Origin of the sequence: Mesorhizobium sp. M0701, from assembly GCF_040320365.1 — a bacterium.
Classification (GTDB): domain Bacteria; phylum Pseudomonadota; class Alphaproteobacteria; order Rhizobiales; family Rhizobiaceae; genus Mesorhizobium.
The window spans coordinates 1-49,264 of the sequence record NZ_JAMYPO010000049.1 but is presented as its reverse complement, the minus strand read 5'-3'; the positions used below and the strand labels follow the sequence as shown (position 1 = coordinate 49,264).

At 62.7% G+C, this 49,264-nt stretch carries 57 protein-coding genes and 2 pseudogenes; 30 read left to right on the top strand and 29 right to left on the bottom strand.

What is annotated here, in order from left to right; genetic code table 11:
* Positions 1-179: 179 nt before the first annotated feature.
* On the bottom strand, positions 180-1,199 hold the full coding sequence (locus tag NKI24_RS30635) for a GH25 family lysozyme (protein WP_352750217.1): 1,020 nt from the start codon (positions 1,197-1,199) through the stop codon (positions 180-182).
* Positions 1,200-1,458: 259 nt separating this feature from the next.
* Between NKI24_RS30635 and NKI24_RS30630 the strand changes: the two genes are divergently transcribed.
* A complete protein-coding gene (locus NKI24_RS30630; RefSeq protein ID WP_352750216.1) occupies positions 1,459-2,373 on the top strand; it encodes a hypothetical protein in 915 nt (304 codons plus the stop codon).
* A 13-nt stretch (positions 2,374-2,386) separates the two neighbouring features.
* Here NKI24_RS30630 and NKI24_RS30625 read toward each other — a convergent pair whose 3' ends face one another.
* The 5 genes from NKI24_RS30625 to NKI24_RS30605 all read right to left on the bottom strand — a co-directional run bounded on the left by NKI24_RS30625 (position 2,387) and on the right by NKI24_RS30605 (position 5,149).
* Entirely contained in the window at positions 2,387-2,599 is a 213-nt protein-coding gene (locus tag NKI24_RS30625; protein ID WP_023674755.1) for a hypothetical protein, read from the bottom strand.
* Between the two features lie 118 nt (positions 2,600-2,717).
* The gene (locus NKI24_RS30620) at positions 2,718-3,116 is read right to left on the bottom strand and encodes a GFA family protein (protein ID WP_023674754.1); all 399 of its coding nucleotides are present in this window, start codon (positions 3,114-3,116) and stop codon (positions 2,718-2,720) included.
* 196 nt (positions 3,117-3,312) lie between these two features.
* Positions 3,313-4,269 (bottom strand): alpha/beta fold hydrolase, encoded by a 957-nt coding sequence (locus NKI24_RS30615; protein ID WP_352750215.1) that lies wholly within the window; start codon positions 4,267-4,269, stop codon positions 3,313-3,315.
* 24 nt (positions 4,270-4,293) lie between these two features.
* Positions 4,294-4,779 carry an SRPBCC family protein gene (locus NKI24_RS30610; RefSeq protein ID WP_352750214.1) on the bottom strand — a complete coding sequence of 162 codons (486 nt, stop codon included), beginning with the start codon at positions 4,777-4,779 and terminating at the stop codon, positions 4,294-4,296.
* Between the two features lie 121 nt (positions 4,780-4,900).
* Positions 4,901-5,149 (bottom strand): ParB N-terminal domain-containing protein, encoded by a 249-nt coding sequence (locus tag NKI24_RS30605; protein ID WP_023674751.1) that lies wholly within the window; start codon positions 5,147-5,149, stop codon positions 4,901-4,903.
* A gap of 156 nt (positions 5,150-5,305) precedes the next feature.
* Between NKI24_RS30605 and NKI24_RS30600 the strand changes: the two are divergent.
* The 5 genes and pseudogenes from NKI24_RS30600 (at position 5,306) to NKI24_RS30580 (ending at position 10,801) form a co-directional block, all read left to right on the top strand.
* Positions 5,306-6,945 (top strand): annotated as a pseudogene (locus NKI24_RS30600) (N,N-dimethylformamidase beta subunit family domain-containing protein).
* Position 6,946: 1 nt separating this feature from the next.
* On the top strand, positions 6,947-8,314 hold the full coding sequence (locus NKI24_RS30595; RefSeq protein ID WP_352750213.1) for an aminotransferase family protein: 1,368 nt from the start codon (positions 6,947-6,949) through the stop codon (positions 8,312-8,314).
* A gap of 7 nt (positions 8,315-8,321) precedes the next feature.
* Complete coding sequence (gene kce, locus NKI24_RS30590; RefSeq protein ID WP_352750212.1) at positions 8,322-9,251, top strand: 3,5-dioxohexanoate:acetyl-CoA acetone transferase; 930 nt, start codon at positions 8,322-8,324, stop codon at positions 9,249-9,251.
* A gap of 9 nt (positions 9,252-9,260) precedes the next feature.
* Complete coding sequence (locus tag NKI24_RS30585) at positions 9,261-9,773, top strand: GNAT family N-acetyltransferase (RefSeq protein ID WP_352750211.1); 513 nt, start codon at positions 9,261-9,263, stop codon at positions 9,771-9,773.
* Complete coding sequence (locus tag NKI24_RS30580) at positions 9,770-10,801, top strand: histone deacetylase family protein (protein WP_352750210.1); 1,032 nt, start codon at positions 9,770-9,772, stop codon at positions 10,799-10,801. Before NKI24_RS30585 ends, NKI24_RS30580 begins: the two co-directional genes overlap by 4 nt.
* 18 nt (positions 10,802-10,819) lie before the next feature.
* On the opposite strand, the gene NKI24_RS30575 is transcribed toward NKI24_RS30580, so the two are convergent.
* On the bottom strand, positions 10,820-12,085 hold the full coding sequence (locus NKI24_RS30575) for a cysteine desulfurase-like protein (RefSeq protein ID WP_352750209.1): 1,266 nt from the start codon (positions 12,083-12,085) through the stop codon (positions 10,820-10,822).
* Between the two features lie 48 nt (positions 12,086-12,133).
* Positions 12,134-13,201 carry an aldo/keto reductase gene (locus NKI24_RS30570; protein WP_352750208.1) on the bottom strand — a complete coding sequence of 356 codons (1,068 nt, stop codon included), beginning with the start codon at positions 13,199-13,201 and terminating at the stop codon, positions 12,134-12,136.
* A gap of 384 nt (positions 13,202-13,585) precedes the next feature.
* Between NKI24_RS30570 and NKI24_RS30565 the strand changes: the two genes are divergently transcribed.
* A complete protein-coding gene (locus NKI24_RS30565; RefSeq protein ID WP_023674744.1) occupies positions 13,586-13,750 on the top strand; it encodes a hypothetical protein in 165 nt (54 codons plus the stop codon).
* Between the two features lie 51 nt (positions 13,751-13,801).
* On the opposite strand, the gene NKI24_RS30560 is transcribed toward NKI24_RS30565, so the two are convergent.
* Positions 13,802-14,308, bottom strand: coding sequence for a DUF1993 domain-containing protein (locus NKI24_RS30560; RefSeq protein ID WP_352620689.1), 507 nt, complete (start codon positions 14,306-14,308; stop codon positions 13,802-13,804).
* Between the two features lie 123 nt (positions 14,309-14,431).
* On the opposite strand from NKI24_RS30560, the gene NKI24_RS30555 reads away from it, so the two are divergent.
* Positions 14,432-15,481: a DUF1176 domain-containing protein gene (locus NKI24_RS30555; RefSeq protein WP_352750207.1), complete on the top strand. Its 1,050-nt coding sequence runs from the start codon at positions 14,432-14,434 to the stop codon at positions 15,479-15,481.
* Here NKI24_RS30555 and NKI24_RS30550 read toward each other — a convergent pair.
* From NKI24_RS30550 to NKI24_RS30530, 6 genes and pseudogenes are all read right to left on the bottom strand, one after another.
* Positions 15,478-16,335 (bottom strand): alpha/beta hydrolase, encoded by an 858-nt coding sequence (locus NKI24_RS30550; protein WP_352449414.1) that lies wholly within the window; start codon positions 16,333-16,335, stop codon positions 15,478-15,480. The two genes, NKI24_RS30555 and NKI24_RS30550, sit on opposite strands and share 4 nt — an antisense overlap.
* Before the next feature lie 92 nt (positions 16,336-16,427).
* A complete protein-coding gene (locus NKI24_RS30545) occupies positions 16,428-18,038 on the bottom strand; it encodes an NTP transferase domain-containing protein (protein ID WP_352750206.1) in 1,611 nt (536 codons plus the stop codon).
* Complete coding sequence (locus NKI24_RS30540; protein WP_352449412.1) at positions 18,035-18,739, bottom strand: XdhC family protein; 705 nt, start codon at positions 18,737-18,739, stop codon at positions 18,035-18,037. Before NKI24_RS30540 ends, NKI24_RS30545 begins: the two co-directional genes overlap by 4 nt.
* Before the next feature lie 6 nt (positions 18,740-18,745).
* Entirely contained in the window at positions 18,746-19,084 is a 339-nt protein-coding gene (locus NKI24_RS30535) for an XdhC family protein (protein ID WP_023674738.1), read from the bottom strand.
* Between the two features lie 63 nt (positions 19,085-19,147).
* Positions 19,148-19,276 (bottom strand): annotated as a pseudogene (locus tag NKI24_RS36055) (AAA family ATPase); the annotation flags it as partial.
* A gap of 33 nt (positions 19,277-19,309) precedes the next feature.
* The gene (locus NKI24_RS30530) at positions 19,310-19,804 is read right to left on the bottom strand and encodes a flavin reductase (RefSeq protein WP_352449411.1); all 495 of its coding nucleotides are present in this window, start codon (positions 19,802-19,804) and stop codon (positions 19,310-19,312) included.
* A gap of 179 nt (positions 19,805-19,983) precedes the next feature.
* On the opposite strand from NKI24_RS30530, the gene NKI24_RS30525 reads away from it, so the two are divergent.
* Positions 19,984-21,057: a branched-chain amino acid ABC transporter substrate-binding protein gene (locus NKI24_RS30525; RefSeq protein ID WP_352449410.1), complete on the top strand. Its 1,074-nt coding sequence runs from the start codon at positions 19,984-19,986 to the stop codon at positions 21,055-21,057.
* Between the two features lie 14 nt (positions 21,058-21,071).
* The gene (locus NKI24_RS30520; protein ID WP_352449440.1) at positions 21,072-22,091 is read left to right on the top strand and encodes a P1 family peptidase; all 1,020 of its coding nucleotides are present in this window, start codon (positions 21,072-21,074) and stop codon (positions 22,089-22,091) included.
* Positions 22,092-22,137: 46 nt separating this feature from the next.
* Here NKI24_RS30520 and NKI24_RS30515 read toward each other — a convergent pair whose 3' ends face one another.
* Entirely contained in the window at positions 22,138-22,392 is a 255-nt protein-coding gene (locus NKI24_RS30515; RefSeq protein WP_023674734.1) for a DUF2171 domain-containing protein, read from the bottom strand.
* 247 nt (positions 22,393-22,639) lie between these two features.
* Between NKI24_RS30515 and NKI24_RS30510 the strand changes: the two genes are divergently transcribed.
* Genes NKI24_RS30510 through NKI24_RS30495 form a run of 4 tightly spaced genes read left to right on the top strand, consistent with a single transcriptional unit; the run spans position 22,640 to position 25,816 of the window.
* A complete protein-coding gene (locus NKI24_RS30510; RefSeq protein ID WP_352449409.1) occupies positions 22,640-23,365 on the top strand; it encodes a DUF2259 domain-containing protein in 726 nt (241 codons plus the stop codon).
* Between the two features lie 11 nt (positions 23,366-23,376).
* Positions 23,377-23,877: a hypothetical protein gene (locus NKI24_RS30505; RefSeq protein ID WP_352750205.1), complete on the top strand. Its 501-nt coding sequence runs from the start codon at positions 23,377-23,379 to the stop codon at positions 23,875-23,877.
* Positions 23,878-23,936: 59 nt separating this feature from the next.
* On the top strand, positions 23,937-25,244 hold the full coding sequence (gene purB, locus NKI24_RS30500; RefSeq protein WP_352449407.1) for an adenylosuccinate lyase: 1,308 nt from the start codon (positions 23,937-23,939) through the stop codon (positions 25,242-25,244).
* Entirely contained in the window at positions 25,244-25,816 is a 573-nt protein-coding gene (locus NKI24_RS30495; protein ID WP_352449406.1) for an RBBP9/YdeN family alpha/beta hydrolase, read from the top strand. Before purB ends, NKI24_RS30495 begins: the two co-directional genes overlap by 1 nt.
* 1 nt (position 25,817) lies before the next feature.
* Here the strand turns inward: NKI24_RS30495 and NKI24_RS30490 are convergent, their stop codons facing one another.
* On the bottom strand, positions 25,818-26,630 hold the full coding sequence (locus NKI24_RS30490; RefSeq protein ID WP_352449405.1) for a VOC family protein: 813 nt from the start codon (positions 26,628-26,630) through the stop codon (positions 25,818-25,820).
* A 271-nt stretch (positions 26,631-26,901) separates the two neighbouring features.
* Between NKI24_RS30490 and NKI24_RS30485 the strand changes: the two genes are divergently transcribed.
* Positions 26,902-27,450 (top strand): RBBP9/YdeN family alpha/beta hydrolase, encoded by a 549-nt coding sequence (locus NKI24_RS30485; RefSeq protein WP_352449439.1) that lies wholly within the window; start codon positions 26,902-26,904, stop codon positions 27,448-27,450.
* A gap of 97 nt (positions 27,451-27,547) precedes the next feature.
* On the opposite strand, the gene NKI24_RS30480 is transcribed toward NKI24_RS30485, so the two are convergent.
* Together NKI24_RS30480 and NKI24_RS30475 are read right to left on the bottom strand one after the other, a co-directional pair.
* Entirely contained in the window at positions 27,548-28,321 is a 774-nt protein-coding gene (locus NKI24_RS30480; protein ID WP_352750204.1) for an HpcH/HpaI aldolase family protein, read from the bottom strand.
* A 120-nt stretch (positions 28,322-28,441) separates the two neighbouring features.
* Complete coding sequence (locus NKI24_RS30475) at positions 28,442-28,762, bottom strand: DUF1476 domain-containing protein (RefSeq protein WP_254817651.1); 321 nt, start codon at positions 28,760-28,762, stop codon at positions 28,442-28,444.
* Positions 28,763-29,032: 270 nt separating this feature from the next.
* Between NKI24_RS30475 and purC the strand changes: the two genes are divergently transcribed.
* Genes purC through NKI24_RS30445 form a run of 6 tightly spaced genes read left to right on the top strand, consistent with a single transcriptional unit; the run spans position 29,033 to position 32,536 of the window.
* The gene (gene purC, locus NKI24_RS30470; protein ID WP_023674725.1) at positions 29,033-29,827 is read left to right on the top strand and encodes a phosphoribosylaminoimidazolesuccinocarboxamide synthase; all 795 of its coding nucleotides are present in this window, start codon (positions 29,033-29,035) and stop codon (positions 29,825-29,827) included.
* Between the two features lie 40 nt (positions 29,828-29,867).
* Entirely contained in the window at positions 29,868-30,110 is a 243-nt protein-coding gene (gene purS / locus NKI24_RS30465) for a phosphoribosylformylglycinamidine synthase subunit PurS (RefSeq protein ID WP_352541430.1), read from the top strand.
* Between the two features lies 1 nt (position 30,111).
* Entirely contained in the window at positions 30,112-30,780 is a 669-nt protein-coding gene (gene purQ / locus NKI24_RS30460; RefSeq protein ID WP_352750203.1) for a phosphoribosylformylglycinamidine synthase subunit PurQ, read from the top strand.
* A gap of 31 nt (positions 30,781-30,811) precedes the next feature.
* Positions 30,812-31,477 (top strand): glutathione S-transferase family protein, encoded by a 666-nt coding sequence (locus NKI24_RS30455; protein ID WP_352474653.1) that lies wholly within the window; start codon positions 30,812-30,814, stop codon positions 31,475-31,477.
* A gap of 2 nt (positions 31,478-31,479) precedes the next feature.
* On the top strand, positions 31,480-31,890 hold the full coding sequence (locus tag NKI24_RS30450; RefSeq protein ID WP_352474652.1) for a hypothetical protein: 411 nt from the start codon (positions 31,480-31,482) through the stop codon (positions 31,888-31,890).
* 4 nt (positions 31,891-31,894) lie between these two features.
* Positions 31,895-32,536 (top strand): Pr6Pr family membrane protein, encoded by a 642-nt coding sequence (locus tag NKI24_RS30445; RefSeq protein ID WP_352501588.1) that lies wholly within the window; start codon positions 31,895-31,897, stop codon positions 32,534-32,536.
* A gap of 14 nt (positions 32,537-32,550) precedes the next feature.
* On the opposite strand, the gene NKI24_RS30440 is transcribed toward NKI24_RS30445, so the two are convergent.
* Positions 32,551-32,802: a DUF1127 domain-containing protein gene (locus NKI24_RS30440; protein ID WP_352637823.1), complete on the bottom strand. Its 252-nt coding sequence runs from the start codon at positions 32,800-32,802 to the stop codon at positions 32,551-32,553.
* 93 nt (positions 32,803-32,895) lie between these two features.
* Here NKI24_RS30440 and NKI24_RS30435 point away from each other — a divergent pair, with 93 nt between their 5' ends.
* The 4 genes from NKI24_RS30435 to NKI24_RS30420 all read left to right on the top strand — a co-directional run bounded on the left by NKI24_RS30435 (position 32,896) and on the right by NKI24_RS30420 (position 37,785).
* Positions 32,896-34,308 (top strand): aminotransferase-like domain-containing protein, encoded by a 1,413-nt coding sequence (locus NKI24_RS30435; protein ID WP_352750202.1) that lies wholly within the window; start codon positions 32,896-32,898, stop codon positions 34,306-34,308.
* 148 nt (positions 34,309-34,456) lie between these two features.
* Positions 34,457-36,694, top strand: coding sequence for a phosphoribosylformylglycinamidine synthase subunit PurL (gene purL, locus NKI24_RS30430; RefSeq protein WP_352750201.1), 2,238 nt, complete (start codon positions 34,457-34,459; stop codon positions 36,692-36,694).
* 102 nt (positions 36,695-36,796) lie between these two features.
* Complete coding sequence (locus tag NKI24_RS30425) at positions 36,797-37,030, top strand: BolA/IbaG family iron-sulfur metabolism protein (RefSeq protein ID WP_023674714.1); 234 nt, start codon at positions 36,797-36,799, stop codon at positions 37,028-37,030.
* 20 nt (positions 37,031-37,050) lie between these two features.
* Entirely contained in the window at positions 37,051-37,785 is a 735-nt protein-coding gene (locus NKI24_RS30420; RefSeq protein WP_352541435.1) for a class I SAM-dependent methyltransferase, read from the top strand.
* Between the two features lie 2 nt (positions 37,786-37,787).
* On the opposite strand, the gene NKI24_RS30415 is transcribed toward NKI24_RS30420, so the two are convergent.
* On the bottom strand, positions 37,788-38,582 hold the full coding sequence (locus tag NKI24_RS30415; RefSeq protein ID WP_352474643.1) for a phosphodiester glycosidase family protein: 795 nt from the start codon (positions 38,580-38,582) through the stop codon (positions 37,788-37,790).
* A 162-nt stretch (positions 38,583-38,744) separates the two neighbouring features.
* On the opposite strand from NKI24_RS30415, the gene grxD reads away from it, so the two are divergent.
* Positions 38,745-39,080 carry a Grx4 family monothiol glutaredoxin gene (grxD, locus tag NKI24_RS30410; protein WP_023674712.1) on the top strand — a complete coding sequence of 112 codons (336 nt, stop codon included), beginning with the start codon at positions 38,745-38,747 and terminating at the stop codon, positions 39,078-39,080.
* A 207-nt stretch (positions 39,081-39,287) separates the two neighbouring features.
* Positions 39,288-40,487, top strand: coding sequence for a multidrug effflux MFS transporter (locus NKI24_RS30405; protein WP_502893744.1), 1,200 nt, complete (start codon positions 39,288-39,290; stop codon positions 40,485-40,487).
* 19 nt (positions 40,488-40,506) lie between these two features.
* Here the strand turns inward: NKI24_RS30405 and NKI24_RS30400 are convergent, their stop codons facing one another.
* From NKI24_RS30400 to rpsD, 4 genes are all read right to left on the bottom strand, one after another.
* Positions 40,507-40,914, bottom strand: coding sequence for a UCP034077 family protein (locus tag NKI24_RS30400; RefSeq protein WP_352474640.1), 408 nt, complete (start codon positions 40,912-40,914; stop codon positions 40,507-40,509).
* 49 nt (positions 40,915-40,963) lie between these two features.
* The gene (locus tag NKI24_RS30395; RefSeq protein ID WP_352646828.1) at positions 40,964-41,791 is read right to left on the bottom strand and encodes an inositol monophosphatase family protein; all 828 of its coding nucleotides are present in this window, start codon (positions 41,789-41,791) and stop codon (positions 40,964-40,966) included.
* Positions 41,781-42,668, bottom strand: a complete 888-nt coding sequence (gene ttcA / locus NKI24_RS30390; protein ID WP_352474638.1) for a tRNA 2-thiocytidine(32) synthetase TtcA — start codon at positions 42,666-42,668, stop codon at positions 41,781-41,783. Before ttcA ends, NKI24_RS30395 begins: the two co-directional genes overlap by 11 nt.
* 154 nt (positions 42,669-42,822) lie before the next feature.
* Complete coding sequence (gene rpsD, locus NKI24_RS30385) at positions 42,823-43,440, bottom strand: 30S ribosomal protein S4 (protein WP_023717376.1); 618 nt, start codon at positions 43,438-43,440, stop codon at positions 42,823-42,825.
* 379 nt (positions 43,441-43,819) lie between these two features.
* Here rpsD and NKI24_RS30380 point away from each other — a divergent pair, with 379 nt between their 5' ends.
* A complete protein-coding gene (locus NKI24_RS30380) occupies positions 43,820-44,032 on the top strand; it encodes a hypothetical protein (RefSeq protein WP_023674706.1) in 213 nt (70 codons plus the stop codon).
* 90 nt (positions 44,033-44,122) lie between these two features.
* On the opposite strand, the gene NKI24_RS30375 is transcribed toward NKI24_RS30380, so the two are convergent.
* The 4 genes from NKI24_RS30375 to NKI24_RS30360 all read right to left on the bottom strand — a co-directional run bounded on the left by NKI24_RS30375 (position 44,123) and on the right by NKI24_RS30360 (position 46,949).
* Entirely contained in the window at positions 44,123-44,311 is a 189-nt protein-coding gene (locus NKI24_RS30375; protein ID WP_023674705.1) for a DUF3008 family protein, read from the bottom strand.
* Positions 44,312-44,387: 76 nt separating this feature from the next.
* Positions 44,388-45,200, bottom strand: coding sequence for a glutamate racemase (murI, locus tag NKI24_RS30370; protein WP_352474637.1), 813 nt, complete (start codon positions 45,198-45,200; stop codon positions 44,388-44,390).
* Between the two features lie 157 nt (positions 45,201-45,357).
* A complete protein-coding gene (locus tag NKI24_RS30365; protein ID WP_352750200.1) occupies positions 45,358-46,002 on the bottom strand; it encodes a DUF805 domain-containing protein in 645 nt (214 codons plus the stop codon).
* Positions 46,003-46,082: 80 nt separating this feature from the next.
* Complete coding sequence (locus NKI24_RS30360; RefSeq protein WP_352750199.1) at positions 46,083-46,949, bottom strand: RNA methyltransferase; 867 nt, start codon at positions 46,947-46,949, stop codon at positions 46,083-46,085.
* Between the two features lie 206 nt (positions 46,950-47,155).
* Between NKI24_RS30360 and NKI24_RS30355 the strand changes: the two genes are divergently transcribed.
* The gene (locus tag NKI24_RS30355) at positions 47,156-48,367 is read left to right on the top strand and encodes an NADP-dependent isocitrate dehydrogenase (RefSeq protein WP_292659842.1); all 1,212 of its coding nucleotides are present in this window, start codon (positions 47,156-47,158) and stop codon (positions 48,365-48,367) included.
* Between the two features lie 11 nt (positions 48,368-48,378).
* Positions 48,379-49,005 (top strand): glutathione S-transferase family protein, encoded by a 627-nt coding sequence (locus NKI24_RS30350; RefSeq protein WP_352745698.1) that lies wholly within the window; start codon positions 48,379-48,381, stop codon positions 49,003-49,005.
* Positions 49,006-49,264: the final 259 nt, after the last annotated feature.

Genomic DNA, 49,264 nt, shown 5'->3' with positions numbered 1-49,264 from the left:
CCGGACATATGGACGCAAGCGATCGAAAACGACGCAAAACAACCGTTGCAGGCAGGGCGCCGTCCACATATGGATCCTAGGGTCTGCGCGACGTCGCTTCGCTCCTGCTCCGCCCTAGGATGACGACCGCGGAGAGGCTTCGGCTAAATCCACCAAAGCTGGAATAGGCGCGACCGCCCTCATTCCGCCTCGGCCACCATCTGCCGTCCGCCAGTCCAGTCGCGCCAGGCGCGCTCATCGCCACGGAACACGTTGAGGTCGATGCGGCCCCTCACCCCGTGCGACAGGCCGGAGCCGGAGTACTGCCAGAACAGCCATTTGCGATCGGGATAGACCTTTGACGGGTGCGCGGCCACGGCGCGCAGCCAGAACGGATAATCGGGGAAGGCGCCCCTGAGATTGTCACGGTAGAAGTCGGGCGCGGTGTAGATGATCGGGCGCTGGCCGTAATGGCGCTCCAGCCTGTCCATGAACACCTGCATCTTTTCCAGCACCTTTTGCCGCGACGGGCGCCGCTTGCAGCTGGAGTCGCCGTTCCACTCGACGTCGATCACCGGCGGCAGCGCACCCTCGACCCGCGGCACGTTGCGGATGAACCAATCGGCCTGCTCGCCGGCAGTGCGGCACCAATAGAAGAAGTGATAGGCGCCGCGCTTGAGGCCGGCGGCGTCGGCACTGCGCCAGTTTCTGGTGAACATCGGGTCGAGATGGTCGCCCCCGTCGGTGGCCTTGATATAGGCGAAGTTGGCGCCCTGGGCACGCAGCTTTCCCCAGTTCACATTGCCCTGCCAGCGCGAAACGTCGACGCCGTGGACGGCGAGACGCCTCGGCGAGGATGCCTTGCCGAAATTGATCGGCTTGGCATCGCGAAAACCATAGCGCGTGACCGGCTCGGCAAGCATCGCCGGTGCTGCGCGTGTCAGCCGCTTCGGCGGTGACATCAGCGCGATGACCTCGGCCGGCGGATCGATGCTTTGGTCGGGCTCCAATGTAGCGACCGGCTGTTCGTCCTGCTCCTGTTCCGCGAAGGCGGGCGCAGCATCAGTTTTCGCAGCAGATGCCACCGGCGCGGGGGGGCGCACAACCGAGCTGGTGGTCTCGCTGGACGGCACTTGCAGCGCATCGACGCCGGAGGTCGACGTGCAGCCGGCAAGGCACAGCGCTGCGATCGAAAAGATGACGACGCCTGATAACCGCATCTGGACCTGTACGCAAAACACAACAGACCGAAGGCAGGACAACGCCGCCGGACAAACCAAGCTGGATTCCTAACAAGAAACTACCAACAAAGTTTGAATCGAATTGTTAGGGCTTTGCATCGGGACGTTGGCCCGGACGGAGGTGCGCTATCCCCCAGCGTTCGGCCACGTGGCTGCCTCGCAATCCCGCTTGACAACTCACGGCATGAGATTAGTCTCCACTAATCTTACGGTGTAAGGCCATACTTGGGAGGAAGTCATGCAGCCCGCCGCCTTGTCAGAATTGCAGCCCGTAGCCCCGCCCGAGCCACACTCGCCCGCCATCGGGATCGACGAGATATCTGGCGATCTCAGCCGCACCATCGAACGCGCCGAGGTCGATGCCTGGCTCGACCTCTATCGCGCCGCCCCGGCAGACTTTGCCGCAAGGCAAGGCCTTGCCATCGCCGAAGATGGCGATCTCGTCTGGACCACCTGCACGACGATCCCGTTCATCCATTTCAACTGCGTCAAGAATTTCGGTGTCGATAGCGCAGCCACCGAGAGCCGGCTCGACGCGCTTCTGGCGCATTATCGCGAGGCCGGTATTCTGAGGCCCTGGTTCTACACCAATCCACATACCGAGCCGGCGACGCTCAGCTGCTGGCTCGAGGCGCGCGGCTTGCAGCGTCAGGGCGGCTGGGAACGCATCTTTCGCGACGCCGCGCCATTGCCAGCGGAGCCGCTTTTCCCGACTGAGAACGTCTCGGTCGAGCGGGTGACGCCGGCAACGGCAAGGGAATGGGCCGGGTTCATCGACAGCCAATATCGGTTGCCGACCTCACCGTGGTTGCTGGCGCTGGCAGGCCGACGCGGCTGGCAGCATTACTTGCTGCGGCGGGACGGCGCGGTGACGGCGGTGCGCTCGATGTTCATCGGTGCCGACGGCATGGCCTGGAGCGGCATCGACGCGCCGGTGCCCGGCATCATGGCGCCGAGCTTCGACCTCGATGCAATGCTCGGCGAAGCGGTGGTGCGCGACGGACTTGCGGCCGGTGCAAAACTGTTCGTGGCCGATATCGAGGCGCCGCGAGCCGAACGTGACGGGCCAGCCTACCGCAACTATGCACGCCTCGGCTTCAGGCTCCCTTATTTCCGCAGCCATTACAGCTATTTGCCGGCAAATTCCGGCTGACCGCTTCAAGACCCTAGCTGCACAACCACAGCTTGTGACAGGTCGTGGCCATCAGGTGGGCCGGCGGTACAAAGCGATCGTTGACCGGCGCATCATCGTCTACCCGGCGGACTTTTTCCTCGAGCAGCGTGCGAAGTTGTGCCGGCTGCACGCGGTCGCGCTCCATCACCAGCTTGATCATCGGATCACTCAAGAGCTCGTCCAGGGTGTTGATGCTGTCGTTCATTCCGTCGCCTCCTCGACTGCCGCCCGCACGCAATAGATAGGCAGCAATGATGGCCCGCCAATGACGCTTTGCCGGCTATCTCGTGTCGCTTTGGATTAAATTTTGTCCAGATTTCACCTCAAGCCGGAGGTGGCGCGCCTTCATATTGCGGCAGGCCGTCATCGATCTGCACCCAGGGCTGCTTCGAGGCGGTCCAGATATGCATCTCAGGCCTGAACACCGAGGGATCATCGAGGGAGCCGGTGGTGATGCCGATGATGCCGGCGGAATCGCGTCGGGAAAACATCGTCGTGCCGCAGCGGGGACAAAAGCCGCGCTTGAGATCGGGCGAGGAATTCACCGTCGCCAGCGGTCCGTCGACTGTCACATCGTCGATGCGGAACAGCACGCGCGCGTTAAAGGCGGCACCCAGCGCCTTCTGGCACAACCGGCAATGGCAGACGCGCTCATTGATCGGTGCCGCCTCGGCGCGGTAGCGCACCGCGCCGCACAAACACCCGCCCTGATATCTTGCCATCACCCGCGTCCCTGCCCTGTGAGGATAGGCGGCATACCTATCGATAGGCGTGGCAGCGTCAATTGAAAAGCTTTGATGGCGCCATCTATAGCTGTGATGCGGCCGATCCACGATTGGCCGATGCGCCGGGCCAAGGCCCCATGGGCGAAATGCCGGCCATCTCGCGGAAGACGGCCGGCAGACAATTGACTGGGCGTCAGTTCGTTTCGTTGACGACCTCGTCCCAGGTCTTGACCTTGGTCTGGCCATTGAGGAACGGCAGCGCGGCAGCTGTCAGTTCCGGCGCGAAGAACACGTCGTAGTGGGTGCGGTTCGGCAGGATCGCCAGGCGGTTCTGCGACAGGTTCTCGCGCATCCAGCCGGCGTCCTTCAACCCGCCGCCGAGCATCTGATAGAACTTGATCTCGTGCTCGGGCCGGTACATATCGCTGTCGCCGAACACCAGCATCACCGGCATTTTCAGCTTCGGCACGTCGGCCGAATAGTCGTAGTCCTTGCGCATATAGGCGCCGAGCTGGTCGAGCAGTTTCGGAAAATCCTCCGGATGCGGCGCAACCGCGACGTAGGACTTGTACATCGGCGTGTCCTTCATCATGTCGGCCATCGCCGCGCCGACCTGTGCCTGCTGGCCACGCATCTCGGCATAGAAGCCGTCCGCGGCATAGCCGGTCGAGACCAGCACCAGGCGGCGCACCGTTTCGGGATGCTGCACGGCCATGCGGAAGGCGACGCCGCCACCCAGCGAATAACCCATCACGTCGACCTTGTCGTAGCCGAGTGCCTTGACGATCGCCGCCATGTCGTCGCCCATCGCCTCCAGGCTGAGCGGCCGGTCGCCGAGCGCGGTACGGCCATGGCCCTGCAGGTCGACCCCGATGACGGTGCGGTTCTCGGTAAGCTTCGGCAGGATCGGCGCGAACATGTCGGTCGTGCCGAGACCGCCATGCAGCAGAAGCAGCGGCTCGCCCTTGCCGTAGACGGCGTAATAATAGTTCAGGCCGTTGATCGGCAGCAGGCCGGATTTTTCCGGCTTCGGCAGTGTTGCGGTTGCGGTCGTCATGGCGGGCTTGGCCTCCTCTGCGTTGATGGTGCCCGGCGCGGCAAATAGCGCGGCGGCCGAGGCGAATATGGCGAAAAATACCGATCTGGACACGTCAGTCTCCCTCTCCCGTTTGCATCAAAGTCGCTTGGCGACCTCCTCAAGCTGTTCGGCGCACTGGCCCCAGCCGTCGTGAAAACCCATTTTTTCGTGCTGTTCGCGGTCGGCGACCGACCAATGCGCGACGCGGGCAATGTAGCGGGTCTTACCCTCGCCCTCGTCCTCAAAGGTCAGCACGACCGTCATGAACGGCTTTTCGGACGGCTCCCACGCCTTCGTATAGGCATCGGTGAAGACAAGCTTTTTGCCCGGTACGACTTCGAGGAAGATGCCTGGATTCGGGAACTCCTTGCCGTCGGGATCGGCCATGACGACAAGGGTGGAACCACCGGTCCGCACATCCATTTCGGCGCGCGGCGTCATCCACGGCTTCGGCGAGAACCATTGCGTCAACAGCCTTGGCTCGGTCCAGCAGCGATAGACGTTCTCGTGCGGCGCATCGATGATGCGGGCGAGAACCAGCTCGCGATCGGAGTTGGGGGCGATGTCGAGCTTGGTGGTCATGATGTTTCCTCACACGTCGGTTTTGGCTTCCGTGTCTAGGACGAACCGACAAGACGCAAGCCGACACGGTCCGCGAAAAAATCCGCGGGACAGGCGATTCGAACGACGGAAATAAGTGGCTTCAGTGGCGCTTGGCTTGCACCAGGTAGGCGTCGATCTCGGTCTCGCCGAGCCACTTGGCCGCTTCCAGCCGATGCAACCCTTCGACGAGGATATGGCGCTTGCCGTCATGGCGCACCTGGATCGGCATCTTCATGCCGTTTTCCAGAATGTCCTCGGCCAGATGGCGGACGGTCTCGGGATGCAGCGTCTTCTTGCGCGCCGTCGGCACGTAGATATCGTTGACCCTGACCTTTTGCACTCTCAGCATATCGGCTCCCGTGGCGGACAAGGCCGCCCTTTGTGAGATAGTCTGTTTGTCAGGCAAGGCCAAGTGAGCAGCCCGGCAATGGCTGGCCCGATCGTTTCCAATTGACGCTTGGCCGGCGGATGGCCGAAATGGCGGCCTTCGACCTTAGCGGTGTCCATGAACCATCTGCCGACCGAGTTTCCCGATTTCGGACTGACGCCGGAGCAGCGACGCCAGGCGGTGCGCAGCCATTACTGGGAATGGCCCGGTATGGATGGCGGGCGCGGCGAAATCTGGTGCTACAGCGACCGTTTTTCCTATCGCCCCGGCGAGATGGTGGCGCTGCATGTCAGTTCGACGGCCGCCGGTTTCGGCATCGCAATCATCCGCGACGGCGGCGCGGAAACGACAATGTTCGAAAGGACCGGGATTGCGGCGCGCTGGCAAGATACGCCGGACCAATGTTCGGTCGAAGGCTGCGGCTGGCAAGCATCGTTCGAGTTTCGCATCGGCGACGACTGGCCGTCCGGCGCCTATCGCGTCACGCTTGAAGCGGACGCTCGCGACGGCAAGCCGATCCGCTGTCATCACCTTTTCATCGTCTCGCCGCAGCCCGGCAAGAAACCCGGCCGCGTGCTGCAGGTCGCGGCCACCGGCACCTGGCTCGCCTACAATACATGGGGGGTTCCAACCATTACGAAGGCATCACCGGGCCGGCCCTCGACCAATATGCACGAATGGTGTCGACGCAGCGGCCTTGGTGCCGCGGCTTCGTCGTGCTGCCCAGGGACGCGCCGCGCGTGCCGCTCGAAGTCGCCGTGCCGCCGAAAACCGTGCCGCGCTATCCGCATATGGAATGGGCCTTTGCTACCGGCCATTCGAAGAAATACGCCTCAGCCGGCTGGGCAAGCTACGACAGCCATTTCTTCCGCTTCGCCGAGCGTGCCGGCTACGCCGTCGATCTCGCCAGCCAGCACGATCTGCATTTTTCGCCCGACATTCTCGACGGCTATGACTGCGTCGTCTTCGTCGGCCACGACGAATATTGGACCTGGGAAATGCGCGATGCGGTCGACACCTATGTCGAGAGCGGCGGTCATGCGGCGCGCTTTGCCGGCAATTTCATGTGGCAGACCAGGCTGGAGGACGAAGGCCGCCGGCAGGTCTGCTACAAATACCGCGCTCGCGCCGAGGACCCGGCCTATCGCGGCGGCGATATAAGGCGCGCCACCAATTCCTGGGAAGCGCCGGAAATCGGCCGGCCGGGTGCGGCGACCTTCGGCCTCAACGCGACAAGAGGCGTCTATGCCGGCTGGGGCGGCTGCGCGCCACGCGGCGTACGCGGCTTTCCGGTCTACCGGCCGGAGCATTGGGCCTTCGCCGGCACCGGCATCTACTATGGCGATCTGCTCGGCGCCGACAGCCACGTCTATGGCTACGAGGTCGACGGGCTCGATTTCGAGATCCGCGGCGGCCTGCCCTACCCCACAGCCATAAGCGGCGCACCGGACGGCCTGCAGGTGCTCGCGGTCGGCATGGCGAGCCAGGCCGAGGAAAGCGCCGACATTGCGTTCGAGGACCAGTTCCTCGGCGACGAGGACGGACGCTTCACCGCCGAGACGCTGTTCGGCGAGGCAAGCGATGCCAATCTCGACAAGGTCAAACGCGGCAACGGCATGATCGTTAATTTCCGGCGCGGCAAGGGCGAGGTGTTTCACGCCGGAAGCTGCGAATGGGTTGCCGGCCTGCTAAGGCAGGATGCGATTGTCGAGCGCGTCACCAGAAATGTCCTCGACCGCTATCTTGGAAAGCCATGACATGTTGAAGTCTCCTGCCCCGGAAACTCGCGAAGCCTCGCATCTGTTTTATCTATCCAGCCTGCGCCGGCCGCTGATCGACCGCGCCGAAGGCATCTACATGTGGACGCAGGATGGCCGCCGCTTCATCGACGGATCGAGCGGCCCGATGGTCGCCAATATCGGCCACTCCAATCGCAACGTGCTCGACGCGATGAAAAGGCAGATGGACCGCGCCACCTTCGCTTACCGTCTGCATTTCGAGAACGAACCGGCAGAGGAGCTCGCGCGGCAGCTGGCGGCCAAACTCCCCGAGGGCATGGACCGCATCTTCTTTGTCTCCGGCGGCTCGGAAGCGACCGAATCCTGCATCAAGCTGGCGCGGCAATGGGCGGTCGCCACCGGCCAGCCCAGCCGTCGGAAGGTGATCTCGCGCTTTCCCTCCTATCATGGCGGCACGCTCGGCGCGCTCGCCGTTACCGGCGACGATGCGCTGTCCGAAACATTTGTGCCGATGATGCAGATGATGCCGACCGTGCCGGCGCCCATCGCCTGGCGCGACCGCGACAATCTTTCGATGGAACAGCGCGGCATCCGCTACGCCGACATGCTGGAGGAAAAGATTCTCGCCGAGGGACCGCAGAGCGTGCTCGCCTTCATCATGGAGCCAGTCGGCGGCGCTGCCACGGCAGCACTGGTGGCGCCGGACAGCTACTATCCGCGCATCCGCGAGATCTGCGATCGCTACGGCATCCTGCTCATCCATGACGAAGTGATGAGCGGTGCCGGCCGCACCGGAAAATTCCTCGGCGGCGACCACTGGAACTGCAAGCCCGACATCGTCGCGCTGTCGAAGGGGCTGGGCTCTGGCTACGCGCCGCTCGGCGCGCTGGCGGCACCGATGCGGCTGGTGCAGCCATTGCTCGCGTCGGGCGGCTTCCAGCACGGCCATACCTATGCCGGCAATCCGCTCGCCTGCGCCGCCGGGCTCGCCGTGCTCGGCGAGATGGACCGTCTCGGCCTGATCGCCAACGCGGCTGTCATGGGCGAGCTATTGATGGACGAGCTGAAGGGATTGGCGAAGCGGTTTCCGTTCATCGCCGACGTCCGCGGCAAGGGCCTGCTCACCGGTGCCGAGATGCTTGCGGATCCCGACACTCTGAGGCCGATCGAGCCGGCAAAGAAGGCCACCCAGCGGCTGCTCGACCTCGCCTACGAGCGCGGCCTGATCATCTACGGACGCAAGGTCAAGGGCGGTGTCGACGGCGACAATTTCATGGTCGCGCCGCCGATGATCGTCACCGCCGCGCAGATCGGCGAGATCGTATCCATCATCGGCGACTCGCTCGAGGTGCTGGCCAGCGAGCTCGACCTGCCGGTCGAAGGTTGAGGCGACCATGGCACCGCGCAAAGTCATCATCACTTGCGCCGTTACTGGGTGGGTACACACCCCGTCGATGTCGCCGCATCTGCCAGTGACGCCGGACCAGATCGCCGCAGACGCGATCGCCGCCGCCGAGGCCGGCGCTTCGATCCTGCATCTTCATGCCCGCGACCCCAAGGATGGGCGGCCGACCGCCGACCCCGAGGTGTTCATGCAGTTCCTGCCGCGCATCAAGCAGGCGACCGATGCGGTGATCAACATCACCACCGGCGGATCGTCGCTGATGACGCTCGACCAGCGGCTGGCCGCGCCGCTCAGGGCCGAGCCGGAAATGTGTTCGCTCAATATGGGTTCGATGAATTTTGCGCTGTTCCCGATGCTCGAGCGGCCGCGAGAATGGCAGCACGAATGGGAGCCGAAGCTGCTCGAGGCTACCCGTGACACGATCTTCAAGAACACCTTTGCCGATATGGAGACGGTGCTGGAAAAGCTTGGGCGCGGCTGCGGCACGCGTTTCGAATTCGAGTGCTACGATGTCGGCCATCTCTATTCGCTTGCGCATTTCCGCGACCGCGGGCTGGTGTCGGGACCATTGTTCATCCAATTCGTGCTCGGCATATTGGGTGGTATCGGCGCCGATCCCGAAAACCTGGTCCACATGAAGCGCATCGCCGACAAACTGTTCGGCGACAGCTACCGGTTTTCGGTGCTGGCCGCCGGACGCCACCAGATGCCGATGATCTCGATTGCGGCGGCGATGGGCGGCAATGTCCGCGTCGGGCTGGAGGACAGCCTCTACGACGGGCGCCAGCTCGCCAAGTCCAATGCCGACCAGGTGCGCCGCATCCGCGGCGTGCTCGACGGATTGTCGCTGGACGTCGCTACGCCGGCCGAGGCGCGGCAGATGCTGGCGCTCAAGGGCGGCGACCGCGTGGCGTTCTGAGATGCGGCCGTGACCAACCCACCGTCAAGAGACATTGTCATCCGCCCCGGCCGGGTTGAGGACGTCGAAACCATCCACGCCGCGCTCCTGCGGCTCGGCGCGCATGTCGGCGCACATCAGGAGATCACCTCGACAGCTCAGGATCTCCGCACCTATGGCTTTGGCGAAAAGCCTGCCTTCTCGACCTTGATCGCCGAAGTCGGTGGCGAATTTGCCGGGCTTTGCTTGTATTTTCCGATCTTCTCGACATGGATGGGACGGCCCGGCGTCTATGTGCAGGACCTCTATGTCGAGGATCGTTTTCGTGGCGGCAGGATCGGCGAGCGCCTGCTGCGCCGGGTCGCGGCGCAATGCCGGAAGGCAGGCGGCGTCTATCTCAGGCTGTCCGTCGATACCGACAACGAGACCGCCAAGGCTTTTTACGAACGGTTGGGCATTGCCTGGTCGAGCTACGAGCAGGTGCAGAAGACCGTCGGCGACGCCTTTTTCGCCTTCGCCGATGCACCGGAGGAGCCAACATGAAAGCCTTCTATGCCGAAGAACAGAAGCGCCACGACCCGAAGGCGTTCCTCTCAAGCGGCGCGCCGCAGCCCAATCCGGAAAGGCCGGAACGGGTCGAGCGATTGTTGGCCGGCGCAAAGGCTGCCGGCTGCACGATCGAACGGCCGCGGGATCACGGGCTCTGCCCGATTGCGGCGGTGCATACGCCGGAATACCTCGATTTTCTCCAGCATATCTTCGCGCGCTGGCAGCGCATCGAGGGCGCCTCGGCCGAGGTCATCCCCAATATCCATCCGATCGCGCGGAACGGCTCCTATCCGGCCTCGGCGGTCGGCCGGGCCGGCTACCACATGGCCGACACCGCCTGCCCGATCTCCAGCGAGACGTGGCAGAGCGCGCTTTGGAGCGCCTGGAGCGCGGTTGAAACCGCCGAGGCGGTGATGTCGGGAGCGCCGGCCGCCTATGCGCTGTGCCGGCCGCCCGGCCATCACGCCTTTGCCGATGTCGCCGGCGGCTTCTGCTTCATCAACAATTCGGCCGTCGCTGCACAGGTTCTGCGCAAGCAGGCGGCGCGGGTGGCGATCCTCGATGTCGACCTGCACCACGGCAACGGCACGCAAGGCATCTTCTATGCCCGGCCGGACGTGCTCACCGTGTCGCTGCATGCCGACCCGGTGCGCTTCTACCCGTTTTTCTGGGGCTATGGCGACGAGCGCGGCGAAGGCGCCGGCCTCGGCTACAATCTCAACCTGCCGCTGCCGCGCAAATCCGGCGATGCAGCGTTCCTCGAAGCGCTGGAGGCATCGTTCCAGCGCATCAACGCCTTCTCGCCCGATGCGCTTGTGGTGGCGCTGGGGCTAGATGCCTTCGAAGGCGATCCGTTCGGCGGGCTGTCGGTGAGCACGCCTGGTTTTTCGCGCATTGGCGAGGTGATCGCCGGGCTCGGCCTGCCAACGGTCATCGTCCAGGAAGGCGGCTATCTCTGCGACGAGCTCGGCGACAATCTCACCGCCTTCCTCACCGGTTTTGGCGGCGCCCACAAGCGATGATCCGCCCGCGAGGGCCGCTCAGGATCGTTCCTGCCTCAGCATGGCGACAACGCGATGCACGCTCTCCAGCGTCTCGTCGATTTCGGCTGAAGTGTTGTAATGAGCGATGCCGATGCGCACCACCCCCTGCTCGGCCGGAATGCCGAGCTGGTGGACGATCTCCCAGGCGTAGTTGTGGCCGGACCACAGGAAGATGTTTTCGGCATTCATCTGCCGCACGATCGTCTCCGGCACGATGCCTTCGACAGTGAACGACACCGTCGGCACACGCTCATTGATCCGCTTCGGATCGGTGATGCCGTGGATGGTCAGGCCGGCAATATCCGACAGACCGCCGATCAGCTGTCGCGTCAGCGGGTTCTCGTAAGCGATTGAAACTTCGAAGGCCTTGGCGATTTTCAACCGACGCGATCCTTGCGCGCCGGCTGCCGCGCCCAACTCGGCAAAATAATCGACAGCCGCCGACAGGCCGGCCATCAATTCAATTTGCGGCGTGCCAAGCTCGAAGCGCTCCGGCAAGGCATTGGACGAGCAACGGCACTTATACGGCTTAAGCGCATCGATAACGTCCAGCCTGCCCCACAAAATTCCCATATGCGGGCCGAAGAACTTGTAAGCCGAGCAGATCAGGAAATCGCAGCCGAGGTTTTGGACGTCGATCAGGCCATGCGGCGCGAACTGGACGGCATCGACGTAGACCAACGCACCAGCCCGCCTGGCGATGCCGGTCAACGCCTTCACCCGGTTGATCGACCCGGTGAGATTGCTGGCGTAGTTGAGCGCGACGAGCCGCGTCCTCTCGGAAAGCAGCGCGGCGAGCGCCGCCTCCTCGATCTGCCAGCTCTGCTGGTCGAAAGGCAGCCAGCGCACGACAAGGCCAAGGTCTTCTGCCAGTTGCAGCCAGGGCGAGACGTTGCCCTCATGGTCCATGCGGGTGAGGATGATCTCGTCCCCGGGCTTCATCGTGCGGCCGAGCGTTCGCGACATGTGGTAGGTCAATGTCGTCATGTTGGCACCGATGATGATTTCCTGCGGGCTCGCAGCGCCGAGAAAATCCGCCATCGCCAGGTGGGCCTCGTCCACGATGTCTTGTGCTGCAACGGTGGTCTCGAAGAAGCCGCCGAGGTTGGCATTGGTGGTCAGCAAGCAACGCGATACTGCGTCCGCCACCGCCTGCGTCACCTGCGTGCCGGCAGGATTGTCGAGATAGATGCGCCGGCGGCCCTTGTCGGTCAGCGACAAAGCCGGAAATTTCGCGCGCACCGCGTCGATCCGGAAGTCCACGGCTGTTCCCCTCTCCTTATGACGATCGGACAACCACGTCCCGACGCATCAAGGGCACGGATTGCCGACGCGCTGGTGGATCGCGTCAACGGCTTTCTGCATGTCCTCGGTCCAGACCACGTCGGCGGAAGAGAGCGCCATTTCGAGTTGCGAAATGGTGGTGGCGCCGATGATGTTCGAGGTGACCAAGGGCCGGTTCGAGATATAGGCATTGGCAAACAGCGCCGGCTCCATGCCGAAGGTGCGCGCCAACCGGTTGTATTCGAGCTGCACCTCGGCAGCATTCGGCGTCTCGTAGCGCTGGCCGCGATTGAACAACTGCGAGCGCGAGCCCTGCGGCCGCGCGCCATGATCGTATTTGCCGGTCAAATAGCCCTGCGCCAGCGGCGAATAGGCAAGCAGCGACACCTGCTCGCGCTCGCAGACTTCGGCAAGGTTCACCTCGAAGGTGCGATTGACGAAATTATAGGCGTTCTGCACCGAGGCGACGCGCGGGCCGAGGCCCTTGTCGGCTTCGGCGATGAAACGCATGACGCCCCAGGAATTCTCGTTCGACAGGCCGAAATGGCGGATCTTGCCGGCCTTCACCAGTTCATCAAATACGGCAAGCGTCTCGGCGATCGGCGTCTCGCCTTCCGGCACGCCGGCGGCATCGGAGCGTCGCGGTACGGCGCCGATGCGGTTCGGATTGGCGCCCCACGGCACGTCGCGTTCCGGCCAATGGATCTGATAGAGGTCGATGTAATCGGTGTTGAGCCTGGCGAGTGACTTATCGATAGCGTCGAAGATATCGGCGCGCACCAGCTTAGACGGGCGGTCGCCGCGAAACCAAGTGTTGGCGGTGCGACCAACTACCTTCGAGGCGATGATCACCTGGTCGCGATTGCGCTTCGCCTTCATCCAATTGCCGATGAATGTCTCGGTACGGCCTTGTGTCTCCGCCTTGGGCGGGATCGGATAGAGTTCGGCGGTGTCGATGAAATTGACGCCGCGCGCAAACGCCAGATCCATCTGGGCGTGACCGTCCGCCTCGGTGTTCTGCTGGCCCCAGGTCATCGATCCGAGGCAGATTTGCGACACGAAAAGATCGGTCTGGCCGAGACGGCGTTTGTGCATGGAGTTTCTCCGGCGGGAATTTTGCGCGGCTGCGCGAGGAGGAAGCAATAGCATACAGGAAAGCGTCGCCCGCTTCCAAGCCCACCGACGGCAGGCCAGGCGACTTTCCCAGGATGCCGGCGAACGGAGTTTTTCCCTGCGGTTAACAAAAAAGCCGGACTGCATGTGAATGCAGTCCGGAAGTTCGCCAGGAATGGCGAGGAAAAACCGGCCAAGTGCCGGCACTGAGGCCTACGGTCGAAGCACCACAGAAGTTTCGCGGGAACAGCCGAATTATGTCAAAAAAGATCAGGGCAGCATGGCTGCCATGCGAATGCTGCACTGCACAATTGTCATGATCTGCCTATATTGACGGCCGTGGAGGTTCAATAAGGGGCTTGAATCATGGGATTCTTCACTGAAATGTTCGCCCGTCCGCGTCCGCGGGAACAGCTGCGTTATCGTGCGGCACTGGCGCTGCTCCATTCGATGAGCAATGCCGATCGCGCCGATATCGGCGTCAAGCCGGCCGATTTCCCGCGCATCGCCCGGGAAATGTCCCTACGCTAAACAGCGCGCCGTGAGATATCCCCCCGCCGCGGTATATCTCACGAGCGGATCTCAACGCAATCCGAGGAAGATCGACTTGCCCAATGGCACGCCGTTGTGGCGCAGAATGTCGTAGGCGGTGGTCAGGTGGAAATAGAAATTGGGCATAGCGGCATGCAGCAGATACTGCATTCCCGGCATCGACACCTCGCGCCCCGCAAGCCTCAGTTCGACCATCCTGTCATCTGAACCATCGAATTCGGCCGCCGAGAACGTGGCGAGTAGATCGAGCGTCTTGGTTATGCGCGCCTGCAGCTCGGCGAAGCTCGCCTCATTGTCCTCGTATTTTGGCACCTCGCGCCCGGCAAGCCGCGACGGCGCCCCCTTGGCGTGATCGGTGGCGATCTGCACCTGCCTGGTCAGCGCAAACATATCCGGCGCCAGCCTCGCCGTCAGATACACCTGCGGATCGATCTTGCGATCAGCCGCATTTTGCTCGGCAATGTTCAGCACATTGGCTAGTGCCTTCAGCCTCGCCGAAAATACCGGCACGGATGCTTCATACATTGATATGGTCACAAGAAATCTCCACGCGGCCCGACTGCCGAGGGCGAGAGGTAGCGCTTTCGCAGGCGATTGTTCAAGCGTCACCACGCCGCCGCAATCGATATGATAGGATTTTTCATCGAGTGGAGGTTCCCGATGAGACGCGCCATTTTTGCAGCGACCGCTTTTGTCTCTCTTGCCATTGCCGGCCAATCGGCGCTCGCCGCAGACGCGCCTTATATCGACGACAGGTCGAATGCCGAAGCGGTCATCCGGTCGCTTTATAGTGCCATCAGCCGGCACGAATTCGCGCGCGCCTGGGACTATTTCGGCGACACCAAGCCGGCCAAGGATTTCAATTCCTTCGTCAAAGGCTATGACGGCACGGACACGGTCGAAGTCAAAACCGGTGGCGTATCCGAAGACGGGGCTGCCGGCAGCATCTACTACAGCGTTCCGGTCGCCATCCGGGCGACGGCCAAGGACGGCAGCGAGAATGTCTTTGCCGGCTGCTATACGCTGCGCCAGATCAACGCCTCGATCCAGGAACCGCCATTTCGCGCAATCTTCATCGACAAGGGTGCGCTGAAACCCTCAAAGGCCGATTTCGAAGATGCCGTGCCGGCAAGCTGCGGCGAAGGACCGCCGCCGCCGAAGAAGGACGCAGCGCTTGAGCAGGCCAACAAGGCGTTTGCCGCGACTTATGGCGACCAGTGCGACAAGGACATGCCCGGCGGCGATCCGCGAGGAGAGCCGGACGCCTACTCGCTCCGCTACAAGGATGCGGGGGCGGCCGAAAACGAGCCCGAACGCGAGACACGGCTGTTTCGCTTTTTCTGCTCGATGGCCGCCTACAATGAGAGCGCAGTCTATTACATCTACGACGACGTATCGGGCGTCCGGCAATTGCAATTCGCGTCACCGGAACTCGATATTCGCTATGAGAACAACAATAGCGAAGGCAAGGTCGAGGGCATCAACATCATCGGCTTCCAGACTGACGACCAGTTGGTCAACTCCGAATATGACGAGGCCACCAAAACGATTTCATCCTTGAACAAGTGGCGCGGCGTCGGCGACGCCTCGTCGGCCGGCACCTACCTGTTTCGCCACGGCAATTTCTCGCTGGTGCAGTATGAGGTCGATGCCTCTTATGACGGCGAGATCAACCCGCAGACCGTGCTCGACTACAACACCGCGCCCTAAGGGACGTTCGATAACATCCAGTTGAGTGTGCCTCGCCAGTCGGTCATGCGGATCGGCGTGCCATGTGTGCCGGTCTCGAAGCGGACAAAGCGGGTCGGGTAGGCTTTCGATTTGCCCAGAATCGATCGGAAGAAGGCTTCCTGTTTCTCGATTGGAAACACCGGGTCCTTGCTGCCCTGGCCGAAGAAGACCGGCACACGGCGCTTGAATGCGGAGCTTGAGAAGAAACTCTCGTCCCACAGCGAGCCGAGCAGCAGCAGCCCGTCGATGCGCCCGCCGGTGTCCTTGCGGGCGGCCAGCTTCCAGCACAACGCGCCGCCCATAGAGCCGCAGGCGACGAAGATTTTTGCGCGCGGCGACTGTTCGGCATAGTGGCCGATCAATGCGGCGATCTGGGCGGCACCGGTGTCGCCGAAATCGGAAAAATCCGGCGACAGATAGAGGCCGCCATTACCGGCCATCAGGTTCTTGATACGGTTGAAATTGCCACCGAAAGTGAAATCGTCAGCACCCTGCTTACGGCTGCCGCCCTGCCCGTGCAGATAAAGCACGATGATGCTGGCGCCCCCGGTCTTGCCGACGGCAATGTGGCGGACATCGCCTGCATCGGTCGGCAGCAATAGATCCTGCTGCACCTTACGCACGCCGGTGTCGGTGTATTGCGCGTGCACACGACGCTCAGGCACTTCGTCACGAGCGTTGATGTCGCGCAGCTCACGATAATCGACGACCGTATAGGCGCCGTTGCTCTCGGACGAGAGTGTGACCGGATAGGCGAACAGATCGTCCTTGAAGGGTTTGAGTTCGAGAGCGTTGGCGTAGGCGACACAAAAGAGCTGCAAAAGAATCGCCATCAGCAGGGCCGGGAGGCCAGAGGGGGGCAAGCGGAACCGGAAGCAGGAACGAAAGGCCATCCCTCAGCCATGCGTTTTTCGGCTTCGGTTTGTCAATCCTGCAGCACGCCGCCAGCGCTTTCCAGCGCCTCGCGCGTGTCGACATCGACGGCTGCCCCTTCGCCGATCTCGACGTCGATGACGTCGAACCCTTCGGCCTCGACCAGATGGCGGGCCCCGGTATCGCCTTCGAGGTGAGCGATCGCGGCAAACAGCGAACGCGGCAGCAGCACGGGATTTCCGCGCCGCCCATCGTGCGAGGCCCGCACCACCGATCGGCCTTCGGACCTGCAGAACGCCTCGATCAGCCTGTCGAGGTCGGCCGAGGCGACGCCGGGCATATCGCCGAGGACAATCATGGCGCCGGCGGCGTCGCCGGAAATCTTGGCGATGCCGGCCTTCAGCGACGAAGACAGACCCTCGCCGAAATCCGGATTGTCGGCGAAGATCACATCGAGGCCAGACAGTGCATCGCGCACGCGCTCGCGCTGGTGGCCAGTGACGACGATGGTGGCCGCGGCTTTCGAACCGACCGCGCGTTCGGCGGTGCGACGGACCAGCGGCTTGCCGTCGAAGAGCGCCAAGAGCTTGTTCGGCCCGCCCATGCGGCTGGAGCGGCCGGCGGCCAGAAGCACGATCTCGACCTTTGGTTCGGCTTTGGCCGGCAATGGCTCGCGCGGCTGCGGCCGCGTCGGAATTTCCATCAACAGCCCGCCGACGCCCATGCCGGCAATATCCCTGGCGGTCACGTCGACACCGGCGATCAGCCGGTCAAGCACCCAATCGAAGCCGTTCTCCTTGGGACTGCGGGCGCAGCCCGGCGCACCGATGATGCGCTTGCCGCCTAGAGTGCCTAGCACCAGTAGATTGCCGGGATCGACCGGCATGCCGGCGCGGATGACAATGCCGCCTGCCTTTTCGATCGCAGCGGGAACGACGTCGCCGAAATCGGCCATCGCCGAGGCGCCGAAGATAACCACCATATCGTTGTCGCGGATCAGCGAGGCCGCAGCGTCGGCGACGGGGATAATTTCATGCGGGGTTCGACGCTCCGCCGTCAGCCTGCCGCCCGAACGCGCCAGGCGCGCTTCGGTGACGCGCAGCGTCTTGTCGAGCACGCTGGGTTTGATGCCGGGCAGCACCGTCTGGATGACGCCGACGCGCACCGGCTGATAGGCGTTGACCGCAAATATCTCGCCGCCGGCGCAGATCCTTGCCACGGCATCGACCAAAGCGGAGGCGACCGCAAATGGGATGATCTTCACCGTTGCTACCATCTGACCTTTTTCCACCGGCGCATGCTGCGCGAGCGTGGCGATGGTGATCGTCGGATCGACGGCGTTGATGGCGTTGATCATCGCCGCGTCGACGGTGAACATGCCGGCAGCCTGCGCGTGGAGGTTGACCCTGCCGGTCGCGGCGGGCTTCGCCTCGATGTTGCGATGGATCATGGATGCGGCGATCTTTTCGGCAGCGACGTCCTCGCTGAGATCATCGGGCGCCAACACCGCCGCTACGACCTCGGAAATGCCAGCGGCCTTCAACAGGGACACATCCCCGGCGCTTAGCCTGTGCGCCTTGCGGAAGCGGCGCTCTCCGGCTGTGGTGGCGTGCGCCAGCACTGCCCCTTCGGCCGCATCGATCGCAACGGGACCAAATTTCACGCGACCGCGCCTTTGGATTCGAGGCCGCGGGAGCGAAAGGCGTGGATCGCTTGCGCCAACACCGCGACGGCGATCTCGGCGGGGCTGGCGGCGCCGATGTCGAGGCCGATCGGGGCATGAATGCGGGCGATCTGGTCGGCGGTCGCTCCCGAAGCCAGCAGGCGTTCCACACGTTTGGCGTGGGTCTTGCGGCTGCCGAGCGCGCCGACATAAAAGCAGCCGGCGTCGAGCGCCGCCTTCAGCGCGGAATCGTCGATCTTCGGATCGTGGGTGAGAGCAGCCAGCGCCGTATAGCTATCGAGCGGCTGACGCGTCAGCACATCCTCTGGCCATTCGGCATGCAGCGCGATATCGGGAAAACGATCGGGCGTGGCAAAGGCCGTGCGCGGATCGATGATCTCGACAGGATAGCCGGCGATCCTGGCCATCGGTGCCAGCGCCTGGCTGATGTGGACGGCGCCGATCACCACCAGCCGCGGCTGCGGCAGATGTGCGTTGAGGAAGAAGGTCCGTCCCTCAGCTTCGACCGAACCGGAATTGCCCGTGCGAAATGCCTTGGCGATGGCCGCCCCGAGTTCGCCGGCTACCCGGTCGCCCTCGCGCACGACACGGTCGCGGCCGTCGTCGAGATCGGTGACCAGGATTGCCGCGCGGCGGGCGCGGCGTTCGGCGTTGAGTGTCTTCAGCGCATAGGGATCCATTCGAGATCAACCCAATCTTTCTACATAGACCTTGATGCGGCCGCCGCATGACAGGCCGACTTGCCAGGCGGTCTCGTCTGCGACGCCGAATTCGAGCATTTTGGCCGTGCCGCTATCGATAACATCGACCGCCTCGGTGACCACCGCGCCTTCGACGCAGCCGCCAGAGACTGAGCCGTGGAAATTGCCTTCCGCATCGATGACCAGGTGGCTGCCGACCGGGCGCGGCGCCGAGCCCCAGGTCTCGACCACAGTGGCAATGGCGACATCCTTGCCGTCCTTCATCCAGCCCTCCGCGATGATCAGCGGGTCGCGGGCCTCATCGAGATAGATACTGCGTTCCATGATTTTCTCCCTGGCAGACATGTGGTTATGCGACGCGCTTCACGCCAGCCTCGATCCACGGGCGCGCGTCGACCGAACGCATAAAAACAGCACGGTTGCCAGCGACCGGTCCGCACATAATCCGCACGGGTTAACAGATCGAGCGTCTCGTCGACCGTCCGCGGCGTCGGACGCGGTTTTCAACTCGGTCATTCTGTTTTCGCGGGCGCGGCCATCTGAAAGCCTCTACAAAGCGTGGTAGCCGCGGTTGTGATAGATTAGCGGCCGCAAATTATCGCCGATGCGCAAACCTGTAACTTGGCCAAAAAGCACACGGTGGGTGGCCAGATCCTTGGAGTCGATCAGTTCGCAGTCGAAGACGGCGAGCGCGCCCTTCAGCGTCGGCGCACCGGTCGAGATCACATCCCATTCGGCCAACGCGAAACGCTCCTCGACCGGCAGGCCGGTAATGCCGGAAAAGCCGATCGACAGCGGCTCCTGATCCGAAGCCAGCGTGTTCAGGGCAAATTTGCCGTTTTCCACGAACGGCTCGTTCTTGGGATTTTCACGATTGAGGCAAACCAGGATGGTTGGCGGCGTGTCCGACACCGAGCAGGCCGCGATCACCGTCGCGCCGCGCCTGCCGGCAGGGCCATCGGTGGTGACTACATGCACATGGCCAGCAAAATGGGCCATCGCGTCGCGGTAGGCCTGCGGCCCGATGTCATTCTTCTTCAGCACCGATGATTTTCCACTAGTCAGAACCAACCGTTATATATGGGGGGATATTGCAGGCCACAAGCGAAGTGCTTGACCTATATCCCGAATTCGCGTGTTGCGCCAAAGCTGGCCAGCCTTTAGGTCTTGACGGCATTGGCGCCGGCAACCACGCGACCGGCGTGGAGGAATTCTTCGCTCGCATGCGACCTTGGACAACCACGATAGCGGTGCTGGCCTGGCTCTCGGTCGCCTGCAGTGCAAATGCCGAGACGCTGCTGGTCGGCGTCGCGGCACCTTTGTCGGGGCCGTCGGCGATCCTCGGCAAACAGATCGAGGCCGGCGCGACAATGGCGGCTGAAGCGAACGATGCCGAAATCAAGACGATCGATGACGCCTGCACGGCCGACGGTGGCGCCGCCGCCGCGCGGGAGTTCACCGCGGCCAAGGTCAACGTCGTCATCGGGTTTTTGTGCACCGACGCAATCGAGGCGGCTCTGCCGATCCTCAAGGATGCCGGCATACCGGTGATCACCGTCGGCGTTCGCACGGAAAGCCTGACCGACCGGCGCGCCAAGACCGGATGGCCGATCTATCGTCTCGGGCCGCGCGGCGACGACGAGCGCAATGCCGTTGCTGCCATCCTCACCCACCTATGGCAGACCGAGCTGTTCGCCATCGTCGACGACGGTACGATCTATGGCCGCGAAATGGCCGAGACATTTCGGGCAGCCGCCGAGCAAGCAGCTCTGAAGCCGGTGTTCGTCGACACGTTCCGGCCGCAGCTCGACAACCAGATCGGCCTGATCGGCCGGCTGAAGAAAGCCGGCGCAACGCATGTCTTTGCCGGCGGCGACGGCGATGATGTCGCCGTTATGGGCCGGGATGCTGGCCAGCTAAATACCGGCATGGTGTTTGCCGGCGGCGAAGCGTTGCGCGCGCCGCTCGGCGACGTGCCTTATGCCGTCGGTACGCTGATGATCGCGCCGCCCGAATGGGCCGATGTCGCCGACCCCAAGGTGCTGCAGAGCTTTGCCGGACAAAACATCGTGCCGGAAGGTTACACGCTTCCCGCCTATGCCGCGGTCGAGATCGCCAAGGCGGCGTCGGCATTGACGCAAAGCTCCGGCGAGAGGCTGGCCAATGCACTGACCGCACATGACTTCACCACGGCGATCGGACCGATCCGCTTTGACGAAAAAGGCGACCTGACGCAAAATCCTTATCGCGCCTTCCGTTTCGACGGCGGCCGTTTCTTGTCGGCGGAGAGCCAATGATGTCCAGCACGGGGATGTTCCGTACCGGTCCGCGCAATCTCATCACCGACGTCGCCGGCGTGCGTGTCGGCAGTGCAGCGAATGCGACGTTGAAATCCGGTGTGACCACCGTCATCTGCGACGAACCAGCCGTGGCTGGCGTGCAGATCCTGGGCGGTGCGCCGGGCACCCGCGAAACCGACCTGCTCGAGCCGCACAATTCGATCCAAGGCATCCATGCCGTGGTGCTTTCGGGCGGTTCGGCATTTGGCCTCGACGCCGCGTCGGGGGTGCAGGCGGCGTTGCGCGAAAGAGGCATCGGCGTCGAGGTTGGCGGCTTTCGCGTGCCGATCGTGCCGGCGGCGATCCTGTTCGATCTGCGCAATGGCGGCGACAAGGATTGGGGCCGGTATCCGCCTTACCGCGACCTCGGCTACGAAGCCGCGCAAGCCGCCGCGATCGACTTTGCGCTCGGCACCGCCGGCGCGGGTGCCGGCGCGCTGAGCTCCGGTCTGAAGGGCGGGCTCGGCTCGGCCTCGACGGTGCTGGACAGCGGCGTCACCATCGGCGCGCTCGCCGCCGTCAACCCGACCGGCTCGGTTACGGTCGCCGGGACCCGCCATTTCTGGGCGGCGCCGTTCGAGATCGGCGACGAGTTCGGCGGGTTAGGCTATCCCTACCCGATGCCTGACGATGCCAGAAAGGTCTTGCTGAAGTTCCGTGACAAGCATGCGGCAGAGCAGGCGGAAACCGGCGCCAACACGACCATCGCTGTGATCGCCACCGATGCGGTACTCACCAAGGCCGCCGCCAAACGCCTAGCGATATCAGCGCATGACGGCTTTGTGCGTGCCATTTGGCCGACGCACACGCCCGCCGACGGCGATCTCGTCTTCGCGCTGGCAACGGGCAAGAGCGGCATCGAGCTCGGGCTCAACGATGCAATCGATCTCTACGCCGCGGCCGGCGCCACGATGGCGCGCGCCATCAGCCGCGGCGTCTTTGCCGCGACGCCAGCCGAGGGCGATCTGTTCCCGGTCTGGTCGTCGCGCTGAACGCGCAACGCTCATTCGGGTGAGCCGTTATCAGACTGGATTATGATCAGGTGGGTTCGGATTTTTCTTCCTCGAACGTGACCGCAACATCCGAGTTTGCCGACAGCCGCACCTTCTGGCCCTCGACCTCGGCGACAAGGCTGAGAGGAATGAAGTGGTGATGGCCCCTGTGAGCGCCCTCGCCGCTGTCGCGCTTGGTCAGCTTTATGCGATCTCCGTCAACCTTGTCGACGGTACCGACATGGACGCCGTCGGCGCCGATCACTTCCATACGTTCGCGAATCTTGGCTGCATCTGTCATGGGGGTCTCCCTTAGAGCGCCGCGCGTCCTTTTGAACGCGCAAAGGACACTCTAAACATTTTGAATCAATGCACCGTGCCTTCCCAAAATAGGTACGGATTTTGGGGAAGGGCGAAGCGGTGAAGCTGCCGACAATAACAAACGACGGCCGGATTGGATGCATCGACTTTGTGTTTCAGTCAGCACGATCTTTTGACGGCATCGTGATAGGAATTTAACGGCGTCGACCGCCGGAATGGAAAGCCCCATGCGAAATCTTGCCCTGTTTGCAGTCTGCCTGCTTGCCCCGCTTGCAACTTTGGCCGCCGCCTACGCAGGCGATGTCGCCGAGCTTGAGATCCTCGGCTTCAGCAGTGATGGCGGGGTCTTTGCCTTCGAGGAATACGGCGTCCAGGACGGATCCGGATTTCCCTATGCGACCCGCTATTATATCGACACGGCCGACGACAGTTTCCTGAAGGGCTCGCCGATACGTGTCCGGCTCGACGACGAGAATGCCACGGTGGCCGCAGCGCGGCTGCAGGCCCGGCAAAGGGGCGAAGCGATCGTCAGTCAGGCGGAACTCACGGCAAATCGCGGCATCACCGCCGGCTTCAACCCGGTGACCGAGCTTTCTGCCGATCCCTTCCGCATGGTGGTCAATCCGCGCCCGATCTTCTCGCCGGTCGACGATCCGCTCGAGTTCCGGCTCGACCAGATCGGCATGAACGACACCGAACGCTGCCAGAGCCAGGGCGAGATCAATGGCTTTCGCCTGCTGCGCATCGAGGCGAAGGATGGCGGCCAGACGAGGATCATTCACGAGGACAAATCGATCCCGCAAAGCAGAGGCTGTCCGAATGGGTACCAGATCGGCGCGGTTCAGACATTTTCGCTGGATAGCGTCAGCACCTATGCCGTGCTGATCGCGGTGCGCCAATACGGCTTCGAAGGGCCGGACTATCGCTGGATCGCGGTAACCGGTCGCCTGTGACGTTCCCCGCCATGCGCTATCGCGCTCTGCGCCGTCTCCGCCGTGCTCTGCCGTCGCTGCGCACCGCATTTGCCGGTGCCTTGCTGTGGGCCACAGCGATGGGCGCCAGCGCGCTGCTCAATCTGCTGCAGTACGATTGGGAGACCCCGGCAAAGATCCGCTTCGTCTCGCTGCTTTATGCTGCCGGCGGTGCGCTGGCTTTGCCGGTTGGGCTGTTCCTGGCGCGGCTCGTCTCGCTCGGACGCCACTGGGAGATCGCCCTCGCCGCCGCCTTCGTCTGCCTTCTCGCAGCGACGATTGCCTTCACCGGCGGCCTCTTTGGGCTGCAATACCGCTCCTACTACGTCCAATGGCATGCACCCGCGCTCACCATCACCTGGGTTTTCCAGTTCGTGTTCACGATGTTGACGGCGCTTTACCAGTTCGTCGTCCTCGGCATCCGGCTGTATTTTCCGCTCGGTTTCATTGCGCTCGCTGTCGCCAGTGTCTGGTTTGCGCGCCAGCAACGTTGAGCATTTTGCCTGCCTCTGTTAGGACGCGGGCAAATGCTCTCGCAAGTCAGGACCGACTGATGATCCCTCGCTACTCCCGGCCGGAAATGGTGGCCATCTGGTTGCCCGAAACCCGGTTCCGCATCTGGTTCGAGATCGAGGCCTACGCCTGCGACGCATTGGCCGAGATCGGCGTCATCCCGAAGGAGGCCGCCAAGACCATCTGGGAGAAAGGCGGGGCGGCGAAGTTCGACGTCGAAGCCATCGACGAGATCGAGCGCGTCACCAAGCATGACGTCATCGCCTTTCTCACCCATCTTGCCGAATTCGTCGGGCCGGACGCCCGCTTCATCCACCAGGGCATGACATCCTCCGACGTCCTCGACACCTGTTTTGCCGTGCAGCTCACCCGCGCCAGCGACATCCTGCTGGCCGACATTGACGGGCTGCTTGCGGCGCTCAAGCGCCGCGCCTTCGAGCACAAGGACACCATCACCATCGGCCGCAGCCACGGCATCCATGCCGAGCCGACCACCTTCGGCGTCAAGCTGGCGCAGGCCTATGCCGAATTCTCGCGTTGCCGCGAGAGGCTGGTGCATGCACGCGAGGACATCGCCACCTGCGCCATCTCTGGTGCGGTCGGCACCTTCGCCAATATCGACCCTTATGTCGAAGAATACGTGGCCAAGAAACTCGGACTGAAGCCGGAGCCGGTGTCGACGCAGGTGATTCCGCGCGACCGCCACGCGATGTTCTTCGCCACGCTCGGCGTGATCGCCTCGTCGATCGAGCGGCTGGCGATCGAGGTGCGCCATCTTCAGCGCACCGAGGTACTTGAAGCAGAAGAGTACTTTTCACCCGGACAGAAGGGCTCGTCGGCGATGCCGCACAAGCGCAACCCGGTGCTGACCGAGAACCTCACCGGCCTTGCCCGCATGGTGCGCTCCTTCGCATTGCCGGCAATGGAGAATGTGGCGCTGTGGCACGAGCGCGACATCTCGCATTCCTCGGTGGAGCGCATGATCGGGCCCGACGCGACGGTGACGCTCGATTTCGCGCTGTCGCGGCTGACCAGCGTTGTCGACAAACTGCTCGTCTACCCCGACAACATGCTGAAGAACATGAACAAATTCCGCGGCCTTGTGCATTCGCAGCGCGTGCTGCTGGCGCTGACGCAAGCCGGTGTTTCGCGCGAGGACGCCTACCGGCTGGTGCAGCGCAATGCCATGAAGGTGTGGGAGCAAGGCGCTGATTTTCTTGAGGAACTTCTGGCCGACAAGGACGTTGTCGCAGCCTTGCCCGAGGCCGAGATCCGCGAGAAATTCGATCTGGGCTATCATACCAAGCACGTCGATACGATCTTCAGCAGAGTGTTCGGAGAAGCCTGATGATTTCGTCGGCCGGAGATTTCGATTTCCTTGCCCTGCCCGGGCGCGGCAATTCCGGGCCGGATCATTGGATGTCGCATTGGTGCCGGGTGTTCCCCAATTCGAGCCGCGTGCTGCAGGCCGAGTGGGACCGGCCAAAGCCTGAAGACTGGATCGGCCAGGTGGATGCCGCGGTGGCCGCCGCACCGCGCCGCGTCGTGCTGCTTGCGCATTCGCTGGCGGTGGCGACGGCGGTGAAGTGGGCTGCCGGCGCCAGTCAAAGCCAACTCGACAAGGTCGCGGCGGCATTCCTGGTTGCCGCGACCAATGTCGAGGATGCCGATCCCTCATTCGACGCGGTGCGCCCGTTCGCGCCGATGCCGCTGAAGCGCCTGCCCTTCCCGGCATTGGTGGTGGCAAGCCGCAGCGACCCGCGCGTCACATTCGACAAGGCGACCGCTTTTGCCGCAGCCTGGGGCGCGGATATCGCCGATGCCGGCGATCTCGGCCATATGGGAAATGAGGCCCGCCTGGGCGTATGGCCAGCGGGCCTGCTCATGCTTGGCCACTTGCTCGAAAAAGCGAACCTCTAGCCTACGCCTTACCGGGAACCGTCCTTATTACCGTGCCCCACGGATCCTCGCGGGTGGTCTCGCTTGCGGCATTGTCCGAGCGCATCTCGACCCAGGCCAAGCCGGAGCGGGCGGGATCGCGGCGACCGGCGCCCGCGCTCTGCCACGCATTTGCGCCAATGTGGTGATGATAGCCGCCGGACGACAGGAACACCGCCGCGCCACCGTACTTTGCCACTGTGTCGAAACCGAACTCCTGATGCCACCATGCTTCGGCTTCTTCCGGCCTGCCGACCCGCAAATGGACGTGGCCGATAATGCTGTTTTCCGGCGCGCCCTGCCAGCCGGTGTCGCCGGCCGGCACCTCGGCAACGACCGACGGAATGTTCAGCCGCTCCGTCGCCATCGCTATCTTGTCACCGTTCCATTTCCAGTCCTGCGGACTGCGGTCGGCATAGATCTCGATGCCGTTGCCTTCCGGATCGGTTAGGTAAAGAGCCTCGCTGACCAGGTGGTCGGATGCGCCCTCGATGCCGATCTTGTTGGCGATGGCATGGTTGATCCAGCGGCCGAGATCGGCCCGGCTGGGTAGCAGGAAGGCGGTGTGGAAAAGACCGGCGCTGCGCGGGTCATCGGGTTTCGCGGCCGGATCCGCTTCGATGTCGAGCAAAGGGCGATTGACTGCGCCGAGCGTAATCGTGCCGCCGGCGCGGCTCAGTTCCTGCAAACCGACGACTTTGCGATAGTAGGCAGCGAGATTGTCTGCATCGCGCGCCCGCAAGCCGACGCGGGCAACGCTGACCGGGGTCGTCGCGGCAAAAGGCAGTTCGCTCATCAAAGTGCTCCGTTCAGGCGGCGCTCGACAAGCTTCCAACAGAGCAATCCGGCGCCATCAATCATTCTACGCCATGTCCGTGCCAAAATCTCGGAACAGCCATTCTTTCCTGGCGACAGATCGTTGATCGCGATCGTTCACACAAGAGCGCAAGAAGCGAACAGGGTGTTCACAATAGCGAGCAGAACCGGGCTCGTGAGCGGCCGTTTGCGTGTCGCTGTTGAGTTCATACCCGGTTGCACCCGACAGCGCCTCTCGCTACATGCGCGCCATGAAAGTCAAGGAAGCAGATATTCTCATCGTGCCGGGCTACACCAATTCCGGCCCCGATCATTGGCAGAGCCGCTGGCAGTCGAAACTATCGACAGCGCGCCGCGTCGAACAGGCGGAATGGTCGAAGCCGGTGCGCGAGGATTGGACGGCCGGTGTCGCCAAGGCGGTTAACGAGGCCGAGCGGCCGGTCGTCATCGTCGCCCATTCGCTTGGCGTCGCGGCGGTCATTCAAGCATTGCCTCGGTTCGAGAGGCCGGTCGCCGGCGCTTTCTTCGTGGCGCCGCCCGATGTCGCCAATCCAGAGATAAAGCCGAGGCACCTGATGACCTTCGGCCCCTATCCGCGCGACCCGCTGCCGTTTCCGTCGGTGGTGATCGCCAGCCGCAACGACCCGTTCTGCGCCTTCGGCGTCGCCGAGGACATTGCCGCGGCGTGGGGCTCGCTGTTCATCGACGCCGGGGATGCCGGTCATCTCAACACGGATTCCGGCTTCGGCCCCTGGCCTGAAGGCTCGATGACGTTCGCGAAATTCCTGACGGATCTCTAGAGCGGTTCACCGTTTCACGGAACGGCGAACCGCTCTATCTCTTTGTTTTGACGCAATTCCGGACGGAAAACCGTTTCACACTTTTCCTGGATTTGCTCTAGGAAGCGATCGAATCCCTGACGCTGTTCAGCAGGGTCTTTGCCCCAAGCGAAATCAGCGAATGCTCGGAACCCATCGCCAGCAGCCGGTAACCCATCGACACCACGCGACCGGCGATGGCCGGTTCCATCACATAGATCGCCGCATGCTTGCCGGCTTTGCGGGTGCGGTCGGCGATCGAGGCGACGGTCTCCATCATGCTCTCCAGCGTCGAACTGACGGTGGTCCCCTTCGACCAGGCGATCGAGAAATCCGACGGGCCGAGGAAGATCCCGTCGATACCCGGCGTGTCGAGAATGCCGTCGAGTGCATCAAGCGCGGCGCGCGTTTCGACCATGGCGAACGCCATGGTGCGCTGGTTGCTGTCGCGCAGCCAGTCGGCATAATCGCCCTTGCCATGGCGCGGAAAAGCATAGGTGGGACCCCAGGAGCGCTCGCCGAGCGGCGGGTATTTCATGGCGGCGGCAAACAGCTTTGCGTCCGCCACTGAATTCACCATCGGCGCAATCACAGCCTCGGCGCCGAAGTCGAGCGCGCGGCTGGCCATGTCGAAGCGGCCGACCGGGATGCGCACCAAAGCCGGCTTGTTGGCGGCCAGCACCGGCACAAGCCCGCGCAGCACGCTGTCCTCGTGATGGCCCCCATGCTGCATGTCGAGCGTAACCGCGTCGAACCCTTGCCTGGCCAGTATCTCGACCGTCAAGGCATCCGGCACGCCGGACCATGCGGTGAACAGCGTCTCGTCGACCGCAAGGCGTGACTTCAGGGACATTGGCGATTTCCTCTTTGCTTGCAGCAATTCAGCCGGAAATGACCGCAAAGGCAAAGAAAAACCGCGCGGTTAGGCCGGGCGGTCGATTGGTCCAGCATTCGATCGGTACCGGCTGAAAAATCAGGTGTTCTTGATCTGCTCGATCGCCTGCGCCATCAATTCATCCATGGTGCGGCGGATCTGATGGTCCGACTGGTCGATGCCCGCCGCATCGAAATCCTTGCGTATCTTGCGGAAAACGTCGTGATCGCCGGCTTCCTCGATGTCGCTGACGACCACTTCCCTGGCATAAGCGTCGGCATCGGTGCCGGATTTGCCGAGCTTTTCGGCAGCCCACAGGCCGAGCGCTCTGTTGCGGCGTGCCGCAGCCTTGAACCGAAGTTCCTCGTCGAATGCGAATTTGCGCTCAAAGCCCTCTTCGCGGTCTTTCATGCTGCTCATGGCATCCCTCCGTGAAATCCGATTCGTTGTGCCAATATGTGTTGCCGGAGCACAAACCAAAAGGGCGCGGGCCGGTCAATATGCTACATTGCTTGCTGCGCTGCGGCATTTCGGTGCCCGAAAGCGGTTGATTGAAAGGATTTGCCGATTGAGCAAACAGTGCGATTGGGATAGACACCGGCATTGAACCCCACCGTCGCCATCTTATTTTAGGCAGACGGACAGGAACTGGTCGCTTGCCGCCTGCCCGCAAATCCAGAGAAAAATCAGATGAAAAATCGCCGCCGCATTTATGAAGGCAAGGCCAAGATCCTTTATGAGGGACCGGAGCCTGGCACGCTGATCCAGTTCTTCAAGGACGACGCTACCGCTTTCAACAAGAAGAAGCATGAAATCGTCGATGGCAAAGGCGTGCTCAACAACCGCATTTCCGAGCACATCTTCAACCACCTCAACCGGATGGGCATTCCGACGCACTTCATCCGCCGGCTCAACATGCGCGAGCAGTTGATCAAGGAAGTCGAGATCATCCCGCTCGAAGTGGTGGTGCGCAACGTCGCCGCCGGCTCGCTGGCCAAGCGCCTGGGCATCGAGGAAGGCACCGTGCTGCCGCGCTCGATCATCGAATTCTATTACAAGGCCGATGCACTCGACGATCCGATGGTATCGGAAGAGCACATCACCGCCTTCGGCTGGGCGAGCCCACAGGAGATCGACGATGTCATGGCGCTGGCCATTCGCGTCAACGACTTCCTTTCCGGCCTGTTCATGGGCGTCGGCATCCAGTTGGTCGATTTCAAGATCGAATGCGGCCGCCTGTTCGAAGGCGACATGATGCGCATCGTCGTCGCCGACGAGATTTCGCCGGATTCCTGCCGGCTGTGGGACGTGGCGACGCAGGACAAGCTCGACAAGGACCGCTTCCGCCGCGACATGGGCGGGCTGGTCGAAGCTTATCAGGAAGTTGCCCGCCGACTCGGCATCATGAACGAGAACGAGCCGCCGCGCCCAGCCGGGCCGGTGCTCGTCGCATCGACCGACGGTGTCAAAGGCAAGCCGCACTGATGGCTTGCCCGCTCAACAGATGAACAGGAACATGTCCAGCGTGATCAAGGCCCGCATTACCGTAACCCTCAAGAACGGCGTGCTAGACCCACAAGGCAAGGCAATCGAGCATGCGCTGTCCGCAATGGGTTTCGGCGGCATCGGCCAGGTGCGGCAAGGCAAAGTTTTTGATATCGAACTTGCCGAGAGCGACAAGGCCAAGGCCGAAGCGGATCTGAAAGCCATGTGCGACAAGCTTCTGGCGAATACGGTGATTGAGAATTACGCGGTGGAGATCGCCTGAGGTGAAATCAGCCGTCGTCCTGCTCCCCGGCCTCAATCGCGACCGCGACATGATCGCGGCGCTGACCAAGATTTCCGGCACGCCGCCGGTCACCGTCTGGCAGACCGACACCGAAATTCCCGATGTCGACCTGATCGCCATTCCCGGCGGCTTTTCCTTTGGCGATTATCTGCGCTGCGGCGCCATTGCCGCGCGCATGCCGGTAATGCGGGCTGTCGCCGAAAAGGCGGCCAAGGGCGTCATGGTCATCGGCGTCTGCAACGGCTTCCAGATCCTGGTCGAGGCAGGCCTGCTGCCGGGCGCATTGATGCGAAACACCTCGCTGAAATTCGTCTGCCGGCAAGTCAAGCTGCAGATTGCTAATGCCAACACGATGTTTACCCGCCGCTATCAGCCGGGCCAGGTCATCCGCGCGCCGGTGGCGCACCATGACGGCAATTATTTCGCCGATGCCGAAACGCTGGCCCGCCTCGAAGGCGAAGGCCAGGTGGTGTTCCGCTATGCCGAAGGCACCAATCCCAACGGCTCGATCAACGACATTGCCGGCATCGTCAACGGCCGCGGCAACGTGCTCGGCCTGATGCCGCATCCCGAGAACCTGATCGAAGCGGCGCATGGCGGCAGCGACGGCCGGGCGCTGTTCGAAAGCGCGCTGGGCATCGCCGCTTGATACCTTCAATTTTCCTCCTGGAGCCACGGTCATGAAACTCTATTCGCGGCCGTTGTCGCCCTATTCGTCGATCGTGCGGGCGTTGGCCTACATCAAGAACGTGCCGCTCAAGCTCATTGCACCGCCGCCGGGGTTTCCCATCCCCGAGGCGTTTCGTGCCATCTCGCCGTTGAACCGGATTCCGGTGCTGATCACCGGCTCCGGCGAAACGATCGTCGAATCGGTGGTCATCGCCGAATATCTGGAGGAGCGCTTTCCCGAGCCGGCGCTGCTGCCGAGGGACTCGAAGGACCGGGCGCTGGTGCGCATGTTCGCCCGCATCACCGACCTCGACGTGCTCGCCCCGACCATGAAGCTGTTCGAGCTCCATTTCGTGCCGCAGCGCAACGAGGCGGAGATCAAGGCACAGTTCGCCCGATTGCATCACGGGCTCGCGGCAATCGAGGCGCGCATGGCGCATGGCCCGTTCGCGCTCGGCGACGACATCTCCTTCGCCGATGCCTGGCTGACGCCGACCCGCTTCGTCTTCAACAATTTCAGGGCGACGATCGGCCGCCCCGACCTGCTTGATGGCTATCCGAAATTCGATGCCTATGAGCAAATCGCCCTGCAGCATCCGGCGCTGTCGCGCGTCTGGGGTGAGATGACAGACGGTCTGAAGGTGTTTCTGTCCGAACTCGAGATGGGCGCCGCTTGACCATGCGATCGACACTCGCCCGCCTCGCCCTCGCCGCTTCCGCCGGTCTTGTACTCGCCTCCTGCCAGTCAGGCCCGAAGAGCGCGCCGGCGCCGGCGGGCAAGAGCGCGTCACTGCTTGCCATGGAGCAGGTGGCAATAGCTGCCCACAAATGCTGGATCGCCAGCAAGGACCCTGCCTTCAAATCGTACCAGATGGCCAACGAGCTGAATTCGTTCAGCGGCACGCCGCGCTTCCTGCTGGTGCCGGCCAAACATTATGGTGGAAAGCCGTTGCTGGTCGTGCAGGCGCAAGGCAATTCGAGCCGCGTCGACGTGTTCGGCCCATTGATGGCGGAACCGCTCGGCGCCCGCATCGGCTCGGACATTGCCCGCTGGCAGGCGGGCAATCCGGCCTGCGGCGCTGCTGCCTAGCCCAATGGGTCGCGTGCTGCAGATCGCCGGTCTGGTCGTCGGCCTGGCCGGGCTCGTCCTGCAGCTCTGCATCACCGTCCCGGCATCAATGGAAGCCGGCCGCGGCTTTGCCGGCTCGCTGGTCTTCTATTTCAGCTTCTTCACCATCCTGACCAACATCGGCGCGGTGCTCGTCCATGCCTCGTTGCTGTCGTCGACGGGTTATGCATGGTTTCCGGCCTTTTCCGCGCCACGGATGCGGGCGGGCGTAGCCGTCGCCATAACGCTGGTCCTCATCGTTTATGCAACGGTCCTGGCGCAGCTTTGGCAGCCGCAAGGGCTGTTCCTGCTCTGCGATGTGCTCCTGCACTATGTGACGCCGGTGTTGTTCGTGCTGTGGTGGCTTGTGGCAGGCGCCGACGGCTCGACGCGGTGGCGCGACATCTCCTGGTGGATGATCTATCCGATCGCCTATCTGGCCTACGCGCTGCTGCGGGCGCCGATTGCCGGTGAAGTGCCCTACCCGTTCCTCGATCTCGCCAAGAACGGCGCGACCAGCGTCGCCGTCTCGGCTCTGGCCATCACCGGGCTCTTTCTGATGCTATGCATTGTGGCGGTGCTTGTGGACCACGGTGTCACGCGGATCAGGGCGGCGGGCGTCCGCTAAAGCGCTCGAACGCATCAGTCCCAGAACGGCCTCAGACCTTCACGATGGGCATCGCAGCGCGAAATGCCGATGTCCTTGAGCTGGGCGTCGGTCATCTCGAGCAGGACCAGCCGGCTGCGCCGGCGATCCATTAACCCGTCAATCCACCTCGCGAAGGATCTGAGCGTACGCACCAGCCGACTGACATAGGTTGGCCTGCCCGGCGGGCGCGCCACCTGCACCTGCAATTCAACTGCGGCGTAGCGGATTGTCTCTATTGTACCCATTTTCTTTCTGCCAAGATTGCAATTGTGCCCTTTTGTATTGCCCGTTTCATATGTATTGACTCTCACTTCGGTGCAATGTAGAAAATTGTCACCATGACAACTTGGCTTCCAGACCTTACCGGCGGCACTGGCCCGCTCTATCAGCGGCTTGCCGCATCCATCGAGACGGACATCGACCGCGGCTTGATCGGTGCAGGGGCAAAGCTGCCGCCGCAGCGCGATCTGGCATACGACATCGGCACGACCGTCGGCACGGTCGGCAGGGCCTATCAATTGCTGCGCGAGCGGGGACTGGTCAGCGGCGAGGTCGGCCGCGGAACCTATGTTCTCGCTCAACGGTCGGAGAGCGCAAAGGCGGATTTCCTGGGGCCGGTCGAACAAGGCACGCGCTATATGGATGCGCCCGGCGACAAGCTGCGCTTCGATAGCACCGCCGCACCGGATGTCGGCCAGGGTGCCATCGTCGCCGACGTGTTGACACGCACGGCGCAAGACCATCCGCATGAGATTTCAAGCTATACTCGTGATTTCCCGGACCGCTGGTTCGAAGCGGGCAGGCGCTGGCTGTCGCGCAATTCCTATCGCCCGGCGGCGGATGCAATCGTTCCCACGCTCGGCACCCACGCCGCGGTGATGGCAACCATTGCGGGGCTCACCGCCCCCGGCGACTATGTCGTCTTCGAGCACCTCACCTATTCGCAGATCTCGCGCAGTGCCGGCCTGATCGGTCGCCGGACCGCACTGGTGGCGACTGACGACGAGGGCATCGATCCCCAGGATTTCGAGCGCGTCTGTGCGCAAAAGCACCCGAAAATGATGTTTTTGATGCCGACGGCCAAGAACCCGACACTGACAACGCTGTCGGCATCGCGCCGCGAGGCAATCGCGCATGTCGCCCGTCAATATAACGTCGTCCTGATCGAGGACGATCTCTATGGCGGACTGACCGATGACCCAACGCCTTTAATGGCCGAATATGCTCCCGAACGGACCATCGTTGCCGGCGGCCTGTCGAAATCGGTTGCGGCGGGTGTTCGCGGCGGCTGGCTCGCTTGCCCGCCGGCCTATCGTCACCGCATCCGGGTTGCCCACAAGATGATGACGGGCGGCCTGCCCTTTCTGCTGGCGGAGGTGGGCAGCCGGCTGGTGCTGTCCGGTCAGGCCGCTGAGGTGCGCAAGCGCAGCATTGCCGAGATCGGTGCGCGCATCGCGATCGTGCGCGAGACACTCGACGGCTTCGATTTCAAGGCGCTGGATAACGTGCCGTTCGTCTGGCTCACTTTGCCGGACCCATGGCTTTCCGGCACTTTCAAGCAGGCCTGCCTCGAGCATGGCGTGCTCATTGACGACGAGGACGAGTTCAAGGCAGGGCGTTCCGAACAGGCCTTTCACGGCGTACGGTTTGGCATCTCCCAGCCGCGGCAGCGGGACGATATCGCGCACGGCGTCGCGGTAATCCGGCGGCTTCTGGACGAGGGCCGCGCCGGCTACGACAGCTTTTCTTGAACCGGCTTGAAACCGGCGGGTCGAGTGGCGATCTTTCGCTACTTGCGGTCAGCTGTTGCTTTCCATCGTTTTGGTCATCCAACGGGGTGTATCGGCTGCAACGCTTGCGATAAGACGGGACTCGATCCCAAGGACACAATTGCCGATCATGACCATTTCCAATTCCGTGCCGATCACTCCTGAACTCATTGCCGCTCACGGGCTGAAGCCCGACGAGTACCAGCGCATCCTCGACCTGGTCGGGCGCGAACCGAGCTTTACCGAACTTGGTATTTTTTCGGCGATGTGGAACGAGCATTGTTCCTACAAATCCTCGAAGAAGTGGCTGCGCACGCTGCCGACCACCGGGCCGCAAGTCATCCAGGGCCCGGGCGAGAATGCCGGCGTGGTCGACATCGGCGACGGCGACTGCGTCGTCTTCAAGATGGAGAGCCATAACCACCCCTCCTATATCGAGCCCTATCAGGGAGCTGCGACCGGCGTCGGCGGCATCCTGCGCGATGTCTTCACCATGGGCGCGCGGCCGATCGCGGCGATGAACGCGCTACGCTTCGGCGCGCCGGACCATCCCAAAACCAGGCACCTCGTTGCCGGCGTCGTTTCCGGCGTCGGCGGCTATGGCAATTCCTTCGGCGTGCCGACGGTCGGCGGCGAGGTCAATTTCGACGCCCGCTACAATGGCAACATCCTGGTCAATGCCTTTGCGGCGGGGCTTGCCAAGACTGATGCGATCTTCCTGTCGGAAGCCAAGGGTGTTGGCCTGCCGGTGGTCTATCTCGGCGCCAAGACCGGGCGCGACGGTGTCGGCGGCGCCACCATGGCCTCGGCCGAGTTCGACGACAAGATCGACGAGAAGCGGCCCACCGTGCAGGTTGGCGATCCGTTCACCGAAAAATGCCTGCTCGAAGCCTGCCTCGAACTGATGGCGTCCGGCGCCGTTATCGCCATCCAGGACATGGGTGCCGCCGGCCTCACCTGCTCGGCAGTCGAAATGGGCGCCAAGGGCGACCTCGGCATCGAGCTCGATCTCGACAAGGTGCCGGTGCGTGAAGAGCGCATGAGCGCCTATGAGATGATGCTTTCGGAGAGCCAAGAGCGCATGCTAATGGTGCTGCGCCCCGAAAAGGAAAAACAGGCCGAGGCGATCTTCCACAAATGGGGCCTCGACTTTGCCATCGTCGGCAAGACCACCGACGATCTGCGCTTTCGCGTGCTGCATCAGGGCGACGAGGTTGCCAATCTGCCGATCAAGGATCTCGGCGACCAGGCGCCGGAATATGACCGTCCCTGGGTCGAGCCGAAGAAGCCGGCGCCGCTGGCCGGCGATGCACCGCAAGCCGACGTGGCCGAGGCCTTGCTCAAGCTGCTGGGCGGACCAGACCTGTCCTCGCGCCGCTGGGTGTGGGAGCAGTACGACACGCTGATCCAAGGTAATTCGCTGCAGCTTCCCGGCGGCGACGCCGGTGTCGTGCGCGTCGACGGCCACCCGACCAAGGCGCTCGCCTTCTCCTCCGACGTGACGCCGCGCTATTGCGAAGCCGACCCTTACGAGGGCGGCAAGCAGGCGGTTGCCGAATGCTGGCGCAATCTTACCGCCACCGGTGCTCTGCCGCTCGCGGCCACCGACAACCTCAATTTCGGCAATCCGGAACGGCCAGAGATCATGGGCCAGCTGGTTGGTGCTGTGAAAGGCATCGGCGATGCCTGCCGGGCGCTTGGCTTTCCGATCGTCTCCGGCAACGTCTCCCTCTATAATGAGACCAACGGACAGGGCATCCTGCCGACACCGACCATCGGCGGCGTCGGTCTGATTGCCGACTGGTCGAAAATGGTGCGCATCGGCTTTGCCGCCGAAGACCAGATGATCGTGCTGGTCGGCGCGCCGACGATATGGGGCTCGCATCTTGGCCAGTCGGTCTATATGCGCGACATCTTTGGCCGCGCCGACGGCCCGCCGCCGCCGGTCGATCTCGGCCACGAGAAGCGGGTCGGCGACCATGTGCGGGCACTGATCGCCTCCGGTGTCGTTACCGCGGCGCACGACGTTTCCGATGGCGGCATCGCGGTAGCGCTGGCCGAGATGGCGATGGCCTCCGGCATCGGCGCGACCATCCCCGGCCTGATCGGCACAGATCCAATCCCCGTCTGGTTCGGCGAGGACCAGGGCCGTTATCTGCTGACGCTGTCGATCGACCCGCAGAGCGAACAATGGGACGCCATTCGCGAACAACAAAACAAGCTCGGCGTTTTTGCGCCGTGGATCGGCTCGACCGGCGGCAGCGACCTGAAGCTGGGCGAGGCGCGTGCGATACCGGTCAGCGAATTGACCGCCGCCCACGAATCCTGGTTCCCTCGCTTCATGGCAAATGAGGTCGTGGACCCGTGACGTGATCGAGTGGGCCCTTTCCCTGTGGTTCATCCGCCATTTCGACCATATCTACATGTCGACCATATCTATGAGATCACGACCTGAACAAGGAATCCTCACATGGCAATGGACGCCCACGACATCGAACGGCTGATCAAGGAAGGCATCCCCGACGCCAAGGTGACGATTCGCGACCTGGCCGGCGACGGCGACCATTATGCGGCTGAGGTTGTGGCCGAAAGCTTTCGCGGGAAAAGCCGGGTCCAGCAGCACCAGATGGTCTATGACGCGCTGAAGGGCAATATGGGCGGCGTGTTGCACGCGCTTGCCCTGCAGACCAGCGTGCCGGACTAATTCTACGCAAGCGGGAAGTCATGGCCAAAGGCGACAGCGATCCGGTTGCAGTCAGTGCCTATGCTTCCTTCGCCGAGCGCTATGACGCGCTGGCGCCGATCAAGCCGCACAACGCCCTTTATGAACGGCCAGCCTCGCTGGAGTTGCTGGGCGACGTGACGGGTCTGAACATACTGGACGCCGGTTGCGGCTCCGGTATCTGCTCGGAAAAGCTGGCTGGCTCAGGTGCGCGGGTAAGTGCCTTCGACATTACGCCGGAAATGCTGGCTCTGGCACGTCAGCGATGCGCTGGGCTCGATGTCGATATCCGGCTTGGCAACCTCGAAAGGGCTCTCGACTGGCTCGCGGATGGCAGTTTCGACCGAATACTTTGCTCGCTGGCGCTCGACTATGTCGAAAAACTGGAGCCGGTATTCGCTGAGTTTCATCGCGTGGCCTGCCCGGGCGGCTGGCTGGTGTTCTCTATGGGCCATCCAATGCGCGACTGGCAGGACACGCGCACGCGCGGGACGAAAACCTATTTTGAAACGAATCGCTGGGGCATGTATTGGGGAGGTTTTGGGGAGCCCAAGCCCTATGTCGAATCCTATCGCAGGCCGCTCGGCGATATCCTCAACGGGCTTGCCGACACAGGCTGGACGCTCGATCGTTTCGTCGAGCCGGTTCCCGCGCCCGAGATGGAAATGGTCGACTCCAGGCATTTTGCCGAACTGAGTTTGGCGCCGGCATTCATATGCGTACGTGCGCATAAATAAATTCACCTTTTCGCCGACACGGCGATGATCGGCCCGACCGGATAGCTTCCACCCACAATCATCCGCTCGCCGTTCGACAGCGCCGAAACGACCCCGTCGAAGAAAAGCGCGTTGGGACAATTGAGCGCATCTCGAAACAGTCGCGCGAAGCTGCCGAGGCTGACCTCAGAGCGCGAGATCGCCAGCACGACAGTGTTTTCGTCACGCACGCCGATGCCATTGCGGATATAGCGCGATGTGCCGTTTTGCTCGAAGCGGGGATGAAGCCGGCCGTCGATCACCAGCATCGGGCCGGATTGCGTGGCAAACATCACGTCCAGTCTGGTCGCAGCATAGGCGCTTGTCTCCATGACCGCCGCCTTGCCGTCCTTCCGGACCAGGAAGACGCCATTCGGTTTCAGGAAGAAATTCCCTTCGCTGTCGGCGACGTTGATCGGCGCCTTCTCCCGGCCGTCTTCGACGAGAAGGCCGACCGGAGTCAGGTCTTGGTGATACATGCCGGCGTTCATGGCGAGCAGCACCGGCCGGCCATGATCCGCCATCGCCTTGTCGAATTTGTCCAGTGAACCGAAAGCCTTGCCGTCAAGGCCTGCATGGAACACACCGATGTCATAGTGGCGCAGATCGATTTCGCAGACGACATAGGCGACCGCCTCGAAGCTCGCGTCGCGGCACGGCGCCGGTAATTCACCGCCGACGACGAGAGATGGCTGTCTCGGCGACCTGGCCCACCAGATCAAGGACAGTGCGGCGAACAGAACGGCGAGGAGGAACCCGGCGAGATATCGTCTTTTCATCGCGCCTCGGGAAAGATGGTGGCCAACGCTCTTGGCCCAAGATCAGAGTTCCTTTGCGCCATTTGCATGGCAAGGCGGCAAACATCTTGTTTCGCGCAACCCATGGGTTTATTTGAAGGGTAATGTTCGAGCCTGACTCCCACAGGCATGAAAGGGTATTCCATGAGCGGCATCAACGACTACATCGACAATGAAGTGAAGGGCAACGACGTCGTTCTCTTCATGAAGGGCACGCCCGGCTTCCCGCAATGCGGATTTTCCGGCCAGGTCGTGCAGATCCTCGACTATATCGGCGCCGACTATAAGGGCGTCGACGTGCTGACGTCGGCCGAACTGCGGCAAGGCATCAAGGACTATTCCAACTGGCCGACCATCCCGCAGCTCTACGTCAAGGGCGAGTTCGTCGGCGGCTGCGACATCATCCGCGAGATGTTCCAGGCGGGCGAATTGCAGACCTTCCTCGTCGAAAAGGGCGTCAGCGTCAAAGGCGCCGCCTGACTTCTGTTTCTGCGTATGACCTTCCGCCTGCGATTTTCGGGGGTCATGCGCTAAGCGCCGGGGCAGCCCCCACCTTGGCAAAAAGTTCTGCCCGCTATCGGGCAATCAACGAATGGATGCGTCGGCCAGCCGGCGCATTTTCGTTTGAGGATCGGACTGGCCTTGGATCAGCAAGCACAAGCGCAGCAAAAGGCAAGCACCTTGCCCATTCCGCGCTGGGAATTCATTGCGCTGTGCGCGGCGCTGATGGCGCTCAATTCGCTGGCAATCGACATTATTTTGCCGGCGCTGCAGCAGATCGGCGCTTCGCTTGGCATCGAAAATGAAAACCACCGGCAATATGTTGTCACCGCCTATATCCTTGGCTTTGGCGGCGGACAGCTGTTCTTCGGGCCGATCTCGGACCGCTTCGGGCGCCGCGCGCCGCTTGTCGCAGGGCTGGTGATCTACGTCCTGGCGGCCGGCGCTGCGGCAATCGCCCCGTCATTCGCCACGCTTCTGCTATGCCGGGCGGTGCAAGGCATCGGCGCGGCGGCGACGCGCGTCATTGCCGTCTCGATCGTGCGCGATACGTTCGACGGAAGGCGCATGGCCGAAGTCATGTCCTTGATCTTCATGGTGTTCATGGCCATTCCGGTGGTGGCGCCCGGTATCGGCCAGTTCATCATGCTGTTTGCGACCTGGCATGTGATCTTCGTCACCATGGCAGCCGGCGCGCTGATCGTGTCCGCCTGGTCGCTGCTGCGCCTGCCCGAGACACTACACCCCGAATATCGCCGGCCGCTGACGCTGTCCTCCATCATCGGCGGCTTCCGCATCGTTCTCACCAACCGCATCGCGCTCTGCTATGCCTTCGCCAGCACCTTCATCTTCGGCGCCATGTTCGGCTTCATCGCCTCGGCCCAGCAGATCTATGTCAGCGTGTTCAATGTCGGCGAGATGTTCCCCGTCATCTTCGCGGGGGTTGCCGGCGTACTTGCTTTTTCGAACTACCTCAACTCGCGCCTCGTCGGCCGCATCGGCATGCGCCGTCTGTCGCAAAGCGCACTGCTGCTGTTTCTGGCCATCAGCCTTGCCTGGCTGGTCGTTTCCATCGAAATAAAGATGCCGCTCTGGCTCTTCATTACCTTCTTTGCCTGCGCCATGGTCCCGTTCGGCGCGCTTGGCGCGAACTTCAACGCGCTTGCCATGGAGCCGCTGGGGCACCTGGCCGGCACTGCATCGTCGATCCTTGGGTTCATGCAGACATTTCTTGGCGGCATTCTCGGCACGCTGATCGGCCAAGCCTTCAACGGCACGGTGACGCCGCTGGCCGCCGGGTTCTGCAGCGTGTCGGTGGCGGCGCTGCTGATGATCCTGCTGGCCGAGCGCGGCAGACTGTTCCAGCCGCATAACCCGCCGGTCTAATGCACATTGCCGGGCGCGCCTAGGATGCACCCTCACTGACCGCGGTGAAGCGTGGGAACAGCGTACGTCCTGCGATTGCTCCACCCATGCTGTCCGAAACGGGCAGTGGGAGAGCCTTGTCGAGCGCCTCGAGGACGGAAGCCACGAAGGCCCGATTGAGTGGACCATCGTCCCCTAGATGGGAATAAGTGGCGCGCGGTTTGCCGATAAGCGTGCCGTTTCGGCGAATTGAGAACTGCAGTGTCAGGGTCATGCCCGCGGTTCCGCGCGGCGGCTTCCAACAGGCGAAGATCGCGGAGAACATCTCGTCTATGGTGTCGACGGAGTCGGGACTGCGACATGCGCGTTCCCCAGCGCTTGCTTCATTGACACCGGCAACCAAGGCAAGGGCAAAGGCCGTTGCAACAATTGCGGACCGAGGTTTCATTCGAGATCTCCGGTTTCGCACAAGATTGGACAACTTTGGCAGCGAAGAGCTATTCTGCCCAGAGCTCGCGGCGCAGCTCCCGCCAGCTCTCCCGGTCCGGCGCGACCAGCAGGCCACCCCCGACATGCGACGGCAGATAGGCGCTGCCGTCGAAGCGCGCGGCATGGCCGCCGGCCTCCGCATGGATCAGCACGCCGGCCAGGTGGTCCCAAGGCATCAGCTTGTTGTAAACGACGAAATGGCCGTGGCCACTGGCCAGCAGGCGGTATTCGTGGGCGGCGCAGCGATAATTGAACTGCGATAGCGACTTGGTCTGGTTGCGCGCCAAACGTGAGCGGTCCGGCTCGGGCACGTAGTGCCATGAGACCGCACCGGTCATTTCCGACATCGGCGCCGGTTTGGCGACATGGACCTTTTCCAGATTGCCATGGGCATGGCGGATATGGCTGCCGGCGCCACTAACGCCGATCAGCCAATCCTTGCCGACGGGATCGTGAATGATGCCGACGACCGTCTCGCCCTTGACCACGACGCCAAGCATGACGCCGAACAGCGGCACGCCGGAGGCGAAGTTGAAGGTGCCGTCGACCGGGTCGATGACGAAGGCGAGTTCGGCATCGCCGAGACCGTCGAGCAGCGTCGGGTCGTCGGAGCAGGCCTCCTCGCCGACGATCATTGCGTGGGGATAACGCTGGCGCAGCCTGGCGGTGATGAGCCGTTCGGCATTGACGTCGGCCTCGGTGACGAGATCGGCGGCCGAGGTCTTGCGACGGACGTCGCCCTCGCTCAACCGGCGAAAGCGCGGCATGATCTCGGCGACGGCGGCTTCCGACAGAAGGTCTGCAAGCCAGTCGATCGCGCTATCGTCAAATGTCATCGGGACGCCTGGTGGTGAGGGTTTCGTTGAGGGCGGCGAAATCGAACAGCTTCCTGTCGAGCAGATGCGAACGCCGCACATTGGTCATGGCGCGGATCATCGTGTCCTTGCGGCCGGGCATGCGCTTCTCGATGTCGTCGAGCATCGCCTTCATGGCGTTGCGCTGCAGGCCTTCCTGGCTACCGCACAGATCGCACGGAATGATCGGGAACTTCATGGCGCCGGCGAATTTCTCGAGATCGGCTTCCGCACAATAGGCGAGCGGCCGCAGCACCATGACATCGCCTTCGTCGTTGAGCAGCTTCGGCGGCATGGCGGCGAGGCGTCCGCCATGGAACAGGTTCATGAAGAAGGTTTCCAGTATGTCCTCGCGGTGATGACCGAGCACCAGCGCCGAGCACCCCTCCTCGCGGGCAATGCGATAGAGATGGCCGCGCCGCAGCCGCGAGCACAGCGAGCAATAGGTGCTGCCCTCGGCCAGCTTGTCAGTGACCACCGAATAGGTGTCCTGATATTCGATGCGATGCGGAATGGCATATCTATCGAGATAATCGGGCAATATGTGCTTGGGAAAGTTCGGCTGGCCCTGGTCGAGATTGCAGGCCAACAGCTCGACCGGCAGCAGCCCGCGCCATTTGAGATCGAGCAGCACGGCAAGCAGGCCGTAGGAATCCTTGCCGCCCGACAGAGCGATCAGCCAACGGTCGCCGGGTCTCACCATGGCGAAATCGTCGATCGCCTGGCGGGCAAGCCGCAACAGCCGCTTGCGCAGCTTGTTGAACTCGACGGAGGACGGCACATCGGCAAACAGCGGATGAAAGCCGCCTTCGGTATCGGCGACCGGTTCGAGTGTTTCGGCGTCTGGCAGCATATTCATGGCGCGTCGGCCCCAAGATCCTGTTGCCGCCCGCAGTAGCGCATCGGACCGAAAACCGAAATCGATTTCGGAATCACGCCGCGGAAAAGGAAACGAAAAAAGAAAAGGCCGCCTCGACGGGCGGCCTTCGATTGTATCGCGACGAACGCGCCGATCAGCGCGAATAGAATTCGACGACCAGGTTCGGTTCCATCTGCACGGCAAACGGAACGTCCGCCAGGCCGGGGATGCGCGTGAAAGCCGCGGTCATCTTGTTGTGATCGGCCTCGATGTAATCGGGCACGTCGCGCTCGGCCAGGCCCACCGATTCCAGCACGATGACCAGCTGCTTCGACTTCTCGCGCACTTCGATGACATCGCCCGGCTTGCAGCGGTATGAGCCGATGTTGACGCGCTTGCCGTTGACGTTGACGTGGCCATGATTGACGAACTGGCGCGCCGCAAAGATGGTCGGCACGAACTTGGCGCGATAGACGACTGCGTCGAGGCGCGATTCGAGCAGGCCGATCAGGTTCTCCGAGGTGTCGCCCTTGCGGCGGTCCGCCTCTTCATAGACCTTGCGGAACTGCTTTTCCGACACGTCGCCATAGTGGCCCTTCAGCTTCTGCTTGGCGCGCAGCTGCAGGCCGAAATCGGAAAGCTTGCCCTTGCGGCGCTGGCCATGCTGGCCGGGGCCGTATTCACGCTTGTTGACCGGGGACTTCGGGCGGCCCCAGATGTTTTCGCCAAGACGGCGGTCGATCTTGTACTTCGCGGATTCGCGCTTGCTCATCGCATTCCCCTTCAAAACAACACACCCGGAACCTCATGGTCCGGGCGAAGGAAACGCGCCCTCCTCTGGCCTCCGTTTTCGAGACCTGACAGGGTTTTCCACGCAACGCGACGGAAAACCCACGGGACACGTCATTTCAAACAAGACATAGGGAAAGTAAACCGGCTTCCCAAACGTCTTGCACACATAAAGAAAACCACCGGGCATTGCGGCCCGGTGTTGGTGGGCTGGTTAAACGGAGATTTAACCGCTGTCAAGCTTCCGGCTGGCGCGAATCGCCGAACCGGATAGTGTTACGGTTGTAGAACGTGCCGGATGTGGCGGGAGGTTGCGCCAGCGGCATCAGGAAGGGACTGAAATCAGAGGAGCTGGAATTCGCATGAAGAAGTTCTTCCTTACGTTGGTAGGCGCCGCGGTGATGGCCGGCACGATGGCGGTCGCGCCCGAGCCGGCGCAGGCCCGGCATTGGCATGGGCACAGGCATCACCAGGTCTGCCGCATCGTGGTCAAGAAGAAGGTGGTGTGGCGCCACGGTCATCGCAAGGTGATCCGCTACAAAGTGCGGCGCTGCGGGTGGGGCTGGAACTGGTAATTTTCGTCCTCGCCCGTTGAGACTTCATGGCCCGCGGCTCAGCCGCGGGCCTTTTATTGACCGGCATCCGCCGTCAGAATGGCCAGTCGATCAGTGTTTCGACTTCTTTTCCGGCAGGCCCTTGCGCTTGGTCTCGGCGAATTCCTCGAGCTGTTTTTCGCTCATGGATTTATACATTCCCTTCGACGCGCCTTTGAGCGCGCCCTTCTTGGTCTCGCCGCGCTTGGCTGACAATGCCGCGCCGGCCGCTTTCTGCTGGGCTTTTGAGGTGGCTGGCATGATGGTTTCTCCCGTTTCCAATGAGAGGAAAACGCATTGTCCGGTGTGATGTTCCCAAAGCAAAAATTGCCTGCGATCAGGATATCGCCAGGCCAAATCCCTGCATCAGCCGGCGCGTCGGAAAATCGGCGCTGTTCGAGGTGAAGAATGCAAGGTCGGCGCCTTCCGGCAGTGCCTCTCTGCGATAGCGGGCCTCGGTATCGGCAAGCAGCGACAGCGCCCGGCGTGCGATCGCCTCGGCCGGGTCGAGCCAGTCGACCGGCCACGGTGCTGTCTTGCGCATGCGGTTGGCCAAAAACGGATAATGGGTGCAGGCAAGCACGACGATGTCGGTGCGCAGCCCGTCATGCTCGACGAAGCACGGCGCGATCTCGGCGCGCACGGCGTCCTCGTCGACAAAACCATCGCGCATATAGGCTTCGGCCAATGCAGCCAGCCTGTCGCTGCCGACCAGGCGGACGTGGCATTTCTGCGCCCATTTGCTGATCAGGTCGCGCGTGTACTGGCGCTTGACGGTGCCGGGCGTCGCCAGCACCGAAACCAGGCCCGAGCGCGTGCGTTCCGCCGCCGGCTTGATGGCCGGCACGGTGCCGACGAAAGGGTGGCCGGGAAACCGCTCGCGCAAGGCATCGATGACCAGTGTCGAGGCGGTGTTGCAGGCGATGACCGAAATGGCCGGCGAAAACCGGTCGAGCAGCCTGGCGAACAACTCCAGGATATGTGTTCTCAGCGCCGGTTCCTCCCAGCCGCCGAAGGGGAACGCCGCGTCGTCGGCGACATAGATGAAGCGGCGGTCAGGCATCAGCACGCGCGCCTCACGCAGCACGGTGAGGCCGCCAATGCCGGAATCGAACATCAGGATCGGACGGGCGCTCGATGGATCGGTCATTGTCATTGAGTCACTAAGGGCTGGGAATCACTAAGGGCTGGGAATCACAAACGAGATCACGAGGGAAGGCCCGGCCCATGCTTTCTGCTTCGGCCAATGATGCTTTATCCCGGCCGCTTCTATGTGGAACCATCATGGCCTTGATGCGGCGAGCCGGTCACACAAGGCCGCGCTTGCCGAAGCCGCCGGGCCGCGGCCGGCCGTTCGCCGGAGATGCAGGTTGAGATGCAGGGTGGTTCGACGGCACCGGCGCGGCCCGCGTGGCGTAGGCTGGAGCCAGGGCCGTCGCGCCGGCGGCTGACGCTGAATGGAGCGCGGCGGCGCCGCGCAGCGGCCCGGGCGGGTCGAAATCGTCGAAACTCAGGGATGACGCCATATCCGCAGAGCCACCGCCCGCCGGCTTGCCCGCCAAGATGACGGCCCACAGCCCGACAAGAGCCAATCCCAGCAGGTTAAGGCCGGAATGCGAATCTTCGCCGTCGAATTTTACGACAAGAACAGTGCCGGCCTGCAGGATCGCGAACAGCGTCGAGAACACGATATACGACCAAAGGATCCAACCCGACCCTTGCGCGTCGCGGCTTCGACGCCAGGCGAAATTCGCGCGGAACAGAACGATCACCAGCGAGGTAACGAGAACAGCCGCGGCCAGCCCTTCCCTGGAAGGACCGGGTTTCGAATTGGCCAAACCCTCGAAGCCGACGGTCCCCACGACGCACAGCACGAATGTCACGATTTCCGCAACCAGCAAGGCCGCGGAATAGAAGAAAAAGCGAAGACGCCCGATATTTGAATTGAACATCGAAAGGATCCATCGTTTTCCAGACAATGGATCACACCAAATAACATTCGGTTACTGGTGAGGTATGGGTCGTTCCGAGGCTAGTCTTTGTCTGTCGCCCTGCCAGCGCGCCGGGCCGCCGCCGGGAGCCGCCTTGGATCGTCGCCGGGCGATCCGTCGCCGCGCGGCATGGCCGGCGAGAACCTGTCCAGCGATGATAGTATGCCGCGCAGCACCTTGAGCTCCGGCTCAGCAAAGCCGGGGCGGGTCAGCACTGCACGCAAATTGTCGACCATCTTCGGCTTCTTCGCTGCCGGGCGGAAATAGCCGCGCGCCTCCAGTGCACCTTCCAGATACGCCAACAGGCCGTGCAATTCTTCCTTGGCAGCCGGCGGCATTTCGGGGCCGGAGAAGTTGGTCCTGGTCTCGTCTTCCAGGCCGGACTTCATCCATTCATAGGACATCAGCAGGGCAGCCTGGGCGATGTTGAGCGAGGAGAAGGCTGGATCGACGGGGAAAGTGACGATCTCGTCGGCAAGGCCGACCTCGTCATTATAGAGGCCGAAGCGCTCGCGGCCGAACAGGATGCCGGTGCGCTGGCCGGCCCGCTGCCGCGCGCGCAGCGCCCTGCCCGCCTCGACCGGACCGCGCACCGGCTTGAAATTGTCGCGCGCGCGCGCCGTGGTGGCGAAGACGAAGTTCAAATCGGCAATCGCCGAGGTGAGGTCATCGAACACCGTGACTGCATCGATGACGTGGTCGGCGCGGCTTGCGGCGGCACGCGCCTTCTCGCTCGGCCAGCCGTCGCGCGGATTGACGAGCCGCAGCTCGGTAAGGCCGAAATTGGCCATGGCGCGCGCAACCATGCCGATATTCTCGCCGAGCTGCGGCTCGACCAGGATGATCGCCGGTCCGGACGCTGGAGTTCCGGAGGCAAGAGGGGTGGCGGGATCCTGGGTAGCGGCCATGGTTGTCAGTGAACTGCTGTTTGCGGCATTTCGCAGTCCCCTGCCACATTTGGCGGCGAAAATGAAGCTTTCGCAAGGAATGCCGACACTACGGCGCGGTTCGCCGTTTGCGCGGCCAAAAAGCCTTTGATATACGGGCCGCATCCCAGGGCCGGCAGCCGTGCGGGCAAGGCCGTTCCGTTCCCCAAAAGTGAGGCATTCTTTCCATGGCGAAGATCAAGGTGGCGAACCCGGTCGTCGAACTCGACGGCGACGAGATGACCCGCATCATCTGGCAGTTCATCAAGGACAAGCTGATCCACCCTTATCTCGACCTCAAGCTCGAATATTACGACCTCGGCATCGAGCACCGCGACGCCACCAACGACCAGGTGACCATCGATTCGGCCAATGCCATCAAGAAATACGGCGTCGGCGTGAAATGCGCGACGATCACGCCCGACGAGCAGCGCGTCGAGGAATTCAAGCTGAAAAAGATGTGGAAGTCGCCGAACGGCACCATCCGCAACATCCTCGGCGGCACCATCTTTCGCGAGCCGATCATCATGAAGAACGTGCCGCGGCTGGTGCCCGGCTGGACCAAGCCGATCATCGTCGGCCGCCACGCCTTCGGCGACCAGTACCGCGCCACCGACTTCCGCTTCCCCGGCAAGGGCAAGCTGACAATCAAATTCGTCGGCGAGGACGGCCAGGTGATCGAGCACGATGTGTTCGACGCACCCGGCGCCGGCGTCGCCATGGCCATGTACAATCTCGACGAATCGATCCGCGAATTCGCCCGCGCCTCCCTGAACTATGGGCTGCTGCGCAATTACCCCGTCTACCTCTCGACCAAGAACACCATCCTCAAAGCCTATGACGGCCGCTTCAAGGACATCTTCCAGGAGGTCTACGAGGCGGAGTTCGAAGCAGAATTCAAAGCGAAGAAACTCTGGTACGAGCACCGGCTGATCGACGACATGGTGGCCTCCAGCCTGAAATGGTCGGGTGGCTATGTCTGGGCCTGCAAGAATTATGACGGCGACGTGCAGTCCGACACGGTGGCGCAAGGCTTCGGCTCGCTCGGCCTGATGACCTCGGTGCTGATGACGCCGGACGGCAAGACCGTCGAGGCGGAAGCCGCACACGGCACCGTTACCCGCCACTATCGCCAGCACCAGAAGGGCGAGGAGACCTCGACCAATTCGATCGCCTCGATCTTTGCCTGGACGCGCGGCCTCGCGCACCGCGCCAAGCTCGACGACAATGCCGAACTGAGGCGCTTTGCCGAGACGCTGGAAAGGGTCTGCATCCAGACGGTCGAGTCCGGCTTCATGACCAAGGACCTGTCGCTGCTGATCGGCCCCGACCAGCCATGGCTTTCGACCACCGGCTTCCTCGACAAGATCGACGAGAATTTGCAGAAAGCGATGGCCTGAGCCCAACCGGCATGGGCAAGCCCGTCGTCTACGGCGCGGACTACAGCGTCTATGTGCGCATCGTGCGGCTGGTGCTGGAGGAAAAGGGCGTCGGCTACGAGCTCGTGCCCGTCGACATCTTTGCCGCGGACGGCATTCCCGGCTGGTATTTCGAGCACCAGCCGTTCGGCCGCATCCCGGCCTTCGAGCATGACGGCTTTCGCCTCTACGAGACCGGCGCGATTGCCCGTTATGTCGACGAAGCCTTTGGCGGCCCGGCGCTGCAACCGGTCGAAGCCCGGCCTCGAGCACGCCTGAACCAGATCACCGGCCTGCTCGACGCCTACGCCTACAGGGCCATGGTCTGGGATGTCGCTGTCGAGCGGCTGGAAAAAACGCCGCCCGACGAAGCCGTGATCGCCAACGGGTTGCGGCAGGCGAGAACGGCATTGCAGGCGCTCTCCTCGCTGAAAGCCGAAGGGCCTTGGCTGTTGGGAACGGACCTGACGCTGGCCGACCTGCACGCCGCACCGATCATCGGCTATTTCATCAAGGTCGCCGAGGGACAAGCCCTGCTGGCCGAGTTTGCCGAGATCCGGGATTGGTATGTGCGCATCACTCAACGCGCGAGTTTTGCGAAAACCGAAAAGGCAGGGTGAAACCGCCGCGAGGCGCGGCAACTTCGCACGACCTGGGTTCCTCGCCTCGCTTGCGGGGAGAGCTGGCTCGGCGAAGCCGAGACGGAGAGGGGAAATCGGCGCATTCCTAAAGCGCCTTTTGATTGCGCAGGCCCCCTCTCCGGCCGCTTCGCGGCCACCTCTCCCCCACTTCGTGCTAGGGCATATACACATCTCGCAGAGCCCATCCATCGGCACAGGCACGGAAGTAGGCCAGGCCGTTGTAGAAGGTGATTGGTCC

Excerpts from the sequence above, each read along its gene's own strand:
- NKI24_RS30635 (WP_352750217.1), bottom strand. The coding sequence starts at position 1,199 with ATGCGGTTATCAGGCGTCGTCATCTTTTCGATCGCAGCGCTGTGCCTT.
- NKI24_RS30630 (WP_352750216.1), top strand. The coding sequence starts at position 1,459 with ATGCAGCCCGCCGCCTTGTCAGAATTGCAGCCCGTAGCCCCGCCCGAG.
- NKI24_RS30625 (WP_023674755.1), bottom strand. The coding sequence starts at position 2,599 with ATGAACGACAGCATCAACACCCTGGACGAGCTCTTGAGTGATCCGATG.
- NKI24_RS30620 (WP_023674754.1), bottom strand. The coding sequence starts at position 3,116 with ATGGCAAGATATCAGGGCGGGTGTTTGTGCGGCGCGGTGCGCTACCGC.
- NKI24_RS30610 (WP_352750214.1), bottom strand. The coding sequence starts at position 4,779 with ATGACCACCAAGCTCGACATCGCCCCCAACTCCGATCGCGAGCTGGTT.
- NKI24_RS30605 (WP_023674751.1), bottom strand. The coding sequence starts at position 5,149 with ATGCTGAGAGTGCAAAAGGTCAGGGTCAACGATATCTACGTGCCGACG.
- NKI24_RS30595 (WP_352750213.1), top strand. The coding sequence starts at position 6,947 with ATGTTGAAGTCTCCTGCCCCGGAAACTCGCGAAGCCTCGCATCTGTTT.
- kce (WP_352750212.1), top strand. The coding sequence starts at position 8,322 with ATGGCACCGCGCAAAGTCATCATCACTTGCGCCGTTACTGGGTGGGTA.
- NKI24_RS30580 (WP_352750210.1), top strand. The coding sequence starts at position 9,770 with ATGAAAGCCTTCTATGCCGAAGAACAGAAGCGCCACGACCCGAAGGCG.
- NKI24_RS30570 (WP_352750208.1), bottom strand. The coding sequence starts at position 13,201 with ATGCACAAACGCCGTCTCGGCCAGACCGATCTTTTCGTGTCGCAAATC.
- NKI24_RS30565 (WP_023674744.1), top strand. The coding sequence starts at position 13,586 with ATGGGATTCTTCACTGAAATGTTCGCCCGTCCGCGTCCGCGGGAACAG.
- NKI24_RS30555 (WP_352750207.1), top strand. The coding sequence starts at position 14,432 with ATGAGACGCGCCATTTTTGCAGCGACCGCTTTTGTCTCTCTTGCCATT.
- NKI24_RS30550 (WP_352449414.1), bottom strand. The coding sequence starts at position 16,335 with ATGGCGATTCTTTTGCAGCTCTTTTGTGTCGCCTACGCCAACGCTCTC.
- NKI24_RS30540 (WP_352449412.1), bottom strand. The coding sequence starts at position 18,739 with ATGGATCCCTATGCGCTGAAGACACTCAACGCCGAACGCCGCGCCCGC.
- NKI24_RS30535 (WP_023674738.1), bottom strand. The coding sequence starts at position 19,084 with ATGGAACGCAGTATCTATCTCGATGAGGCCCGCGACCCGCTGATCATC.
- NKI24_RS30525 (WP_352449410.1), top strand. The coding sequence starts at position 19,984 with ATGCGACCTTGGACAACCACGATAGCGGTGCTGGCCTGGCTCTCGGTC.
- NKI24_RS30520 (WP_352449440.1), top strand. The coding sequence starts at position 21,072 with ATGTTCCGTACCGGTCCGCGCAATCTCATCACCGACGTCGCCGGCGTG.
- NKI24_RS30515 (WP_023674734.1), bottom strand. The coding sequence starts at position 22,392 with ATGACAGATGCAGCCAAGATTCGCGAACGTATGGAAGTGATCGGCGCC.
- NKI24_RS30510 (WP_352449409.1), top strand. The coding sequence starts at position 22,640 with ATGCGAAATCTTGCCCTGTTTGCAGTCTGCCTGCTTGCCCCGCTTGCA.
- NKI24_RS30505 (WP_352750205.1), top strand. The coding sequence starts at position 23,377 with ATGCGCTATCGCGCTCTGCGCCGTCTCCGCCGTGCTCTGCCGTCGCTG.
- purB (WP_352449407.1), top strand. The coding sequence starts at position 23,937 with ATGATCCCTCGCTACTCCCGGCCGGAAATGGTGGCCATCTGGTTGCCC.
- NKI24_RS30495 (WP_352449406.1), top strand. The coding sequence starts at position 25,244 with ATGATTTCGTCGGCCGGAGATTTCGATTTCCTTGCCCTGCCCGGGCGC.
- NKI24_RS30490 (WP_352449405.1), bottom strand. The coding sequence starts at position 26,630 with ATGAGCGAACTGCCTTTTGCCGCGACGACCCCGGTCAGCGTTGCCCGC.
- NKI24_RS30485 (WP_352449439.1), top strand. The coding sequence starts at position 26,902 with ATGAAAGTCAAGGAAGCAGATATTCTCATCGTGCCGGGCTACACCAAT.
- NKI24_RS30480 (WP_352750204.1), bottom strand. The coding sequence starts at position 28,321 with ATGTCCCTGAAGTCACGCCTTGCGGTCGACGAGACGCTGTTCACCGCA.
- NKI24_RS30475 (WP_254817651.1), bottom strand. The coding sequence starts at position 28,762 with ATGAGCAGCATGAAAGACCGCGAAGAGGGCTTTGAGCGCAAATTCGCA.
- purC (WP_023674725.1), top strand. The coding sequence starts at position 29,033 with ATGAAAAATCGCCGCCGCATTTATGAAGGCAAGGCCAAGATCCTTTAT.
- NKI24_RS30455 (WP_352474653.1), top strand. The coding sequence starts at position 30,812 with ATGAAACTCTATTCGCGGCCGTTGTCGCCCTATTCGTCGATCGTGCGG.
- NKI24_RS30450 (WP_352474652.1), top strand. The coding sequence starts at position 31,480 with ATGCGATCGACACTCGCCCGCCTCGCCCTCGCCGCTTCCGCCGGTCTT.
- NKI24_RS30445 (WP_352501588.1), top strand. The coding sequence starts at position 31,895 with ATGGGTCGCGTGCTGCAGATCGCCGGTCTGGTCGTCGGCCTGGCCGGG.
- NKI24_RS30440 (WP_352637823.1), bottom strand. The coding sequence starts at position 32,802 with ATGGGTACAATAGAGACAATCCGCTACGCCGCAGTTGAATTGCAGGTG.
- NKI24_RS30435 (WP_352750202.1), top strand. The coding sequence starts at position 32,896 with ATGACAACTTGGCTTCCAGACCTTACCGGCGGCACTGGCCCGCTCTAT.
- purL (WP_352750201.1), top strand. The coding sequence starts at position 34,457 with ATGACCATTTCCAATTCCGTGCCGATCACTCCTGAACTCATTGCCGCT.
- NKI24_RS30425 (WP_023674714.1), top strand. The coding sequence starts at position 36,797 with ATGGCAATGGACGCCCACGACATCGAACGGCTGATCAAGGAAGGCATC.
- NKI24_RS30420 (WP_352541435.1), top strand. The coding sequence starts at position 37,051 with ATGGCCAAAGGCGACAGCGATCCGGTTGCAGTCAGTGCCTATGCTTCC.
- NKI24_RS30415 (WP_352474643.1), bottom strand. The coding sequence starts at position 38,582 with ATGAAAAGACGATATCTCGCCGGGTTCCTCCTCGCCGTTCTGTTCGCC.
- grxD (WP_023674712.1), top strand. The coding sequence starts at position 38,745 with ATGAGCGGCATCAACGACTACATCGACAATGAAGTGAAGGGCAACGAC.
- NKI24_RS30400 (WP_352474640.1), bottom strand. The coding sequence starts at position 40,914 with ATGAAACCTCGGTCCGCAATTGTTGCAACGGCCTTTGCCCTTGCCTTG.
- NKI24_RS30395 (WP_352646828.1), bottom strand. The coding sequence starts at position 41,791 with ATGACATTTGACGATAGCGCGATCGACTGGCTTGCAGACCTTCTGTCG.
- ttcA (WP_352474638.1), bottom strand. The coding sequence starts at position 42,668 with ATGAATATGCTGCCAGACGCCGAAACACTCGAACCGGTCGCCGATACC.
- rpsD (WP_023717376.1), bottom strand. The coding sequence starts at position 43,440 with ATGAGCAAGCGCGAATCCGCGAAGTACAAGATCGACCGCCGTCTTGGC.
- NKI24_RS30380 (WP_023674706.1), top strand. The coding sequence starts at position 43,820 with ATGAAGAAGTTCTTCCTTACGTTGGTAGGCGCCGCGGTGATGGCCGGC.
- NKI24_RS30375 (WP_023674705.1), bottom strand. The coding sequence starts at position 44,311 with ATGCCAGCCACCTCAAAAGCCCAGCAGAAAGCGGCCGGCGCGGCATTG.
- murI (WP_352474637.1), bottom strand. The coding sequence starts at position 45,200 with ATGACCGATCCATCGAGCGCCCGTCCGATCCTGATGTTCGATTCCGGC.
- NKI24_RS30365 (WP_352750200.1), bottom strand. The coding sequence starts at position 46,002 with ATGTTCAATTCAAATATCGGGCGTCTTCGCTTTTTCTTCTATTCCGCG.
- NKI24_RS30360 (WP_352750199.1), bottom strand. The coding sequence starts at position 46,949 with ATGGCCGCTACCCAGGATCCCGCCACCCCTCTTGCCTCCGGAACTCCA.
- NKI24_RS30355 (WP_292659842.1), top strand. The coding sequence starts at position 47,156 with ATGGCGAAGATCAAGGTGGCGAACCCGGTCGTCGAACTCGACGGCGAC.
- NKI24_RS30350 (WP_352745698.1), top strand. The coding sequence starts at position 48,379 with ATGGGCAAGCCCGTCGTCTACGGCGCGGACTACAGCGTCTATGTGCGC.